This window comes from Microbacterium sp. K27, assembly GCF_004794435.1.
GTDB classification, from domain to species: domain Bacteria; phylum Actinomycetota; class Actinomycetes; order Actinomycetales; family Microbacteriaceae; genus Microbacterium; species Microbacterium maritypicum_A.
This window is the reverse complement of the sequence record NZ_SSDK01000036.1, coordinates 1-53,899: the sequence shown is the minus strand read 5'-3', so window position 1 is coordinate 53,899 and position 53,899 is coordinate 1. Positions and strand designations below refer to the sequence as shown.

General features: G+C 67.5%; 67 protein-coding genes. 59 read left to right on the top strand and 8 right to left on the bottom strand.

Features of this window, described 5'->3' with window-relative positions:
* The first annotated feature begins 124 nt into the window (after nt 1–124).
* The 44 genes from DW307_RS07545 to rplQ all read left to right on the top strand — a co-directional run bounded on the left by DW307_RS07545 (nt 125) and on the right by rplQ (nt 30,016).
* A complete protein-coding gene (locus tag DW307_RS07545) occupies nt 125–1,333 on the top strand; it encodes a sugar ABC transporter substrate-binding protein (protein WP_029267389.1) in 1,209 nt (402 codons plus the stop codon).
* A gap of 69 nt (nt 1,334–1,402) precedes the next feature.
* Nucleotides 1,403–3,007, top strand: a complete 1,605-nt coding sequence (locus DW307_RS07540; RefSeq protein ID WP_136024416.1) for an ABC transporter permease subunit — start codon at nt 1,403–1,405, stop codon at nt 3,005–3,007.
* A 1-nt stretch (nt 3,008) separates the two neighbouring features.
* The gene (locus tag DW307_RS07535; protein WP_029267386.1) at nt 3,009–3,947 is read left to right on the top strand and encodes a sugar ABC transporter permease; all 939 of its coding nucleotides are present in this window, start codon (nt 3,009–3,011) and stop codon (nt 3,945–3,947) included.
* A gap of 103 nt (nt 3,948–4,050) precedes the next feature.
* Nucleotides 4,051–4,383: a PadR family transcriptional regulator gene (locus DW307_RS07530; protein ID WP_168441002.1), complete on the top strand. Its 333-nt coding sequence runs from the start codon at nt 4,051–4,053 to the stop codon at nt 4,381–4,383.
* A complete protein-coding gene (locus tag DW307_RS07525; RefSeq protein ID WP_136024415.1) occupies nt 4,380–5,033 on the top strand; it encodes an HAAS signaling domain-containing protein in 654 nt (217 codons plus the stop codon). Before DW307_RS07530 ends, DW307_RS07525 begins: the two co-directional genes overlap by 4 nt.
* A 70-nt stretch (nt 5,034–5,103) precedes the next feature.
* Complete coding sequence (locus DW307_RS18070) at nt 5,104–5,256, top strand: hypothetical protein (protein WP_021201129.1); 153 nt, start codon at nt 5,104–5,106, stop codon at nt 5,254–5,256.
* Nucleotides 5,257–5,391: 135 nt separating this feature from the next.
* Nucleotides 5,392–6,423 carry an ABC transporter gene (locus DW307_RS07520; protein ID WP_136024414.1) on the top strand — a complete coding sequence of 344 codons (1,032 nt, stop codon included), beginning with the start codon at nt 5,392–5,394 and terminating at the stop codon, nt 6,421–6,423.
* Between the two features lie 68 nt (nt 6,424–6,491).
* Nucleotides 6,492–6,923 carry a hypothetical protein gene (locus DW307_RS07515; protein WP_136024413.1) on the top strand — a complete coding sequence of 144 codons (432 nt, stop codon included), beginning with the start codon at nt 6,492–6,494 and terminating at the stop codon, nt 6,921–6,923.
* An 81-nt stretch (nt 6,924–7,004) separates the two neighbouring features.
* A complete protein-coding gene (locus DW307_RS07510; protein ID WP_029258210.1) occupies nt 7,005–7,652 on the top strand; it encodes a hypothetical protein in 648 nt (215 codons plus the stop codon).
* Between the two features lie 232 nt (nt 7,653–7,884).
* Complete coding sequence (rpsL, locus tag DW307_RS07505; protein WP_017201609.1) at nt 7,885–8,253, top strand: 30S ribosomal protein S12; 369 nt, start codon at nt 7,885–7,887, stop codon at nt 8,251–8,253.
* Nucleotides 8,254–8,258: 5 nt separating this feature from the next.
* Nucleotides 8,259–8,729, top strand: coding sequence for a 30S ribosomal protein S7 (gene rpsG, locus DW307_RS07500; protein ID WP_017201608.1), 471 nt, complete (start codon nt 8,259–8,261; stop codon nt 8,727–8,729).
* Nucleotides 8,730–8,816: 87 nt separating this feature from the next.
* The gene (gene fusA / locus DW307_RS07495; protein ID WP_021201125.1) at nt 8,817–10,931 is read left to right on the top strand and encodes an elongation factor G; all 2,115 of its coding nucleotides are present in this window, start codon (nt 8,817–8,819) and stop codon (nt 10,929–10,931) included.
* A 150-nt stretch (nt 10,932–11,081) separates the two neighbouring features.
* Nucleotides 11,082–12,272, top strand: coding sequence for an elongation factor Tu (tuf, locus tag DW307_RS07490; protein ID WP_017829210.1), 1,191 nt, complete (start codon nt 11,082–11,084; stop codon nt 12,270–12,272).
* A 183-nt stretch (nt 12,273–12,455) separates the two neighbouring features.
* Nucleotides 12,456–12,668: a hypothetical protein gene (locus tag DW307_RS07485; protein WP_021201124.1), complete on the top strand. Its 213-nt coding sequence runs from the start codon at nt 12,456–12,458 to the stop codon at nt 12,666–12,668.
* A gap of 846 nt (nt 12,669–13,514) precedes the next feature.
* On the top strand, nt 13,515–13,823 hold the full coding sequence (gene rpsJ / locus DW307_RS07480) for a 30S ribosomal protein S10 (RefSeq protein WP_017201594.1): 309 nt from the start codon (nt 13,515–13,517) through the stop codon (nt 13,821–13,823).
* A gap of 8 nt (nt 13,824–13,831) precedes the next feature.
* Entirely contained in the window at nt 13,832–14,491 is a 660-nt protein-coding gene (gene rplC, locus DW307_RS07475) for a 50S ribosomal protein L3 (RefSeq protein WP_021201123.1), read from the top strand.
* 2 nt (nt 14,492–14,493) lie between these two features.
* On the top strand, nt 14,494–15,156 hold the full coding sequence (gene rplD, locus DW307_RS07470) for a 50S ribosomal protein L4 (RefSeq protein ID WP_021201122.1): 663 nt from the start codon (nt 14,494–14,496) through the stop codon (nt 15,154–15,156).
* Nucleotides 15,153–15,476: a 50S ribosomal protein L23 gene (gene rplW, locus DW307_RS07465; protein WP_017829206.1), complete on the top strand. Its 324-nt coding sequence runs from the start codon at nt 15,153–15,155 to the stop codon at nt 15,474–15,476. The genes rplD and rplW overlap by 4 nt, the downstream gene beginning before the upstream one ends.
* A 20-nt stretch (nt 15,477–15,496) precedes the next feature.
* Nucleotides 15,497–16,336, top strand: coding sequence for a 50S ribosomal protein L2 (gene rplB, locus DW307_RS07460; protein WP_017201590.1), 840 nt, complete (start codon nt 15,497–15,499; stop codon nt 16,334–16,336).
* A 12-nt stretch (nt 16,337–16,348) separates the two neighbouring features.
* The gene (gene rpsS, locus DW307_RS07455) at nt 16,349–16,630 is read left to right on the top strand and encodes a 30S ribosomal protein S19 (protein ID WP_017829205.1); all 282 of its coding nucleotides are present in this window, start codon (nt 16,349–16,351) and stop codon (nt 16,628–16,630) included.
* The gene (gene rplV / locus DW307_RS07450; protein WP_021201121.1) at nt 16,630–17,028 is read left to right on the top strand and encodes a 50S ribosomal protein L22; all 399 of its coding nucleotides are present in this window, start codon (nt 16,630–16,632) and stop codon (nt 17,026–17,028) included. The genes rpsS and rplV overlap by 1 nt, the downstream gene beginning before the upstream one ends.
* Nucleotides 17,028–17,783, top strand: coding sequence for a 30S ribosomal protein S3 (gene rpsC / locus DW307_RS07445; protein ID WP_017201587.1), 756 nt, complete (start codon nt 17,028–17,030; stop codon nt 17,781–17,783). The genes rplV and rpsC overlap by 1 nt, the downstream gene beginning before the upstream one ends.
* Nucleotides 17,783–18,202, top strand: a complete 420-nt coding sequence (gene rplP / locus DW307_RS07440) for a 50S ribosomal protein L16 (RefSeq protein ID WP_017829203.1) — start codon at nt 17,783–17,785, stop codon at nt 18,200–18,202. The genes rpsC and rplP overlap by 1 nt, the downstream gene beginning before the upstream one ends.
* Entirely contained in the window at nt 18,202–18,519 is a 318-nt protein-coding gene (gene rpmC, locus DW307_RS18340; RefSeq protein ID WP_017829202.1) for a 50S ribosomal protein L29, read from the top strand. The genes rplP and rpmC overlap by 1 nt, the downstream gene beginning before the upstream one ends.
* Nucleotides 18,519–18,851, top strand: a complete 333-nt coding sequence (gene rpsQ / locus DW307_RS18335) for a 30S ribosomal protein S17 (protein WP_021201120.1) — start codon at nt 18,519–18,521, stop codon at nt 18,849–18,851. Before rpmC ends, rpsQ begins: the two co-directional genes overlap by 1 nt.
* The gene (gene rplN, locus DW307_RS07425; protein ID WP_017201583.1) at nt 18,848–19,216 is read left to right on the top strand and encodes a 50S ribosomal protein L14; all 369 of its coding nucleotides are present in this window, start codon (nt 18,848–18,850) and stop codon (nt 19,214–19,216) included. Before rpsQ ends, rplN begins: the two co-directional genes overlap by 4 nt.
* A gap of 2 nt (nt 19,217–19,218) precedes the next feature.
* A complete protein-coding gene (gene rplX / locus DW307_RS07420) occupies nt 19,219–19,578 on the top strand; it encodes a 50S ribosomal protein L24 (protein ID WP_021201119.1) in 360 nt (119 codons plus the stop codon).
* A complete protein-coding gene (gene rplE, locus DW307_RS07415) occupies nt 19,578–20,168 on the top strand; it encodes a 50S ribosomal protein L5 (protein ID WP_021201118.1) in 591 nt (196 codons plus the stop codon). Before rplX ends, rplE begins: the two co-directional genes overlap by 1 nt.
* A 132-nt stretch (nt 20,169–20,300) precedes the next feature.
* Entirely contained in the window at nt 20,301–20,699 is a 399-nt protein-coding gene (rpsH, locus tag DW307_RS07410) for a 30S ribosomal protein S8 (RefSeq protein WP_021201117.1), read from the top strand.
* A 6-nt stretch (nt 20,700–20,705) separates the two neighbouring features.
* A complete protein-coding gene (gene rplF / locus DW307_RS07405; protein WP_017829197.1) occupies nt 20,706–21,242 on the top strand; it encodes a 50S ribosomal protein L6 in 537 nt (178 codons plus the stop codon).
* Nucleotides 21,243–21,244: 2 nt separating this feature from the next.
* A complete protein-coding gene (gene rplR, locus DW307_RS07400; RefSeq protein WP_017201578.1) occupies nt 21,245–21,604 on the top strand; it encodes a 50S ribosomal protein L18 in 360 nt (119 codons plus the stop codon).
* 20 nt (nt 21,605–21,624) lie between these two features.
* Complete coding sequence (gene rpsE / locus DW307_RS07395; RefSeq protein WP_017829196.1) at nt 21,625–22,302, top strand: 30S ribosomal protein S5; 678 nt, start codon at nt 21,625–21,627, stop codon at nt 22,300–22,302.
* Complete coding sequence (rpmD, locus tag DW307_RS07390) at nt 22,302–22,487, top strand: 50S ribosomal protein L30 (protein WP_017201575.1); 186 nt, start codon at nt 22,302–22,304, stop codon at nt 22,485–22,487. The genes rpsE and rpmD overlap by 1 nt, the downstream gene beginning before the upstream one ends.
* Entirely contained in the window at nt 22,487–23,122 is a 636-nt protein-coding gene (gene rplO / locus DW307_RS07385) for a 50S ribosomal protein L15 (protein WP_021201116.1), read from the top strand. Before rpmD ends, rplO begins: the two co-directional genes overlap by 1 nt.
* Nucleotides 23,123–23,305: 183 nt before the next feature.
* Entirely contained in the window at nt 23,306–24,628 is a 1,323-nt protein-coding gene (gene secY / locus DW307_RS07380) for a preprotein translocase subunit SecY (protein ID WP_021201115.1), read from the top strand.
* Nucleotides 24,625–25,230: an adenylate kinase gene (locus DW307_RS07375; protein ID WP_136024412.1), complete on the top strand. Its 606-nt coding sequence runs from the start codon at nt 24,625–24,627 to the stop codon at nt 25,228–25,230. The genes secY and DW307_RS07375 overlap by 4 nt, the downstream gene beginning before the upstream one ends.
* Before the next feature lies 1 nt (nt 25,231).
* Nucleotides 25,232–26,083 (top strand): type I methionyl aminopeptidase, encoded by an 852-nt coding sequence (gene map / locus DW307_RS07370; protein WP_136024411.1) that lies wholly within the window; start codon nt 25,232–25,234, stop codon nt 26,081–26,083.
* Nucleotides 26,083–26,751, top strand: a complete 669-nt coding sequence (locus DW307_RS07365; RefSeq protein ID WP_021201112.1) for a DsbA family protein — start codon at nt 26,083–26,085, stop codon at nt 26,749–26,751. The genes map and DW307_RS07365 overlap by 1 nt, the downstream gene beginning before the upstream one ends.
* A 164-nt stretch (nt 26,752–26,915) precedes the next feature.
* Nucleotides 26,916–27,137: a translation initiation factor IF-1 gene (infA, locus tag DW307_RS07360; RefSeq protein ID WP_017201569.1), complete on the top strand. Its 222-nt coding sequence runs from the start codon at nt 26,916–26,918 to the stop codon at nt 27,135–27,137.
* Nucleotides 27,138–27,201: 64 nt separating this feature from the next.
* The gene (rpmJ, locus tag DW307_RS07355) at nt 27,202–27,318 is read left to right on the top strand and encodes a 50S ribosomal protein L36 (protein ID WP_005050492.1); all 117 of its coding nucleotides are present in this window, start codon (nt 27,202–27,204) and stop codon (nt 27,316–27,318) included.
* Nucleotides 27,319–27,496: 178 nt separating this feature from the next.
* The gene (rpsM, locus tag DW307_RS07350; RefSeq protein ID WP_017201568.1) at nt 27,497–27,871 is read left to right on the top strand and encodes a 30S ribosomal protein S13; all 375 of its coding nucleotides are present in this window, start codon (nt 27,497–27,499) and stop codon (nt 27,869–27,871) included.
* 31 nt (nt 27,872–27,902) lie between these two features.
* Nucleotides 27,903–28,301: a 30S ribosomal protein S11 gene (rpsK, locus tag DW307_RS07345; RefSeq protein WP_017829189.1), complete on the top strand. Its 399-nt coding sequence runs from the start codon at nt 27,903–27,905 to the stop codon at nt 28,299–28,301.
* A gap of 134 nt (nt 28,302–28,435) precedes the next feature.
* Nucleotides 28,436–29,425 (top strand): DNA-directed RNA polymerase subunit alpha, encoded by a 990-nt coding sequence (locus DW307_RS07340; protein ID WP_021201111.1) that lies wholly within the window; start codon nt 28,436–28,438, stop codon nt 29,423–29,425.
* A gap of 33 nt (nt 29,426–29,458) precedes the next feature.
* Nucleotides 29,459–30,016, top strand: a complete 558-nt coding sequence (gene rplQ, locus DW307_RS07335) for a 50S ribosomal protein L17 (RefSeq protein WP_029258206.1) — start codon at nt 29,459–29,461, stop codon at nt 30,014–30,016.
* Nucleotides 30,017–30,087: 71 nt separating this feature from the next.
* On the opposite strand, the gene DW307_RS07330 is transcribed toward rplQ, so the two are convergent.
* Nucleotides 30,088–31,662, bottom strand: coding sequence for an AMP-binding protein (locus DW307_RS07330; RefSeq protein ID WP_136024410.1), 1,575 nt, complete (start codon nt 31,660–31,662; stop codon nt 30,088–30,090).
* 91 nt (nt 31,663–31,753) lie between these two features.
* Nucleotides 31,754–32,974 (bottom strand): PAS domain-containing protein, encoded by a 1,221-nt coding sequence (locus tag DW307_RS07325; RefSeq protein WP_036271429.1) that lies wholly within the window; start codon nt 32,972–32,974, stop codon nt 31,754–31,756.
* Nucleotides 32,975–33,137: 163 nt separating this feature from the next.
* Here DW307_RS07325 and DW307_RS07320 point away from each other — a divergent pair, with 163 nt between their 5' ends.
* The 13 genes from DW307_RS07320 (at nt 33,138) to DW307_RS07260 (ending at nt 45,162) form a co-directional block, all read left to right on the top strand.
* Entirely contained in the window at nt 33,138–34,157 is a 1,020-nt protein-coding gene (locus DW307_RS07320) for a Bug family tripartite tricarboxylate transporter substrate binding protein (protein WP_136024409.1), read from the top strand.
* A gap of 1 nt (nt 34,158) precedes the next feature.
* The gene (locus DW307_RS07315; protein WP_021201106.1) at nt 34,159–34,728 is read left to right on the top strand and encodes a tripartite tricarboxylate transporter TctB family protein; all 570 of its coding nucleotides are present in this window, start codon (nt 34,159–34,161) and stop codon (nt 34,726–34,728) included.
* A complete protein-coding gene (locus tag DW307_RS07310; protein ID WP_136024408.1) occupies nt 34,728–36,275 on the top strand; it encodes a tripartite tricarboxylate transporter permease in 1,548 nt (515 codons plus the stop codon). The genes DW307_RS07315 and DW307_RS07310 overlap by 1 nt, the downstream gene beginning before the upstream one ends.
* Nucleotides 36,276–36,324: 49 nt before the next feature.
* Nucleotides 36,325–37,122: a sulfite exporter TauE/SafE family protein gene (locus DW307_RS07305; RefSeq protein ID WP_017829181.1), complete on the top strand. Its 798-nt coding sequence runs from the start codon at nt 36,325–36,327 to the stop codon at nt 37,120–37,122.
* 10 nt (nt 37,123–37,132) lie between these two features.
* Nucleotides 37,133–37,471, top strand: coding sequence for a hypothetical protein (locus tag DW307_RS07300; protein ID WP_205810430.1), 339 nt, complete (start codon nt 37,133–37,135; stop codon nt 37,469–37,471).
* Nucleotides 37,464–39,023 carry a sensor histidine kinase gene (locus tag DW307_RS07295; RefSeq protein ID WP_136024407.1) on the top strand — a complete coding sequence of 520 codons (1,560 nt, stop codon included), beginning with the start codon at nt 37,464–37,466 and terminating at the stop codon, nt 39,021–39,023. Before DW307_RS07300 ends, DW307_RS07295 begins: the two co-directional genes overlap by 8 nt.
* A gap of 1 nt (nt 39,024) precedes the next feature.
* A complete protein-coding gene (locus DW307_RS07290) occupies nt 39,025–39,684 on the top strand; it encodes a response regulator transcription factor (RefSeq protein WP_029258937.1) in 660 nt (219 codons plus the stop codon).
* Nucleotides 39,681–41,288 carry an SLC13 family permease gene (locus tag DW307_RS07285; RefSeq protein WP_205810428.1) on the top strand — a complete coding sequence of 536 codons (1,608 nt, stop codon included), beginning with the start codon at nt 39,681–39,683 and terminating at the stop codon, nt 41,286–41,288. The genes DW307_RS07290 and DW307_RS07285 overlap by 4 nt, the downstream gene beginning before the upstream one ends.
* Before the next feature lie 119 nt (nt 41,289–41,407).
* Nucleotides 41,408–42,610: a glycerate kinase family protein gene (locus tag DW307_RS07280; protein WP_136024406.1), complete on the top strand. Its 1,203-nt coding sequence runs from the start codon at nt 41,408–41,410 to the stop codon at nt 42,608–42,610.
* A gap of 57 nt (nt 42,611–42,667) precedes the next feature.
* Nucleotides 42,668–43,138 carry an FAS1-like dehydratase domain-containing protein gene (locus DW307_RS07275; protein WP_017829180.1) on the top strand — a complete coding sequence of 157 codons (471 nt, stop codon included), beginning with the start codon at nt 42,668–42,670 and terminating at the stop codon, nt 43,136–43,138.
* Complete coding sequence (locus tag DW307_RS07270; RefSeq protein ID WP_136024405.1) at nt 43,138–43,539, top strand: MaoC/PaaZ C-terminal domain-containing protein; 402 nt, start codon at nt 43,138–43,140, stop codon at nt 43,537–43,539. Before DW307_RS07275 ends, DW307_RS07270 begins: the two co-directional genes overlap by 1 nt.
* Before the next feature lie 10 nt (nt 43,540–43,549).
* Nucleotides 43,550–44,683, top strand: coding sequence for a UDP-N-acetylmuramate dehydrogenase (locus tag DW307_RS07265; RefSeq protein WP_136024404.1), 1,134 nt, complete (start codon nt 43,550–43,552; stop codon nt 44,681–44,683).
* Nucleotides 44,684–44,760: 77 nt separating this feature from the next.
* Complete coding sequence (locus tag DW307_RS07260) at nt 44,761–45,162, top strand: VOC family protein (RefSeq protein ID WP_029267361.1); 402 nt, start codon at nt 44,761–44,763, stop codon at nt 45,160–45,162.
* Here DW307_RS07260 and DW307_RS07255 read toward each other — a convergent pair.
* The 3 genes from DW307_RS07255 to ald form a co-directional block, all read right to left on the bottom strand.
* The gene (locus tag DW307_RS07255) at nt 45,120–45,557 is read right to left on the bottom strand and encodes a hypothetical protein (RefSeq protein WP_029258932.1); all 438 of its coding nucleotides are present in this window, start codon (nt 45,555–45,557) and stop codon (nt 45,120–45,122) included. The genes DW307_RS07260 and DW307_RS07255 overlap by 43 nt on opposite strands.
* 98 nt (nt 45,558–45,655) lie before the next feature.
* On the bottom strand, nt 45,656–46,855 hold the full coding sequence (locus tag DW307_RS07250) for a pyridoxal phosphate-dependent aminotransferase (RefSeq protein WP_136024403.1): 1,200 nt from the start codon (nt 46,853–46,855) through the stop codon (nt 45,656–45,658).
* Nucleotides 46,856–46,936: 81 nt separating this feature from the next.
* A complete protein-coding gene (gene ald, locus DW307_RS07245) occupies nt 46,937–48,031 on the bottom strand; it encodes an alanine dehydrogenase (protein ID WP_029267355.1) in 1,095 nt (364 codons plus the stop codon).
* A gap of 103 nt (nt 48,032–48,134) precedes the next feature.
* On the opposite strand from ald, the gene DW307_RS07240 reads away from it, so the two are divergent.
* Nucleotides 48,135–48,653 carry an Lrp/AsnC family transcriptional regulator gene (locus DW307_RS07240; RefSeq protein WP_136024402.1) on the top strand — a complete coding sequence of 173 codons (519 nt, stop codon included), beginning with the start codon at nt 48,135–48,137 and terminating at the stop codon, nt 48,651–48,653.
* A 13-nt stretch (nt 48,654–48,666) separates the two neighbouring features.
* Here the strand turns inward: DW307_RS07240 and DW307_RS07235 are convergent, their stop codons facing one another.
* From DW307_RS07235 to aceA, 3 genes are all read right to left on the bottom strand, one after another.
* Entirely contained in the window at nt 48,667–49,098 is a 432-nt protein-coding gene (locus DW307_RS07235; RefSeq protein ID WP_029258928.1) for a hypothetical protein, read from the bottom strand.
* A 98-nt stretch (nt 49,099–49,196) separates the two neighbouring features.
* Complete coding sequence (gene aceB / locus DW307_RS07230) at nt 49,197–50,867, bottom strand: malate synthase A (RefSeq protein ID WP_029258927.1); 1,671 nt, start codon at nt 50,865–50,867, stop codon at nt 49,197–49,199.
* 93 nt (nt 50,868–50,960) lie between these two features.
* Nucleotides 50,961–52,286 (bottom strand): isocitrate lyase, encoded by a 1,326-nt coding sequence (aceA, locus tag DW307_RS07225; RefSeq protein WP_029258926.1) that lies wholly within the window; start codon nt 52,284–52,286, stop codon nt 50,961–50,963.
* 133 nt (nt 52,287–52,419) lie between these two features.
* On the opposite strand from aceA, the gene DW307_RS07220 reads away from it, so the two are divergent.
* Nucleotides 52,420–53,871, top strand: coding sequence for a helix-turn-helix domain-containing protein (locus DW307_RS07220; RefSeq protein ID WP_021201088.1), 1,452 nt, complete (start codon nt 52,420–52,422; stop codon nt 53,869–53,871).
* Nucleotides 53,872–53,899 lie beyond the last annotated feature (28 nt).

Sequence of the window (53,899 nt, the reverse complement as noted above, 5' to 3'; positions counted from 1 at the left end):
ACCCTTCTCTCGGTCACGGGTTGATATCGACGCCCACTCTCATTGCAAACAGCGTCGATTTCGATGCATACTGTAAGCGCTTGCAGTCCTTGCAGGTGATCAGCACTGAGAGAGGCACACACCAATGAAGGTGAACAAGAGGGGCATCGTCGCCGCGGGCGCGATCGCCATCGTTTCGACTCTGACGCTTGCCGGCTGCTCCACGGGGACCAGCAGCGACGACACCTCGGGCTCCGACGACAGCGGGAAGCTGGTCGTCTGGGTCGATGCCGAGCGCGTCGATGCACTGCAGGGCGCGGCAGACGCCTACCAGGAGAAGACCGGCGTCAAGGTCGAGCTCACGGGCAAGTCGGTCGACGACATGAAGGACGACTTCATCCAGCAGGTCCCGACCGGCAAGGGCCCCGACATCGTCATGGGCGCGCACGACTGGCTGGGCGAGCTCTCCACGAACGGAGTGGTCGCGCCGATCGAGCTGGGTGACAGCTCCGAGGACTACCTCCCCGTCGCCCTGCAGGCCGCCACCTACGATGGCACCGTCTACATGCTTCCGTACGCCGTCGAGAACATCGCGGTGCTCCGCAACGCCGATCTCGTCCCCGCCGCGGCGACCAGCTTCGACGACATGGTCTCGAAGGGCACGTTCGTCGTGGAGCAGGGGACCGAGGGCAACCCGTACCACCTGTATCCGTTCCAGACCGCTTTCGGGGCCCCGGTGTTCGGCACCGATGACACCGGCAGCTACGACTCCACCGACCTCCAGCTGGGCAGTGCGGGCGGCTTCGCCTTCGCCGACTGGCTGGGCGCACAGGGCGCAGCGGGCGTGCTGAACACCGACGTCGACGGCGAGATCGCCAAGCAGCAGTTCCTCGACGGCACCGCGGCCTTCTGGCTGACCGGTCCGTGGAACGTGGGCGCGGCCACCGACGCGGGCATCAACGTCGCGATCGACCCGATCCCGAGCCCGACCGGTGAGACCGCCTCGCCGTTCGCCGGCGTCAAGGGCTTCTTCGTGAGCTCCGAGTCGAAGAACAAGGTCGCGGCCAACGACTTCCTCGTCAACTACATCGGCACCGAAGACGTGCAGCTCGAGCTGTTCAAGGCCGGCAACATCCTGCCCGCCCTGACCGCTGCCGCCGACACCGCGGCTGCCGATCCGATCATCGCCGGCTTCCAGGCCGTCGGCGCCGACGCCGTCCCGATGCCCGCCATCCCGGCCATGGGTGCGGTCTGGCAGTACTGGGGCGTGGCCGAGGCCGCGATCATCAACGGCGAGGACCCGACGACGACGTGGCAGAAGCTCGTCGACGACGTGACCGCCGCGATCAAGTAACAGCCAGAACACTGACTCTGCCGGGGTGGGCGTCTTCGTCCGCCCCGGCAGGATCATGACGAGGACGACATGACAGACACCGACGAGCGCACAGCTCCTCCGACCAGACGCCAGCGCCAGGCCGCGAAGATCGCGGAGGCCGCATCCGGACCCATCGGCTGGATGCTGCTGAAGATCCTCCTGCTGGCGGTGGTCGACGCGATCGCGCTGTATGCGGCCTTCGTGCTCTTCGCCCACCAGGAGTGGTTGATCCTCGGCATTGTCGTCGTGGTCGCCGTCCTCGTCAACTACATCTACTTCTCCCGCAAGCGCATCGCGGCGAAGTACCTCACGCCGGGCATCATCTTCCTGGTCGTGTTCCAGGTCTTCACCCTGCTCTACACCGGTTACATCGGGTTCACGAACTACGGCACGGGTCACAACGGGACCAAGGACCAGGCGATCTCCTCGCTCCTCGCATCGGCCCAGGAGCGGGTCGAGGATTCGCCGACCTACCCCGTCACGGTGGTCGAGCAGTTCGGCACCTACGGGCTGCTCGCGACCGATCCGGAGTCCGGCGACGCGCTGCTCGGCACCGCGGAGCAGCCCCTGGAAGAGGTCGACGCCCGGTTCGAGGGCGGGAAGGCCGTCGCGGTCGACGGCTGGACCACGCTCCCGCTCGCGACCGTCTTCACCCTCTCCGAAGAGCTGGAGAAGCTCTCGGTCCCCTTCAGTGATGATCCGAACGACGGCAGCCTGCGGGCTCCCGACGGGCAGAAGGGCTATCTGTACGTCTCGACGCTCGAATACGACGAGGCCGCGGACACCATCACCGACACCACCACCGGCACCGTGTACGCGGACACCGGTGACGGAGCCTTCACGGCCGAAGGCGGAGAGCAGCTCCTCCCCGGATGGCAGACGACGGTCGGGTTCGACAACTTCGTTCGCGCGGTGACCGACTCGTCGATCCGCGGCCCGCTCATCTCGGTCACGCTGTGGACCTTCGCGTTCGCGCTGATCTCTGTCGCGACGACGTTCTTCCTCGGACTCCTGCTCGCGCTCGTCTTCAACAACACCCGCATGCGATTCCGCAACGGATACCGGATCATCCTCATCCTCCCGTACGCGTTCCCCGCGTTCCTCTCCGCGCTGGTCTGGGCCGGGATGATGAACGAGAGCTTCGGCTTCATCAACCAGGTGATCTTCGGCGGGGCCGCGATCCCGTGGCTCACCGACCCGGTGCTCGCGAAGGTGTCTGTGCTGCTGGTGAACCTGTGGCTCGGCTTCCCGTACATGTTCCTCGTCTGCATGGGCGCCCTGCAGGGCATCCCCGAGGATGTGAACGAAGCCGCGGTGATGGACGGCGCGAACCCGTGGCAGGTCTTCCGGCGGATCAAGCTGCCGCTGCTGCTGGTCACCGTCGCGCCGCTGCTGATCTCGTCGTTCGCGTTCAACTTCAACAACTTCAACCTGATCTACATGCTCACCAATGGCGGTCCGCGCTTCAGCGACGTGTCGATCCCCGTCGGGCACACCGACATCCTGATCTCGATGGTCTACAAGGTCGCCTTCACGGGGCAGACGCGCGACTACGGTCTGGCGTCGGCCTTCACGATCCTGATCTTCATCGTGGTGGCCACGATCTCGATCATCAGCTTCCGCAAGACCAAGGCCCTCGAGGAGCTGAACTGACATGAGCACCCACAGCCCCACCGCCGGGCGGTCCGCCGCCACTCGCTCCACCGACGACCTGCAGAGCCTCGCTCCGCGGCGCCGCAGCTTCGGCGCGTGGTTCGCCGACACCGGATGGCGACACCTCGTCGCGATCGTCGTGAGCGCCTTCGCGCTGTTCCCGCTGCTCTACGTCGTCTCCGCTTCGCTGAACCCGAAGGGGACGCTGACGGGCTCGAACCAGCTCTTCTCCGCGATCGGTATCGACAGCTACGTGCGCATCCTGAGCGACCCGCAGAACCCGTACGGCACCTGGTTCCTCAACACGCTGCTGATCGCCGTCGTCACCGGCGCGGTCACCGTCTTCATCGGCGCCTGCGCCGCATATGCCTTCTCGCGCATGCGGTTCGCCGGGCGACGGGTCGGTCTCGTCACGATCGTCGTCGTGCAGATGTTCCCGCAGCTGCTCGCCGTGGTCGCGATCTTCCTGCTCATGTCGACGCTGGGGGACTGGTTCCCCGCCATCGGACTCAACACGCACACCGGGCTGATCCTGGTGTACCTCGGTGGAGCGCTCGGCGTGAACACCTACCTGATGTACGGCTTCTTCAACACCATTCCGAAGGAGATCGACGAGGCGGCCCGGATCGACGGCGCCGGTCATGCGCGCATCTTCTTCACGATCATCCTGCGTCTGGTCGCCCCCATCCTCGCAGTGGTCGGCCTGCTGTCGTTCATCGGCACCGTGAACGAGTACGTGATCGCGAGTGTCATGCTCGTCGACGTGGATCAGCAGACGCTGGTCGTCGGACTCACCAAGCTCGTCGCCAACCCGCGGTATGCAGACTGGTCCGCGTTCTCGGCCGGCGCCGTGATGGCCGCGATCCCGGTGATGATCCTGTTCCTCTTCCTGCAGAAGTACATCGTGGGCGGGCTGACGGCAGGCGCGACGAAGGGCTGACGGCACGGGCGGTCGTCCCTTCGGTGGCGACCGCCGTCCCTCCCCGGGTCCTCCTCTCCCCGGCGCTTCCCGCTCACTTGTCTCGCATGCTACCTTGTCATGCATGACAGCGGACGTCGGCGCCCAGATGCGCAAGGGCGTGGTCGAGTACTGCGTGCTCGGTCTGCTCGCGCGTGAGCCGATGTACGGCTGGCAGCTGGCCGACGCACTCACCGGCGCGGGATTGATCGCCAGTATCGGGACGCTGTACCCGCTGCTCGGGCGGCTGAAGGACAACGGCTGGGTCACCACCTTCGACCAGCCCTCCGGCAGTGGTCCGGTGCGCAAGTACTACCAGCTCACCGCCAGCGGGACCGATCAGCTCGAGCGGTTCCGTGCGCAGTGGACACCATTCGCCCGTGTCGTCACGGGCATCGTCGGAGAGGGACGACCATGACAGAGCTCACCGCAGACGACCTCCGTGCGGATTACCTCGCGCGGCTCGACGAGGCCATGCGCAACCTGCCGCACGGTGTCGCGAGCGACATCCGTGCCGGCATCCTCGAAGAGCTGCAGGGACTCGACGCCGAAGCGACGGCGGCGCGCATCGCGCATCTCGGCGATCCGGTCGTGATCGCGGATGAAGCCCAGGCGGAGGTGCCCTCGGCGACGATCGTCGGTGCTCCCACGATCGCCGCAGCGCCCACACCCCGTCCGCCCGCGACATCGACGAGAGGGTTCGCGATCGCTGCGGCGCTCACGTTGAGCTTCGGAGGGATCGTGGTGCCCGTGGTCGGCTGGTTCGTCGGCGCCGCGCTCGTGAGCGCGAGTGCACTCTGGAGGGCCTGGGAGAAGGCGATCGCTATCGTCGTGCCGTTCGTCGTCACCGGCATCTCGTTCCTCACGGTCTCGACGCTGACGGCCCTCGCCTCGTCGGAGACGGGAAGCAGCTCTTCGGGGACCGGGACGCCCCCGGAGGTTCCCGCCGTCAACCCCCTCGTCCCCGGCGTGGGGGAGTGGCACGTCCTCATCCTCCTCGGGTTCCTCCTCGTCCCCCTCTCGGGGCTGTGGCTGCTGTGGCGACTTCGCGGGCGCACCGCAGGATGACAGACGCTGCCGTTGCCGGATATCGGCGTTGCTCCGCAGCCCGTCGGGGCTTCGGCCGTAGCGTGGAGCCATGGCACGGGTGGGGGGACGCAACCTCGGGATGAGCTGGTTCGCCGGGATCGTGTGCGTCGGCATCATCGGGGCTCTCGTGTGGCTGTCCCTGCCGATGGTCCCCGTGCTCGCGCAGTTCGCGGGCGATGCGCTGCGCAGCGCGCTCCCCTGAACCCGCGTCGCGACGACCGGTCCTCGCGGATGACGACGCGTCTCCGCGTATGACGACACGTCGGCACGCCTCCGCAAGCGGTCGTTCGCGCGGAGGTACCCTCGCAGTGCACGTATCCGATGAGAGGCGCACCCCATGAGTGACCCCAACGTTCCCCAGCCCGAGAAGCCGGCTGACGTTGACGACGTCGTCGGCAGTGCGAACGAAGGCCTGGACGCCGCTGCGGCTGCGGGTGCTGACGTTCCCGGCAACAACGACGGCGTGAACGACGGCATCGATCAGAAGCCCGTCGCAACCTCGGTCGACCCCGACCTCGCCGCTTTCGAAGAGGCCGAGCGTGATCACCCCGGTACGTTCGCCTCTCCGCCGCCGGCCGTGACGCCTGCTCCGGTCGCTCCGTCGCGCGACTACGCCGACGAGGTCAGGGCTCAGGCTGACGCCGAGACCACCTCGTTCTACCCCGAGCCCGTCGTGGGCGAGCCCGTCCCGTTCGGCCACGAGCAGTCGGGGATGGCCGGTGCGGCGTACGCCCAGTACGGCGATGAGGTCGAGACGCGCGTCGTCCCGTCGGAGCCGCTCGTCGCCGCTGCCGCCGCACAGCCGCAGCCCATCTTCGTCCAGGCGCCCGAACCGCCCCGTGACCGCGGCAACCGCGGCACCGCGGGAGCCATCGGACTCCTGGCCACACTCGTCTTCGCGGTGCTCTACCTGGGGGCTGCGCTCGGACTCGGTGCCATCGCCGGAGATGTGACCGGCGAGAACATCGGCCAGACCGCGATCGCACCCCTGATGACATGGGGGTTCTGGACGCCCGTCGTCGTGTTCTTCCTCGGATTCTGGCTGCTGGGTGCGGTCATCAACCGTGGACGCTGGGGCCTCTGGGTCGTCTTCGGCCTCATCGTCGGCGTCATCGCGTATGGGGGCCACATCCTCGGGCAGCTCTTCGAAGCTCCGTTCTGGAAGCTCAGCGCCAGCCAGGGACTCGACCTCGTCGGGGAGCAGATGCTCGCCCCGCTCGCGATCGCGGCCTTCGTGTTCGCCCGCGAGCTGACCATCTGGTTCGGTGCCTGGGTCGCCCGAAGCGGTGCTCGCAAGACCGAGCTGAATGCCGAGGCGCAGCGCGAGTACGAGCGCACGCTCGAGGCCGGCCCGACGCTGTCGAGGTAATCACGAACTCCACCACGCCGAACCCCCGGGGACCCGAGTCCGCGGGGGTTTCGGCCATCCTGGCGGTGGTGCTCGCCACCATCAGCTTCTTCGCGCTCGCGGTGTTCGGGCTCGGCGCCGTGAGCATCGCCACCGACACGGACATCATCGCGGTCCCCGATCTCGGCCAGACCCCTGGCGTGGTCGGCATGATCGCGGCTGTCGTCTCGTTCGCGCTCATGCTGTGGTCCACTCTGCGTCGACCGCATCCGTCGTATGTCGCCACGATCGCGATCGCGCTGGTCGCCGGCCTCGTCCATCTGATCGCGGTATGGGTCGCCGTCCTCGTCGGCGCCGGGAGCATCGTGCTCGCGACAGCGGTCGCCGGCGGTCTCGTGCGAGGCGGCGCGAGCGCCGTCCTCGTGCTGGCGGGCCTGATCGCCGGATGGGGTGGGATCGCGCTGCGTCGCACGCGCGCCGAGCATCCGCGTTGGCCGTGGGAGCGCGACGAAGAGGAATGACGTCCGAGCGATCCTCCCTCCGCGCCCCGCCGGGACCGGGAAATCGCGACGGTGACGGGCGACGCGCCGTACTCTGGTGGGGTGGAGCGCTCGTTGGAGACGCAGGTGGACCAGGCCGTGGAGGCATGGTTGCGCTGGGTGCCGCGCTGGGAGCCGGCAACCCATCGTGGTCGCGTCGCGCCATGCCGCCGGTGCCTCGGATCGCCGATCCTCTCCGCAGCCGGTATCGGTGCCAACGTGCCGCACGGCGTGCAGCACGGCCTCTCGACGCGTATCAAGACCATCGTCGATCACGCTGTCGCGGAGTACACGGCGCGGAATCTGCCGATGCTGCAGCGCGAGCTGGATCAGCAGGCCGCGCGGAACCGCGCCCGCAGCTACCGCCCGGCCGAGGACCTCGATCCCGAGTTCGACGGGCTGCCCCTCGATCCGGATCCGGTGCCCGGAGCACCGTTCCTGTTCACGATCGCGGGGCTCGCAGACGAATCCGCCGCCGCGCTGCCCGCACTGCCCCCGCTCACGGAGGAGGCGAAGATCGCCCTCCGCCAGGAGGTCGCCCTCGCCGACGAGTACGCCAACATGGTCGGCCGCGAGATCTGCGGGATCCTGTTGCGTCATCGCATACACATCCAGGCCGCGATCTCTCAGCACGTCGAACCGCAGATCGAGGCACTGCTGGCTGAGCTGACCGAATCGCTGGACTCGCCGTTCGATCCCGATCTGCCCTGATCCTGCACTCGGGCCGCGCGGCCGGAGTTGCGCTCATTTGACCGCTACGTTACGCGGCATTACACTTGATCAGGTGTGTGCACGCCTCCGCGTGTGCGCTGGGCGCCGGCACCATGCCGGTCCGCCCCCACGGCATACCCATCACACCAAAAGCTCGTCGGTTCCGGCGTGCCGGTGGGTCATGATGTGAAACCCATCACGCTGTCACCGTGCAGCACTATGAGGAGAGAACGTGCCAACCATTCAGCAGTTGGTTCGCAAGGGTCGCTCGCCCAAGGTCACCAAGACCAAGGCGCCGGCGCTCAAGTCGAACCCGCAGCAGGCCGGGGTCTGCACCCGCGTCTACACCACCACCCCGAAGAAGCCGAACTCGGCGATGCGCAAGGTCGCTCGTGTGAAGCTCCGCAACGGCACCGAGGTCACCGCGTACATCCCCGGTGAGGGTCACAACCTGCAGGAGCACTCGCTCGTGCTCGTGCGTGGCGGTCGTGTCAAGGACCTCCCCGGTGTGCGTTACAAGATCGTCCGTGGCGCCCTGGACACCCAGGCAGTCAAGAACCGTAAGCAGGCTCGTTCCCGCTACGGCGCGAAGAAGGGTTGAGTTAGATGCCTCGTAAGGGACCCGCCCCGAAGCGCCCCGTCGTCAACGACCCGGTATACGGCGCACCCATCGTCACCTCGCTGGTGAACAAGATCCTCGTCGACGGCAAGAAGTCGCTGGCCGAGTCGATCGTCTACGGCGCCCTCCGCGGCGTCGAGGCGAAGAACGGTCAGGACGCCGTCGCCACGCTGAAGAAGGCGCTCGACAACGTGCGCCCGACCCTCGAGGTCCGCAGCCGCCGCGTCGGTGGCTCGACCTACCAGGTGCCGGTCGAGGTCAAGCCTCACCGCGCCAACACGCTCGCTCTGCGCTGGCTCGTGAGCTACGCGAAGGGCCGTCGTGAGAAGACGATGACCGAGCGTCTGCAGAACGAGATCCTCGACGCATCCAACGGCCTGGGTGCCGCGGTCAAGCGCCGCGAGGACACGCACAAGATGGCCGAGTCGAACCGCGCGTTCGCTCACTACCGCTGGTAAACAGCTTCGCCCGCCCCTCGGCCACTCGCCGCGGGGCGGGCACCCCCTCTTCGCAGTACGACTGCTCGAAAAGATAAGGACACTCCTGTGGCACAAGACGTGCTCACGGACCTGAGCAAGGTCCGCAACATCGGCATCATGGCGCACATCGATGCCGGCAAGACCACGACGACCGAGCGCATCCTGTTCTACACGGGCGTCAACCACAAGCTCGGTGAGACGCACGATGGCGCTTCGACCACCGACTGGATGGAGCAGGAGAAGGAGCGCGGCATCACGATCACGTCTGCCGCCGTGACCTGCTACTGGAACAAGAACCAGATCAACATCATCGACACCCCCGGCCACGTGGACTTCACGGTCGAGGTGGAGCGCTCGCTCCGCGTGCTCGACGGTGCGGTCGCCGTGTTCGACGGCAAGGAGGGCGTCGAGCCCCAGTCCGAGACCGTCTGGCGTCAGGCCGACAAGTACAACGTCCCGCGCATCTGCTTCGTCAACAAGATGGACAAGCTCGGCGCCGACTTCTACTTCACTGTCGACACCATCATCAACCGCCTCGGTGCCAAGCCGCTCGTGATCCAGCTGCCCATCGGCGCGGAGAGCGACTTCATCGGCGTCGTCGACCTGATCGAGATGCGTGCACTGGTCTGGGCCGGAGACGCCAAGGGTGATGTCACCATGGGCGCCTCCTACGAGATCCAGGAGATCCCGGAGGACCTCAAGGAGAAGGCAGCGGAGTACCGCCAGCAGCTCCTCGAGACCGTCGCCGAGACCGACGACGCGCTGCTCGAGAAGTTCTTCGGTGGCGAGGAGCTCACGGTCGCCGAGATCAAGGGCGCGATCCGCAAGCTGACCGTCGCCAGCGAGATCTACCCGGTGCTCTGCGGTTCCGCGTTCAAGAACCGTGGCGTCCAGCCGATGCTCGATGCGGTCGTCGACTACCTCCCGAACCCGCTCGACGTGGGCTCGATCGAGGCGCACGACCCGAAGGACTACGACACGATCATCGAGCGTCACCCCGACGCCAATGACCCGTTCGCCGCCCTCGCGTTCAAGGTCGCCGTGCACCCGTTCTTCGGTCGCCTCACCTACGTGCGCGTCTACTCGGGTCACCTGGACTCCGGTTCTGCGGTCGTCAACTCGACCAAGAACAAGAAGGAGCGCATCGGGAAGATCTTCCAGATGCACGCCAACAAGGAGATCCCGGTTCCCTCGGTCACCGCCGGAAACATCTACGCGGTCATCGGCCTCAAGGACACCACCACGGGTGACACCCTCACCGACCCGACGGCTCCGGTCGTCCTCGAGTCGATGACGTTCCCCGAGCCCGTCATCGAGGTCGCGATCGAGCCGAAGACCAAGGCCGACCAGGAGAAGCTGGGTGTCGCCATCCAGAAGCTCGCTGAAGAGGACCCGACCTTCCGCACCGAGCTCAACCCCGAGACCGGTCAGACGACCATCAAGGGCATGGGCGAGCTGCACCTCGACATCCTCGTGGACCGCATGAAGCGCGAGTTCAACGTCGAGGCCAACGTCGGCAAGCCGCAGGTGGCGTACCGCGAGACGATCCGCAAGACCGTCGAGAAGCACGACTACACGCACAAGAAGCAGACCGGTGGTTCTGGACAGTTCGCAAAGATCCAGTTCACCATCGAGCCGCTCGACCTCGACTCCGAGAAGACCTACGAGTTCGTGAACGCCGTCACCGGTGGTCGCATCCCTCGTGAGTACATCGGCTCGATCGACGCCGGTTTCCAGGACGCGATGAACGTCGGCGTGCTCGCGGGCTACCCGATGGTCGGCGTCAAGGCGACCATCGTCGATGGTGCAGCGCACGACGTCGACTCTTCGGAGATGGCGTTCAAGATCGCGGGCTCCATGGGCTTCAAGGAGGCCGCTCGTCGTGCCAACCCCGTGCTGCTCGAGCCGCTGATGGCCGTCGAGGTCCGTACTCCCGAGGAGTACATGGGCGACGTCATCGGCGACCTGAACTCGCGTCGTGGCCAGATCCAGTCGATGGAAGACGCCGCAGGCGTCAAGGTCGTCCGCGCTCAGGTCCCGCTGTCCGAGATGTTCGGCTACATCGGCGACCTGCGCTCGAAGACCTCGGGCCGCGCCGTCTACTCGATGGAGTTCCACAGCTACGCTGAGGTTCCCCGCGCAGTGGCCGACGAGATCGTCCAGAAGACCAAGGGCGAGTAATCGTCCTTCTGGGAGCCGGGCCCCGGTCCGGCTCCCAGGACACCTACAACTTCACATTCCCTCTCTACTAAACTGAGAACCTAACCCGTAGAGAACCGGTCGCAAACCAGTGCCCGGTCACCTCTACAACGACGTCCTGAGGAGGACCCAGTGGCTAAGGCCAAGTTCGAGCGGACCAAGCCGCACGTCAACATCGGAACGATCGGTCACGTCGACCACGGCAAGACCACGCTCTCCGCAGCGATCTCGAAGGTGCTTGCTGACAAGTACCCGTCCGACACCAACGTGCAGCGTGACTTCGCTTCCATCGACTCGGCGCCGGAAGAGCGCCAGCGTGGTATCACCATCAACATCTCGCACATCGAGTACGAGACCCCGAAGCGCCACTACGCGCACGTTGACGCTCCCGGCCACGCCGACTACGTCAAGAACATGATCACCGGTGCGGCTCAGATGGACGGCGCGATCCTCGTGGTCGCCGCCACCGACGGCCCCATGGCTCAGACGCGTGAGCACGTGCTGCTCGCCAAGCAGGTCGGCGTTCCGTACCTGCTGGTCGCGCTGAACAAGTCCGACATGGTCGACGACGAGGAGATCCTGGAGCTCGTCGAGCTCGAGGTCCGCGAGCTGCTCGCCGGCCAGGGCTTCGACGAGGACGCTCCTGTCGTCCGCGTCTCCGCTCTCAAGGCCCTCGAGGGCGACGAGAAGTGGACCCAGGCGATCCTGGACCTGATGCAGGCTGTCGACGACAGCGTTCCGGACCCGGAGCGTGACCGTGACAAGCCGTTCCTGATGCCCGTCGAGGACGTCTTCACGATCACCGGTCGTGGAACCGTCGTCACGGGTCGCGCCGAGCGTGGCACGCTGGCCATCAACTCCGAGGTCGAGATCGTCGGACTCCGTCCGACCGTCAAGACCACGGTCACGGGTATCGAGATGTTCCACAAGCAGCTCGACGAGGCCTGGGCCGGCGAGAACTGTGGTCTGCTGCTCCGCGGCACCAAGCGTGAGGACGTCGAGCGCGGTCAGGTCATCGTCAAGCCGGGTTCGGTCACGCCGCACACCGACTTCGAGGGCACCGCGTACATCCTGTCCAAGGACGAGGGCGGCCGTCACAACCCGTTCTACACGAACTACCGCCCGCAGTTCTACTTCCGCACCACCGACGTCACCGGCGTCATCTCGCTGCCCGAGGGCACCGAGATGGTCATGCCCGGCGACACCACCGACATGACGGTCGAGCTGATCCAGCCGATCGCCATGGAGGAGGGCCTCGGCTTCGCCATCCGTGAGGGTGGACGCACCGTCGGCGCCGGTACGGTCACGAAGATCATCAAGTAAGCATCTGCTTCCTCGCAAAGGGGTCGGACCTTCGGGTCCGGCCCCTTTGTCGTCGATGCCGCCCTGTGGGGCGCGGTGCTGTCGTCGACCCGGGACGCGAGGGTTCCGTTTGCCGGGGTGGACATGCACAATGAGTGTGGTCGGCTCGATCGGTCGGCGGCACACCTTCAGAAGGGGAATCACATGGGCATCGAAGACGCCGTGAACAAGGGCAAGGATCTGTACGAGCAGAACAAGGACAAGATCGCCGAGGCCGTCAAGAGCGAGCAGGCCGAGGACATCAGCGACAAGGTGCTCGACGGCGTCGCGGACTTCGCCAAGAAGATCGCCCCCGGTGCCGCGGACAAGATCGATGAGATCCGCGACGGCGCTGACAAGGCCGTCGGCAACGAGTAAGAAAGACCGCAAGCCCTGAGCGGCGATCCACCACCTGTGGGTCGCCGCTCGTGCGTGCTGGAGGGGCAGCGTCCGTGCCGGAATGTCGTCGGATGTGGCGCATTCACGGTTGTATCCAGTAGGATCGTCTCGACCGCCTGGGGATCTTGCGGTCGGGGGAGCCGAAGGGGTTCGGTTTCCCGAAGCACGCGGAGTTCCGCGTACAAACTGGGGATATGCGATCTTGGGGATCATCGTGCGACGCGCGCACTCATTGCGCCTGAGCGTCACCCCGCCTGCGCGGCGGGTCTTCCGCCGCGCCCTCGGTCGAGGAGTTCGGCGTCCCTTCACGCCGGGCTACTCGCGTTCGGTGTGCCCCCTCGCACTGAACGCCCTCCCCAAGCGGGGCGAGGCATGGGGATGCCTCGCCCCGCTATCTCCCGCACTCTGACCTGTTCACGCACCGTCTGGAGTCGCGTTCGACAGACCGCGACACGCCCGGGTTTGCACAAGTGAAATCAGCCGTGGCAGAATAGACAGGTTCGATATTCCGTCGCCGCTGTGCGTGCGTCGGATCACTGCCAGGGCAGTGCATAGACGGCGCCTCCTCCGGGACGGTGCAGGGTTCTAGGCCGCGGGTAGCAGAACACACCCCGACACCCTTCTTCACGAAGGCTTCCGCCGTGCGCGGCGGAAGGTCGGCATCCGGTCGCCTCACGGCTTCCGGCTGACAGAAGAACAGTGGTGCAGCAGATCGACTCGAGAGGGTCGTTCTCGTGCCGAGGCGCGAACAGCGCCGACGTGCGTCCAATGCCCCAGGGCCACCCGGTCCCGGTCGGTAAGACGCTTAAAGAGAGAGAGCAGACAATGGCGGGACAGAAGATCCGCATTCGCCTGAAGTCGTATGACCACGAGGTCATCGACACGTCCGCACGCAAGATCGTCGACACCGTGACCCGTGCGGGCGCAACCGTCGTCGGCCCCGTGCCCCTTCCGACCGAGAAGAACGTCGTGTGCGTCATCCGGTCGCCGCACAAGTACAAGGACAGCCGCGAGCACTTCGAGATGCGCACCCACAAGCGTCTGATCGACATCGTCGACCCGACGCCCAAGGCCGTCGACTCGCTGATGCGTCTCGACCTGCCGGCCGATGTCAACATCGAGATCAAGCTCTGAGGTTCGACATGGCTGACATCAACTCCAAGGTTTCCAAGGGCATGCTGGGCACGAAGCTCGGCATGACCCAGGTGTGGAACGAGAGCGGCAAGCTCGTTCCCGTCACCGTCATCGAGCTGGCACCCAACGTGGTCACCCAGGTCCGCACGCCCGAGAAGGACGGCTACAACGCCGTGCAGATCGCGTACGGCCAGATCGACCCCCGCAAGGTCAACAAGCCGCTCTCCGCTCACTTCGAGGCAGCCGGCGTCACGCCGCGTCGTCACGTCACCGAGATCCGCACCGCGGACGCCGGCGACTACAACCTGGGCCAGGAGCTCACGGTCGACGGCACCTTCGAAGCGGGCCAGCTCGTCGACGTCGTCGGCACGAGCAAGGGCAAGGGCTTCGCCGGTGTCATGAAGCGTCACAACTTCAAGGGCGTCTCGGCTTCGCACGGTTCGCACCGCAACCACCGCAAGCCCGGCTCGATCGGCGCATCGTCGACCCCGAGCCGCGTCTTCAAGGGCATGCGCATGGCCGGCCGTATGGGTGGCGAGCGCGTGACCGTCCTCAACCTCACGGTGCACTCCATCGACATCGAGAAGGGACTCATGCTCGTCAAGGGCGCAGTCCCCGGTGCTCGTGGCCGCATCGTCTATGTCCGCAACGCAGTGAAGGGTGCCTGATCATGGCTGACTCCACTCTCGCGCTCGACGTCCTCAAGGCAGACGGCAAGAAGGCAGGCTCGATCGAGCTTCCCGCCGCGCTGTTCGACGCCAAGACGAACATCCCGCTCATCCACCAGGTCGTCGTCGCGCAGCTCGCGGCGGCTCGCCAGGGCACGCACTCGACCAAGCGTCGTGGCGAGGTCTCGGGTGCCGGTCGCAAGCCCTTCAAGCAGAAGGGCACGGGTAACGCCCGTCAGGGTTCCATCCGCGCGCCGCACATGACCGGTGGTGGCATCGTGCACGGCCCCAAGCCGCGCGACTACTCGCAGCGCACCCCCAAGAAGATGATCGCCGCCGCCCTGCTGGGCGCGCTCAGCGACCGCTTCCGCGGTGACCGCATCCACGCCATCGAGTCCTTCGGGATCGACGGAACGCCTTCGACCAAGACCGCGGTGAACTTCCTCACCAACGTCGTCTCGTCGAAGAACGTGCTCGTCGTGATCGAGCGCAACGACGACGTGACGCTGAAGAGCATCCGCAACCTGTCGAACCTGCACGTGCTGACGTTCGACCAGCTCAACGCATACGACGTGCTCGTCTCCGACGACATCGTCTTCACCCAGGCCGCGCTCGAGGGCTTCATCGCCTCCAAGTCCGGCGCCAACCAGGAGGTCTCCGCATGAGCGAGCAGGCATCTGTTCTCCAGACGGCCCTGAACAAGGACCCGCGCGACATCATCCTGAAGCCGGTCGTGTCCGAGAAGAGCTACGGTCTCATCGATGAAGGCAAGTACACCTTCCTCGTCGACCCGCGCGCTTCGAAGACCGAGATCAAGCTCGCCATCGAGAAGATCTTCGGCGTCAAGGTCGCAGGGGTCAACACCCTCAACCGCGTCGGCAAGGCACGCCGCACCCGCTTCGGCACCGGCAAGCGCAAGGACACCAAGCGCGCCATCGTCACCCTGAAGTCGGGCACCATCGACATCTTCACGGCAATCGGCTGATCCGGGGGATAAGGACAATAATGGCTATTCGCAAGTACAAGCCCACGACCCCGGGCCGTCGCGGCTCGTCGGTGGCTGACTTCGCCGAGATCACTCGATCGACGCCGGAGAAGTCGCTGCTGCGCCCGCTCTCGAAGACCGGTGGTCGCAACAACCAGGGCCGCATCACGACCCGTCACATCGGTGGTGGCCACAAGCGCCAGTACCGTGTCATCGACTTCCGTCGTAACGACAAGGACGGCGTCAACGCCAAGGTCGCTCACATCGAGTACGACCCCAACCGCACCGCGCGCATCGCGCTGCTGCACTACTTCGACGGTGAGAAGCGCTACATCCTCGCTCCGGCGAAGCTGAAGCAGGGCGACATCGTCGAGTCGGGTGCCGGGGCTGACATCAAGCCCGGCAACAACCTCCCGCTGAAGAACATCCCCACGGGTACCGTCATCCACGCGATCGAGCTCCGCCCCGGCGGCGGCGCGAAGATGGCACGTTCGGCCGGTGCATCCGTCCGTCTCGTCGCCAAGGACGGCCCCTACGCCCAGCTGCGTCTGCCCTCGGGCGAGATCCGCAACGTCGATGCGCGCTGCCGCGCGACCATCGGCGAGGTCGGCAACGCCGAGCAGTCGAACATCAACTGGGGTAAGGCCGGCCGCATGCGCTGGAAGGGCGTCCGCCCGACCGTGCGTGGTGTCGCGATGAACCCGGTCGACCACCCGCACGGTGGTGGTGAGGGTAAGACCTCCGGTGGTCGTCACCCCGTCTCCCCGTGGGGCCAGGCTGAGGGTCGTACCCGTCACGCCAACAAGGAAAGCGACAAGTACATCGTGCGTCGTCGTAACGCCGGCAAGAAGCGTAAGTAGGAGTAAGAGAAGATGCCTCGCAGTCTTAAGAAGGGCCCCTTCGTCGACGATCACCTGCTTCGCAAGGTGGTCGTGCAGAACGAAGCCGGCACCAAGAACGTCATCAAGACCTGGTCCCGTAGGTCCATGATCATCCCGGCCATGCTGGGTCACACGATCGCGGTCCACGACGGACGCAAGCACATCCCTGTGTTCGTGTCCGAGACCATGGTCGGTCACAAGTTGGGCGAGTTCGCGCCCACCCGCACCTTCCGCGGCCACGAGAAGGACGACAAGAAGGGGCGGCGCCGCTAATGGTCGAATCGATCGCACGCGTGCGACACATCCGCGTGACCCCTCAGAAGGCTCGTCGTGTCGTCGCGCTCATCAAGGGCAAGCAGGCACAGGAAGCTCTCGCGATCCTCAAGTTCGCACAGCAGAGCGCCAGCGAACCGATCTACAAGCTTGTCGCGTCGGCCATGGCCAACGCGCAGGTGAAGGCGGATCGCGACGGCGAGTTCCTCGACGAGCAGGACCTGTACGTGGCCAACGCGTACGTCGACGAGGGCACCACGCTCAAGCGTTTCCAGCCCCGTGCTCAGGGTCGCGCTTTCCAGATCAAGAAGCGCACGAGCCACATCACGGTCGTGCTCTCGACGCCTGAGGCAGCTCCGGCCGCCACGGGCGACAGCAACAAGAAGGCGAGCAAGTAATGGGACAGAAGGTAAACCCGTACGGCTTCCGTCTCGGCATCACGACGGACCACGTCTCGCGTTGGTTCTCTGACTCGACGAAGCCGGGTCAGCGCTACGCCGACTACGTCGCCGAAGACATCAAGATCCGTAACCTGCTCAAGACGCAGCTCGACCGCGCCGGTGTCTCGAACATCGAGATCGAGCGCACCCGTGACCGCGTCCGCGTCGACATCCACACCGCCCGTCCGGGCATCGTGATCGGTCGTCGTGGGGCCGAGGCCGAGCGCATTCGCGGCGACCTCGAGAAGCTCTCGGGCAAGCAGATCCAGCTGAACATCCTCGAGGTCAAGAACCCCGAGGCCGACGCTCAGCTGGTCGCACAGGGCATCGCCGAGCAGCTCTCTGCTCGTGTGGCGTTCCGTCGTGCGATGCGCAAGGGTCTGCAGGGCGCGCAGCGCGCCGGCGCCAAGGGCATCCGCATCCAGGTCTCCGGCCGCCTCGGCGGCGCCGAGATGAGCCGTTCGGAGTTCTACCGCGAGGGTCGTGTGCCGCTGCACACGCTGCGCGCGAACATCGACTACGGCTTCTACGAGGCGAAGACCACCTTCGGCCGCATCGGCGTGAAGGTCTGGATCTACAAGGGCGACCTGACCGCGAAGGAGCTCGCTCGCGAGCAGGCCAACGCACCCAAGGCTCGTCGTGACGACCGTGGTGGCGACCGCCGCCGTGCCCCGCGCAACGAGGCACCTGTCGCAGAAGGAGCGTCGGCATAATGCTCATCCCCCGTAAGGTCAAGTTCCGCAAGCAGCACCACCCGGGTCGCTCGGGTCAGGCCACCGGCGGCACGAAGGTCTCCTTCGGCGAGTACGGTATCCAGGCCCTCACGCCCGCTTACGTGACGAACCGTCAGATCGAGTCCGCTCGTATCGCGATGACCCGTCACATCAAGCGTGGTGGAAAGGTGTGGATCAACATCTACCCCGACCGTCCGCTCACGAAGAAGCCTGCCGAAACCCGCATGGGTTCCGGTAAGGGTTCCCCCGAGTGGTGGGTCGCCAACGTCAAGCCGGGCCGTGTCCTCTTCGAGGTCGCGGGTGTCGACGAGGAGCTCGCACGCGAAGCTCTGACCCGTGCAATTCACAAGCTGCCGCTCAAGGCACGCATCATCAAGCGCGAGGAGGGCGACGCGTAATGGCGATCGGCACCAAGGAGCTCGCCCCGGCAGAGCTCGACACATTCGAAGACCAGCGCCTCGTCGAGGAGCTGCGCAAGGCCAAGGAGGAGCTGTTCAACCTCCGTTTCCAGTCGGCCACCGGCCAGCTGGAGAGCCACGGCCGCATCCGCGCCGTCAAGCGCGACATCGCGCGCCTCTACACCGTGATCCGCGAACGCGAGCTGGGCATCCGTGCGACGCCTGCTCCGGTCGAGGCTCCGGCCAAGAAGGCGACCAAGTCGAAGGCGAAGAAGGCGGACTCCGCCGACGACGCCGTGAAGGAAGAGGCTGAGTGATGGCCACCAAGAAGGAAGCGACTGTGGAGACGCAGGCCGCAGGACACGAGTCGTCCGAGCACGACGTCCGCGACTCCGCTGCCCGCGGTTACCGCAAGGCACGTCGCGGCTACGTCGTCAGCGACAAGATGGACAAGACCATCGTGGTCGAGGTCGAGGACCGCGTGAAGCACCCGCTTTACGGCAAGGTCATCCGCCGCACCTCGAAGGTCAAGGCGCACGATGAGGCGAACTCCGCCGGCATCGGCGACCTGGTCCTGATCAACGAGACCCGCCCGCTGAGCGCCACGAAGCGCTGGCGCCTGGTGGAGATTCTGGAGAAGGCCAAGTGATCCAGCAGGAATCCAGACTCAAGGTCGCCGACAACACCGGCGCCAAGGAGCTGCTCACCATCCGCGTTCTCGGTGGCTCGAAGCGCCGTTACGCGGGACTCGGCGACACCATCGTCGCGACCGTCAAGGACGCGATCCCCGGTGGCAACGTCAAGAAGGGCGATGTCGTCAAGGCGGTCATCGTCCGCACCAAGAAGGAGGTCCGTCGTCCGGACGGCTCCTACATCAAGTTCGACGAGAACGCCGCAGTGATCCTGAAGAACGACGGGGAGCCCCGCGGCACCCGTATCTTCGGGCCGGTCGGTCGTGAGCTTCGCGACAAGAAGTTCATGAAGATCGTCTCGCTGGCGCCGGAGGTCATCTAATCATGGCGAAGATCAAGAAGGGTGACCTGGTTCAGGTCATCACCGGTGCCACGCAGGAGCGTGGCGGCGACCGCGGCAAGCAGGGCAAGGTCCTCGACGTCCTTTCCGACAAGAACCGCGTCATCGTCGAAGGCGTGAACTACGTCACCAAGCACACCCGCGTCGGCCAGACGCAGCGTGGCACCAAGACCGGAGGCATCGAGACCGTCGAAGCCTCCATCCACATCTCGAACGTCGCACTCGTCGACCCTTCGACCAAGAAGCCGACCAAGGTCGGCCACCGGGTCGAGGAGCAGACCAAGGACGGCGTCAAGCGCACCGTCCGCGTGCGCTACGCGAAGAAGAGCGGTAAGGACCTCTGATGAGCACCGACACTGCCGCGCCGGCTGGCAAGATCCAGCCGCGCCTGAAGCAGAAGTACAACACCGAGATCAAGAAGGCGATGCAGGACGAGTTCGGTTACGCGAACGTCATGCAGATCCCCGGACTGGTCAAGGTCGTCGTGAACACCGGTGTCGGCGAGGCAGCTCGCGACAGCAAGGTGATCGATGGCGCGGTCGACGATCTCACCAAGATCACCGGCCAGAAGCCGATCGTCACGAAGGCTCGCAAGTCCATCGCGCAGTTCAAGCTGCGCGAGGGTCAGGCCATCGGCGCGCACGTCACCCTCCGTGGTGACCGCGCGTGGGAGTTCGTGGATCGCCTCGTCTCGCTCGCACTGCCCCGTATCCGCGACTTCCGCGGTCTCTCGGGCAAGCAGTTCGACGGCAACGGCAACTACACCTTCGGTCTCCAGGAGCAGAGCGTGTTCCACGAGATCGATCAGGACAAGATCGACCGGGTTCGCGGTTTCGACATCACCGTCGTCACCACCGCGAAGACGGATGAAGAGGGCCGGGCACTGCTCCGTCACCTCGGATTCCCTTTCCGCTCGGAAGACGCACAGGCGTAACACCCTCGACGGGCTCAGTGGTCTCGTGTCACTGAGCCCGTCGATGTGCACGTACAATTGAAAATTGCGTGTCATCGCAGGCCGTCTGTCGTGTAACGGCAGCCGGAACCTCATGAACAAAGGAAATCAACAATGACAATGACAGACCCGGTCGCAGATCTGCTGACCCGTCTGCGCAACGCGAACTCGGCGCACCACGATTCCGTGACCCTGCCGTCGAGCAAGCTCAAGACGCACATCGCTCAGATCCTCCAGCAGGAGGGCTACATCGCCGGCTGGGAGACCTCTGACGCCCGCGTCGGACAGAACCTCACGCTGACGCTGAAGTACGGTCCCAACCGTGAGCGCTCCATCGCTGGCATCAAGCGCGTCTCGAAGCCCGGTCTCCGCGTCTACGCGAAGTCGACCGAGCTTCCCACGGTCCTCGGCGGCCTTGGCGTGGCGATCCTGTCCACCTCCTCCGGTCTTCTCACCGACCGTCAGGCAGAGCAGAAGGGCGTGGGCGGAGAAGTTCTCGCCTACGTGTGGTAATTCGAAATGTCGCGTATTGGACGACTTCCCATCGACGTTCCCGCGGGCGTGACCGTTTCGGTCGACGGCCGCGAGGTCGCGGTGAAGGGCCCCAAGGGTGAACTCACCCTCACGGTGGCCAGCCCCATCGAGGTCGCGGTCGAGGAGAACCAGGTTCTGGTCTCCCGTCCCGACGACGAGCGCGAGTCGCGGTCGCTTCACGGCCTGACCCGCACGCTCATCAACAACAACATCATCGGCGTGACCCAGGGCTACACCAAGGGTCTCGAGGTCGTCGGCACCGGTTACCGCGTGCAGCAGAAGGGCAGCTCGGTCGAGTTCGCCCTCGGCTTCTCGCACCCGGTCCTGATCGACCCGCCCGCCGGCATCACGCTCACGGTCGAGGGCACCACCAAGCTCACCGTCAGCGGGATCGACAAGCAGGCTGTCGGCGAGGCAGCTGCCAACATCCGCAAGATCCGCAAGCCCGAGCCGTACAAGGGCAAGGGTGTGCGCTACGCCGGCGAGAACGTGCGTCGCAAGGCCGGAAAGAGTGGTAAGTAACCATGGCTCTCAAGTCAAAGTCTGACGCCCGCGCGCGTCGTCACGCCCGCCTTCGCAAGAAGGTCGTCGGCACCGAGGCGCGTCCGCGTCTCGTCGTCAACCGCTCGGCCCGCCACGTCTTCGTGCAGCTGGTCGACGACAGCAAGGGTCACACCGTGGCGTCGGCTTCGACGCTCGAGACCGACCTGCGCTCGCTCGAGGGTGACAAGACCGCCAAGGCCCGCAAGGTCGGCGAGCTCCTCGCCGAGCGTGCGAAGGCTGCCGGCGTTTCCGAGGCAGTGTTCGACCGTGGCGGCAACCGCTACGCCGGTCGTGTCGCCGCCATCGCCGACGGCGCCCGCGAGGGGGGTCTGGCACTGTGAGTGACAACAAGGAGAACGAAGTGACCGAAGCGGCTGCTGCCACTTCCGAGACGGCTGCCGGCACCACGCAGGCTGAGCCGGCTCGCGATTCGCGTGATGGCCGCCGCGGCGGTCGTGACCGCAACCAGGGTGGCGGCCGTGACCGCAACTCTCGTGACCGTGGCGACAACCAGTTCCTGGAGCGCGTCGTCACCATCAACCGCGTCTCGAAGGTCGTGAAGGGTGGTCGTCGCTTCAGCTTCACCGCCCTCGTGGTCGTCGGTGACGGCAACGGTCTGGTCGGCGTCGGCTACGGCAAGGCCCGCGAGGTCCCTCTGGCGATCTCGAAGGGTGTCGAAGAGGCCAAGCGCAACTTCTTCCGCGTTCCGCGCGTCGGCAGCACCATCCCGCACCCCGTGCAGGGTGAGGCGGCCGCTGGTGTGGTCCTGCTCCGTCCGGCCGCTGCCGGTACCGGTGTCATCGCCGGTGGTCCGGTCCGCGCCGTGCTCGAGTGCGCCGGTATCCACGACGTGCTGTCGAAGTCGCTCGGCTCGTCGAACACGATCAACATCGTGCACGCGACGGTCACCGCCCTGAAGCAGCTCGAGGAGCCTCGTGCGGTCGCCGCGCGTCGTGGCCTCGAGTTCGACCAGGTCGCCCCTGCGCGCCTCGTGCGCGCCGAGGCCGAGGCCATCGCCGCACAGAAGGTAGGTGCCTGATGGCCGCGCGACTGAAGGTCACGCAGATCAAGTCCAAGGTGAGCGAGAAGCAGAACCAGCGTGACACGCTGCGCAGCCTCGGTCTGAAGCGGATCGGTGACACCACCGTCCGCCCCGACGACGCGCAGACGCGCGGTTACGTCAAGACCGTCGCCCACCTCGTCAAGGTTGAGGAGATCGACTAATGGCTGAGAAGAACGAGGCCGTCGAGGCTGAGAAGGCCACGAAGAAGGCTGCAGCTCCCAAGGCTGCCGCCGAGAAGAAGCCGGCCGCGAAGAAGGCTCCGGCCAAGACCGCTGCCGCTGACGCCAAGGCTGAGGGCGCTGCCAAGAAGCCGGCCGCCAAGAAGGCTGCGCCGAAGAAGGATGCTCCGGCGTCCCGCCCCGGCGTGCTGAAGGTGCACCACCTGCGTCCCGTCCCCGGATCCAACACCGCCAAGACTCGCGTCGGCCGTGGTGAGGGCTCCAAGGGTAAGACCGCTGGTCGTGGAACCAAGGGCACCAAGGCGCGCAACACCGTTCGCGTCGGCTTCGAGGGTGGGCAGATGCCGCTGCACATGCGCACCCCGAAGCTGCGCGGGTTCAAGAACCCGTTCCGCGTGGAGTACCAGGTCGTGAACCTGGAGAAGCTCGCGGAGCTGTACCCGAAGGGTGGCGATGTCACCATCGGCGACCTGGTCGCCAAGGGTGCCGTTCGCAAGAACGAGAAGGTCAAGGTTCTCGGAAACGGCGACATCGCCGTGAAGCTCACCGTTTCGGTCGACAAGGTCTCGGGTTCTGCCGAGCAGAAGATCGTCGCGGCTGGCGGATCCGTCAAGTAACCGCTTAGCAAGAGGGGTCGGAGATTCTCCGGCCCCTCTTGTGGTTTCACACTCCGAGACCTCGCTCTGGGGCCGCATCCGGCGGGCCTGGTATCGGTGGCGAATTCCGGGAAGCCCGGTTTGCGTTACCCTGGTCTTTCAGCCGTCCTTCGGGAATCGGCAACCTTTTCAGGAGGAACGTCCTTGTTTAGCGCCATCGCGCGGATCTTCCGCACCCCCGACCTGCGTCGGAAGATCGGTTTCACACTCGCCATCGTTGCGATCTACCGGCTCGGCTCCAACGTCCCGGCGCCGTTCGTGAACTTCCCGAACGTCGAAGAGTGTCTTGCCGCCAACGCGGGCACCGATGGGCTGCTCGGACTGGTCAACCTCTTCTCCGGCGGCGCGCTGCTGCAGCTGTCGATCTTCGCGCTCGGCGTCATGCCGTACATCACCGCGACGATCATCACGCAGCTCCTGCGCGTGGTCATCCCGCACTTCGAGGCGCTCCACAAGGAAGGACAGGCCGGCCAGGCCCGTCTGACCCAGTACACGCGTTACCTCACGATCGCCCTCGCGTTGCTCCAGTCGACGACTCTCGTCACGGTGGCCCGCAGCGGCCAGCTCTTCGGCACGACCGATCTCGCGGCCTGCCAGCAGCTGCTGACGAACGACGTGTGGTGGGCGCAGTTGCTCATCATCATGGCGATGACGGCCGGTACCGGCCTGATCATGTGGTTCGCCGAGCTCGTCACCGAGCGCGGCATCGGCAACGGCATGTCGCTGCTCATCTTCACCTCGATCGCCGCCACGTTCCCCGGTGCCATGAGCCTCATCTGGCAGACCAAGGGCTTCGAGGTCTTCCTGCTGGTGCTGCTGGTCGGAATCATCGTGATGGGGCTCGTCGTGTTCGTCGAGCAATCCCAGCGACGCATCCCGGTGCAGTACGCCAAGCGCATGGTGGGTCGACGCACCTACGGCGGCACGAACACCTACATCCCGATCAAGGTGAACATGGCGGGTGTGATCCCCGTGATCTTCGCCTCGTCGCTGCTGTACATCCCGGCACTCATCGCGCAGTTCAACACCCCGCAGGACGGATCGACTCCGGCCGCCTGGGTGACCTGGATCACGACGAACTTCACGTCGGGCAACAGCCCGGTGTACATGGCCGCGTACTTCCTGCTGATCATCGGGTTCACGTACTTCTACGTGGCGATCACGTTCAACCCGGTCGAGGTCGCGGACAACATGAAGAAGTACGGCGGTTTCATCCCCGGCATCCGCGCGGGCCGCCCGACGGCCGAGTACCTCGACTACGTGCTCACCCGCATCACGCTCCCCGGCTCCCTGTACCTCGGTCTGATCGCGCTCATCCCGCTCATCGCTCTGGCCACCGTCGGCGCCAACCAGAACTTCCCGTTCGGCGGCGCCTCGATCCTCATCATCGTCGGTGTGGGTCTCGAGACGGTCAAGCAGATCGACGCGCAGCTGCAGCAGCGACACTATGAAGGGCTCCTCCGATGACAGCATCCGCACGTCTTCTCATCGTCGGCCCGCAGGGCTCCGGCAAGGGCACGCAGGGCGTGCGCATCGCCGAGTCCTACGGCATCCCGGTCGTCTCGACCGGCGACATCTTCCGGGCGAACATCAAGGAGGGGACGCCCCTCGGGCAGCAGGTCACGGCGATCCTCGACAAGGGCGACCTCGTTCCGGACGAGCTGACGAGCGAGATCGTGCGCGACCGCCTGTCACAGGACGATGCCGCTCACGGCTTCCTGCTCGACGGCTACCCGCGCAACACCGCGCAGGTCGCCCACCTCGAGTCGTTCCTCGCCGAACGGGGACAGGCGCTCGACGCCGTCATCCTCCTCGACGTGCCGCGCGAGGAGAGTCTGGAGCGTCTGACACTCCGTGCGACCGAGCAGGGGCGCTCCGACGACACCCCGGACGCCATCGGCCACCGCCTCGACATCTACGAGCGCGAGACCGCTCCGATCCTCGAGGTCTACGGGGCCAAGGGCATCGTCGACCGTATCGACGGCGTCGGCTCCCTCGACGAGATCACCGAGCGTATCGCCGAGGCCCTGGCCGCGCGCGGTCTGCGTCTCGCGGCCTCCGCCTCCTGAGATGTTCCGCCGGTCGATCTACAAGACCCCGGCTCAGCTGCGGGCGATGGTGGAGCCCGGGCTGATCACGGCAGCGGCACTGGACGCCGTCCGCCCCCTGATCAAGGCCGGCGTCACCACCCTCGAACTCGACACCGTGGCGAACCGCACGATCCTCGCCCGCGGCGCCGAGTCGAATTTCCAGCTGGTGCGCGGCTACCACCACACGACCTGCATCTCGGTGAACGAGCAGGTCGTCCACGGGATCCCGGGGGAGCGGGTGCTCCAGCCGGGTGACATCGTGTCGGTCGACTGCGGTGCGCAGTTCCAGGGGTGGAACGGCGACAGCGCGATCACGGTCGTCGTGCCCGACCCGGAGCACCCGGAGCTCGTCGCCCAGCGCGAAGAGCTCTCCCGCGTGACCGAGGGGTCGATGTGGGCGGGAATCGCCGCCATGGCGTCCGTGTCGTCGATCGACGAGATCGGTGCGGCCATCCAGGACTACATCGAGGCGCAGGGACCGTCCGCCGTTACCGGTGAGCCCTACGGCATCCTGCGCGAGTACGTCGGACACGGCATCGGTCGCAAGATGCACGAAGCCCCCAGCGTCTTCAACTACCGCACACCCGACCGCGGTGAAGACGTGAAGCCCGGCCTCGTGCTCGCGATCGAGCCGATGGTCACCGCCGGCGGGGAGGCGACCTTCGTCGAGGAGGACGACTGGACCGTCACCACGGTGGACGGTACGGACGGCTCCCATTGGGAACATAGCGTCGCCCTGCATGATGGGGGTATCTGGGTGCTGACTGCGCCCGATGGTGGAAGAGCCGGACTCGCCCCGTTCGGGGTCGAGCCTCGAGAGATCGGAAAGTAATGGCAGCGGCGAAGAGCAACACCAACTGGTTCGCGATCGGCGTCTCCATCGCCGTGGTCGTGGTGCTGGTGGCGATCGGTGGACTCGTGGTGTTCCTCAACAACCAGGCGACCTCGCCCGGCGCGGCGCCGAAGGCCAACGACACCTTCAACTCCGAGACCGGTGCGGTCTCGTTCGGCGACGGTGAAGACACCATCGCGGTGTTCGTCGACTTCCAGTGCCCGGTCTGCAAGACCTTCGAGGACCAGTTCGGTGCTCAGCTCGAAGCCGCGGCTGCCGACGGCCGCATCACGCTCGAGTACCACCCGATCGCGATCCTCGACCGCTTCTCGCAGGGCACCGAGTACTCCTCACGGTCGGCAGGTGCCGCGTTCTGCGTCGCCGAGTCGAACCCTGACCTGTACCTCGACTTCGCCAAGACGCTCTTCGAGAACCAGCCCGAGGAGAACTCGACCGGTCTGACGAACGACCAGCTGGCCGGCTTCGCGACACAGGTCGGTGCGGATGACGCGGTCTCGTGCATCACCGACGAGACGTACCGCAAGTTCGGTGCGGCGCAGGCGAAGTCCCACGAGATCGCCGGCACGCCGACGGTGGACATCAACGGCACGCGCCTCAACCTGCAGGACCAGGCCGACCTGAAGAAGTTCACCGACCTGATCAGCTGAACCGGCGGCTTCCCGGCCCTGGCCGTCAAGTTGCCGGATGGCTCCGGAGCGTCTAACATAGATCTTTGGTGCTTTGTGCCTTGATTCGGCGTGTCCGGCGGTGCAGCACCACAAACCAATCACCCACCGCAGATCGACCGATCTGCAGAAGCGTCAGCGAGGCTATGGCTAAGAAAGACGGTGTCATCGAGATCGAGGGCGTGATCTCCGAGGCTCTGCCCAACGCGATGTTCCGCGTTGAGCTCAGCAACGGACACAAGGTCCTTGCAACGATCTCCGGCAAGATGCGGCAGAACTACATCCGTATCATCCCCGAGGACCGTGTGGTCGTGGAGCTCAGCCCCTACGACCTGACCCGCGGCCGTATCGTCTACCGCTACCGCTGATCGGTCGAGAAGTAACGGCCTGCCCCTGCCCGGGGCGGTACGAAGACAGCGAACAGGAAACATCATGAAGGTCAACCCCAGCGTCAAGCCCATCTGCGATCACTGCAAGGTGATCCGCCGTCACGGCCGCGTCATGGTGATCTGCAAGAGCAACCCGCGTCACAAGCAGCGCCAGGGCTGAGTCCCTGGCGGGCCCGCCGGTCTGATCGACGGGCCCGCGCTGCGCGGCATCGCTCACGCACATCTCACAACTGAAAACACAACGGCAGGATCAGAACTCGCGGAAGCGGGGGACACCTCGGGGCGGAGGCCCGGGCACCGATCCTGTTCCACACCTCCACAACACCCAGGAGAACCGCATGGCACGTCTTGCCGGCGTTGACATCCCGCGCGACAAGCGCGTGGTGATCGCCCTTACCTACATCTACGGCGTCGGCCGTACCCGCTCGGTCGAGATCCTCAAGGCGACGGACATCGACGAGAGCATCCGCGTGAAGGACCTCAGCGACGACCAGCTGATCGCCCTCCGCGACCACATCGAAGGCAACTACAAGGTGGAGGGTGACCTGCGCCGCGAGGTTGCAGCAGACATCCGCCGCAAGGTCGAGATCGGCTCCTACGAGGGCATCCGCCACCGTCGTGGTCTCCCGGTCCGTGGTCAGCGCACCAAGACCAACGCCCGTACCCGCAAGGGCCCGAAGCGCACCGTCGCAGGCAAGAAGAAGGCCCGCTAAGCGCGGCCCCAGGGACTAGGAGAACACTTTCATGGCTGCACCCAAGGCCGCCGCGCGCAAGCCGCGCCGCAAGGAAAAGAAGAACATCGCGCTGGGCCAGGCCCACATCAAGTCGACGTTCAACAACACGATCGTCTCGATCACCGACCCGTCCGGCGCCGTCATCGCCTGGGCATCGTCGGGTGGCGTGGGCTTCAAGGGCTCCCGCAAGTCGACCCCGTACGCCGCAGGCATGGCCGCCGAGTCGGCTGCCCGCCAGGCTGCGGAGCACGGCGTCAAGAAGGTCGACGTCCTCGTGAAGGGTCCGGGCTCCGGCCGCGAGACCGCGATCCGCTCGCTGCAGGCCGCCGGCCTCGAGGTGGGTTCGATCCAGGACGTCACCCCGCAGGCGCACAACGGCTGCCGTCCGCCGAAGCGTCGCCGCGTCTGATTCGCGTGTCGAGCCGCTCGGTCCCTTCGTGGTCTGAGCGGCTCGACGCCCGCGTGCGGGCATCGACTTCCACAACTCAAAACCTCACCCCACCACATGTCATATAGCGGGCATGTGATCGAAAGGAACACAGAGTGCTTATTGCACAGCGTCCCACACTGACCGAGGAAAAGATCGTCGAGAACCGTAGCCGGTTCATCATCGAGCCTCTGGAGCCCGGCTTCGGTTACACGATCGGCAACGCGCTGCGTCGCAGCCTGCTGTCGTCGATCCCCGGTGCTGCTGTCACCAGCGTTCGCATCGACGGCGTGCTGCACGAGTTCAGCACCATCCCCGGCGTGAAGGAGGATGTCACCGAGATCATCCTCAACATCAAGCAGCTCGTCGTCTCGTCGGAGCGCGATGAGCCCATCACCGCGTACCTGCGCAAGACCGGTGCGGGCGAAGTCACCGCCGCTGACATCTCGGCTCCGGCCGGTGTCGAGGTGCAGAACCCCGAGCTCGTCATCGCGACGCTGAACGACACCGCGAAGTTCGAGCTCGAGCTCACCATCGAGCGTGGCCGTGGCTACGTCTCGGCGACGCAGAACCGCAACGAGTACGCCGAGGCCGGTCAGATCCCGATCGACTCGATCTACTCGCCGGTCCTCAAGGTCAGCTACCGCGTCGACGCGACCCGTGCCGGGGAGCGCACCGACTTCGACAAGCTCGTCCTCGACGTCGAGACCAAGTCGGCCATCAGCCCCCGCGACGCCGTCGCTTCGGCTGCGAAGACGCTCACCGAGCTGTTCGGTCTCGCCCGCGAGCTGAACGTCGAGGCCGAGGGCATCGAGATCGGCCCGGCGCCGGTGGAGGCAGTGAACTCCAGCGAGCTGTCGATGCCGATCGAGGACCTCGACCTGTCGGTCCGCTCGTACAACTGCCTGAAGCGTGAGGGCATCAACACCGTTTCCGAGCTCGTCGCCCTGTCGGAGACGCAGCTCATGAACATCCGCAATTTCGGCCAGAAGTCGGTCGACGAGGTGCGCGACAAGCTCATCTCGCTCGGTCTGTCGCTCAAGGATTCGGTGCCCGGTTTCGACGGCGCCCACTTCTACGGCGGCAGCGAAGACGAGTCCTTCTGATACCCGACCTTTCTGACCAGGAGTTAGACGATTATGCCCAAGCCCACTAAGGGTCCCCGCCTCGGAGGCGGCCCCGCACACGAGCGCCTGATGCTTGCCAACCTCGCGGCGGCGCTCTACACCCACAAGTCGATCAAGACGACCGAGACCAAGGCCAAGCGCCTTCGTCCGCTCGCCGAGCGTCTGATCACCTTCGCCAAGCGTGGCGACCTGCACGCGCGTCGTCGCGTGCTGTCGGTCATCGGTGACAAGGAAGTCGTGCACGTCCTGTTCTCCGAGATCGCGCCGCTCGTCGCTGACCGTGAGGGCGGCTACACCCGCATCACGAAGGTCGGCAACCGCAAGGGCGACAACGCGCCGATGGCCGTGATCGAGCTCGTCCTCGAGCCCGTCACCCCGAAGGCGAAGTCGACCAAGAAGGCTGCTGCTCCGAAGGCCGAGAAGGCCGAGAAGCCGGCTGAGGTCGTCGAGGAGGCTCCCGCTGAGGAGGCTCCCGCCGACGAGACCGTCGAGTCCGGCGCCGAGTCGCAGGCCGAGGGCGAAGCAGCCGAGGCTGCCGCCGAGGACGCTGTCGAGAAGAAGTCCGAGTAAGTACTTCGCTCACGAAGAAGCCCGCCACCCCGAAAGGGATGGCGGGCTTCTTCGTGTACCCGGTGACGTCGTCAGCGGGTACGCAGATCCTTGCGCAGGATCTTCCCCGAGCTCGACTTGGGGATCACATCGATGAACTCCACCTGGCGTACCTTCTCGTGCGGCGCGACATGCGAGGCGACGTGGGCCATGACCGCCTCGGCATCGAGTTCGGCTTCCGGCTGGCGTACGACGAAGGCCTTGGGCACCTCCTGGCCGTCCTCATCGAGTGCGCCGATCACGGCGGCATCCGCGATGGAGGGATGCTCGAGCAGCACGGCTTCCAGCACGGCCGGAGCCACCTGGTAGCCCTTGTACTTGATGAGTTCCTTGAGCCGGTCGACGATACGGTAGATGCCCTCATCGGTGACGGTGGCGACATCACCGGTGTGCAGCCAGCCGTCGGCATCGAGCATCTCTGCCGTGGCGTCCGGGCGGTTGAGGTAGCCGACCATGACCTGCGGTCCCCGCACCCACAGTTCGCCGGGCTCGCTCGCGCCCTCTGCCGGCACTGTGACGTCTTCGCCCGAATCGGGATCGACGAGCCGTGCTTCGGTGTTCGGCACGAGGGGCCCGATGGTCGAGCGGTCGATGTCGGTGCGTGCCTCGGAGATGAGGTTGACCGCGGGGCTGGTCTCGGTCATGCCGTACCCCTGGGTCACGATGCACCCCAAGCGGTTGGCCACCGCCGAGGCCAGGGCGCCGTCGAGAGGAGCGGCGCCGGAGAAGATCACCTTCACGGCGGAGAGGTCGTACTGGTCGACGATCGGATGCTTCGCGAGCGCGACCGCGATCGGGGGAGCGACGAACACCCAGGTGGTGCGGTGCTCGGCGATGATGCGCAGGAACTCGGGGAGGTCGAACTTCGGCATCGTGACGAGCCCGGCCCGTTGACGCAACGCGAAGTTCAGCAGTACCGTCATGCCGTAGATGTGGAAGAAGGGCAGGACGGCGAGCACCCGGTCACTGGCATCGACGCCGAGGACCGGACGGCACTGCGACACGTTGGCCACCAGGTTGCGGTGCGTGAGCATGACACCCTTCGGGCGGCCGGTCGTTCCCGAGGAGTAGGGGAGGACGGCGAGATGGGTCGCCGGGTCGAATGTCACGTCCGGCGCGGGGTGCCCTTCGCCGAGGAGCGCGGGGAGGGACGGGTGGCCCTCGGCGCCGTCGAGAACGATCACGTGGTCGGCGTCGAACCCGAGCTTGTCCGCGGCGGCCTGTGCGCCGGGAAGCAGAGGGGAGACCGTCACGAGCCAGGTCGCTCCGGCGTCGGTGAGCTGGTTCGCGATCTCGTCGGCGGTGTAGAGGGAGTTGATGGTGGTGGCCGTCGCCCCCGCGCGGAGGATGCCGTGGAAAACGGTGGCGAAGGCCGGGATGTTCGGACAGAGGACGCCGACAGTGGTGCCCACCCCGACTCCGCGTGCCGCGAGGGCGCCGGCGAAAAGGTCGATCTGTCCGACGAGCTGCCGGTAGGTGGTGGTCGCCCCGCTCATCCCGTCGACGAGGGCGATGGTGTCGAGTTCGGCTTCGGAGAGATCGCCGAACAGGAACTCGTGGATGGAGACCTCGGGGATCTCCACATCGGGATAGGTACTGCGAACCATGAGATCTCCTTCGATCCGGGCAGGCTGACGACGACGTCGAATGCGATCCAGTGTCGCACACAATGGCACTGCGTCCCAGGGGTGACGGGCCTCAGACGGCGTCGTTCGACCGGTAGCGGGTACTCGGGCGGCCCTTGGTCGAGTAGTCGAGTGTGCGGGTCGCTCGGCCGGAGCCGGCGAGATGCTCGAGGTAGCGGCGGGCGCTGACGCGGGAGATCTCGAGGTCGTCGCCGATCTCGGTCGCCGAAGCGTCGGGGCGCGCAGCGAGAGCTGCGCAGACACGATCGAGCGTCTCGGCGCTCAGTCCCTTGGGGAGCCCGAGTCGCTGTCGGAACGCGATGATCGCATCCGCGGCCTCGACCCGTCGCACCACGTCATGCAACTCGGTGTGATCGCGCAACAGCAGCGTCGCTCCGATGCCTTCGCCGTCTGCCTCGCTTCCGGTGCTGCGGGCGACGAGCACGTGCGCCCCGACGATCACCGGCCGGCCGGCGGACTCGCCCTGCCGGAGCACCGTGGCGAGCTCTGTGCCCAGGACCTCGGCGGCGGGTTCGCCGTCGAGATCGGCGGCATCCCTGTCGAGGAATCGGGCGGCGGCGTCGTTGACGAGCGTGATCCGCCCGGTGCCGTCGACCGTGATGACCCCTTCGCTCAGACCGTGCAGCGTGGTCTCCTGGTTCTTCACGAGAGCGGCGATCTGGTGGGGTTCGAGACGGTAGATGCGCCGCCGGATGATGGAGGTCACCCACGCCGAGCCGAACACCCCGAGAACAGCAGCCGCCAGCATCGCCGAGATCAGCCAGACGAGATTGGCCGAGAACTCCTCGTTCAGCTCCGACTCGAGAATTCCGACGGATGCGGTGCCGATCACGTCTCCCTCATCGTCACGGATGGGCACCTTGACCCGCCACGACGTGCCGAGCGTGCCGGTCTGCGTGCCGACGTAGATCTCGCCGGCGAGAGGGATCGACGGGTCGGTGGAGACCTTCTCGCCGATGCGCTCCGGATTCGGGTGCGAGTAGCGGATGCCGTCTTCGTTGGCGACGACGACGTAGGCGAGATCGGAGGCCTCGCGGATGACCTCGGCGATCGGCTGGATGGCTGCGGAGGGCTCGGCATCGTCGAACGCCGCGTGCACCGTCGGGAGCGCGGCGATCGACTGGGCCACGGCCTGCATCCGGTCCTTGTACGCCTCGCGGAGAGCCTGCTCCTGGAACGCGCCGGCCACGATGCCGGTCGCCAGGGTCACCAGGAACACGATCAGCGCCTGCAGCACGAGCAACTGCACGCGGAGCGTCATCTTCGAGGCCACCTGCTCATTCTGGCCCTTCGGCGAGTGCGGTGCGAGCGGGCGGGAGAGCCGCTCGTGACCAATAGTTCCGAAACTCCGACCAATGGTTTCCGAAGCTGGAGCAGGCGCCGCTCCCGCTCCAGGGTGGAGCCACAGCACCACGAACGCTCAAGGAGGAGCGCACATGAAGAACGCACGCATCGCAACCCTGGCCGGGCTGGCCGCGGTCGCAGCCCTCACCCTCACCTCGTGCGCGGGAGGCAGCGCAGCGACCGACGACGGTGGAGGGGAAGCAGAGACCGCCACCGTCACCGACGTCTCGATCGTGGTCCCGGCGGATCCCGGTGGGGGATGGGATCAGACGGGCCGGGCGCTGTCGCAGGTGCTCACGCAGGACGACCTCGTGGCCTCCGCCCCGGTGACCAACGTGGGCGGTGCCGGTGGCACGGTCGGCCTCGCCCAGCTCGCCAACGAGAAGGACCCGAACACGCTGATGGTGATGGGCCTGGTCATGGTCGGAGCGGTCGAGACCAACGCCTCGGCCGTGCGGATCGAGGACACCACACCGATCGCCCGACTCACCGACGAACCACTCGTCGTGGTGGTGCCGGCCGACTCGAAGTACGACACGCTCGAAGACCTCGTCGACGACGTCGTCGACAACGGCCAGGCGGTCACGATCACCGGCGGCTCGGCGGGCGGCGCCGACCACATCCTCGCCGGTCTCATGCTCGAGGAAGCAGGACTCGACGGGGCCGAGATCGCCGAGAAGCTGAACTACACGCCGAACTCCGGTGGCGGCGAGGCCGTTCCGCTGCTGATCGGCGGCAAGGTCGCCGCGGGCATCTCGGGCGTCGGCGAGTTCGCGCAGCACATCGAGAGCGGCGCGCTCAAGGCTCTGGCTGTCTCGAGCGAGGAGCCGGTGTCGCAGCTCCCGGATGTCCCGACCATCACCGAGGAGGGGTACGACGTGGTCCTGACCAACTGGCGCGGCGTGATCGCCCCCGGTGGCATCTCCGACGGCGAGAAGGACCAGCTGGTGCGCGTGATCACCGAGCTGCACGAATCCGAGGCGTGGACGGAGCAGCTGGAGACCAAGGGGTGGACCGACGCGTTCCTGGTCGGCGCGGAGTTCGATGACTTCCTCACCGGGAACATCGAAGAGGTCACGGCGACGCTGAAGAACATCGGTCTGGTGCAGTGACATGACGGTCCCCGCCTCATCGGGGACCGAGGAGCAGGGGGTGCGGGTCGACCACGATGGTCGACCCGCACGCCGCTCTCCCTCCGTCCCCCTCGGCGAGCTCGTGTTCGCCGGAATCATGGTCGCGCTCGGCGTATTCGCCGTCGTCGGCATCTTCCTGATCCACGTCCCCGTCGGGATGAAGGCCGGTCCGACGGTCTTCCCGATCTTCGTCTCGGTCATCCTGCTCGCCTCGGCCGTCGCCGTTCTCATCGGCGTGCTGCGCGGGGAGCGCGGCGGTGCGGAGGAGGCGGAGGACATCGATGAGAGCCTGCCGACCGACTGGGTCACCCTCGCCAAGCTGGCCGGTCTCGTCGTCGCGCACCTGCTCCTGATCGAGCCGCTGGGGTGGGCGCCGGCGGCCGCTCTGCTGTTCGGCGGGGTCGCGTGGTCGCTCGCCGCCAAGCGGTGGTGGATGGCGTTCCTGATCGGCATCGTGGTCGCGCTCGTGATCCAGGTCGTCTTCGGCGGTCTGCTCGGCCTGTCGCTGCCCTGGGGCCCTGCTCTCGGCTGGCTCGGAAGGATGTTCTGATGGACAGTTGGACCCTGCTCCTGGAGGGCTTCGCGACCGCGCTGCAGCCGCAGTACCTCGCCTTCGCCTTCCTCGGCGTCTTCGTCGGCACCGCGGTCGGGGTGCTCCCGGGCATCGGCCCCGCGATGACGGTGGCGCTGCTGCTTCCCCTCACCTACACGCTCGACCCCGCAGCGGCGTTGATCACGTTCGCGGGCATCTACTACGGCGGCATGTACGGCGGCTCGACGACGAGCATCCTCCTGAACACACCGGGGGAGTCGGCCTCGATAGTCACGGCGATCGAGGGCAACAAGATGGCCAGGATGGGGCGGGGCGCTGCCGCGCTCGCCACCGCCGCCATCGGGTCCTTCATCGCCGGCACCCTGGCGACGCTGGGCCTCACGCTGCTCGCACCGCTGCTCGCGCAGTTCGCCGTGAACCTCGGGCCCGCCGACTACGTGGCCCTCATCGTCATCGCGTTCATCACGGTCGGCGCGCTGATCGGCAGCTCGATCTCGCGCGGCATGCTCTCGCTCGGCGTCGGCCTGTTCCTCGGGCTGGTCGGCACCGATTGGCTCTCCGGCCAGCAGCGCTACACGCTGGGGCTCCCGGCGCTGTCCGACGGCGTCGACATCGTGCTGGTCGCCGTCGGCCTGTTCGCGGTCGGGGAGACGTTCTACATCGCCGCCCGGTTGCGGCACGTCGGGGTCGACGTGATCCCCGTGACCCGCGGGTGGCGCTCGTGGATGACGAGGTCCGACTGGCGGAGGTCCTGGAAGCCGTGGCTGCGCGGCACGGCGATCGGCTTCCCGATCGGCACGATCCCCGCCGGCGGCGCCGACGTCGCCACGTTCCTGTCGTATGCGACCGAGCGCAAGCTGTCGAAGCACCGCGACGAGTTCGGACGCGGTGCGATCGAGGGCGTCGCCGGTCCGGAGTCGGCGAACAACGCCGCGGCCGCCGGAGTGCTGGTGCCCCTGCTCACGCTGGGCCTGCCGACGACGGCGACTGCGGCGATCATCCTCACGGCGTTCCAGTCGTACGGCATCCAACCGGGACCGCTGCTGTTCGAGAGCCAGTCGAACCTGGTGTGGGCGCTCATCGCGAGCCTCTACATCGGCAACGTGATCCTGATCGTGCTCAACCTGCCGCTCGTGGGCATGTGGGTGAAGCTGCTGCAGATCCCGCGGCCGTATCTGTACGCGGGCATCCTCCTGTTCGCGGTGTTCGGGGCATACGCACTGCACAGTTCGCCGTCGGACATCGTGATCCTGCTGATCGTCGGCATCCTCGGCTACTTCATGCGCAGGTACGGCTATCCGGTCGCGCCGCTCGTGGTCGGCATGATCCTGGGGCCGATGGCCGAGGAGCAGCTGCGCAAGGCGCTGCAGCTGAGCCAGGGGGATCTGAGCACGCTCGTCATGCAGCCGTTCGCGGCGATCGCCTACGGGGTGCTCGCCCTGCTGATCGTCGGCGGACTCTGGTTGCGGCGTCGCCAGCGCCGGTACGAGCAGGCGCTGACCGCGTCGATCGCGGTGCCGATCAAGGCGGACTCCGAGGTCTGATCCGCGACGCGGGTTCGAGAGGGGAGGAGGCCGCGAGTAGGCTGATCCGGTGAGTGACGTACAGGCCCCCGCACGAGGGCCTCGCGCCTACGCGGCGTTCATCGGCATCGGCCTTCTCGCCGGCCTCCTCTCCGGACTCTTCGGCGTGGGCGGTGGCACGGTCATCGTTCCGCTTCTCGTGCTCCTGCTGCACTTCGATCAGCGCCTCGCGGCAGGGACATCCCTCGCGGCGATCGTGCCGACGGCGAGCGTCGGCGTCATCTCCTACGCCACGACCGGGTCTGTCGCCTGGATCCCCGCGATCATCCTCGCCGCCGGCGCCGTGGTGGGTGCGCAGATCGGCACACGGCTGCTGCCGCGCATCTCGCAGACCGCCCTGCGCTGGGGTTTCGTCGGCTTCCTGCTGGTCGTGATCGTCAGCCTCTTCCTGGTCATCCCCTCGCGCGATGCCGCGTTCGAACTGTCCTGGCTGACAGGTATCGCCCTCGTCGGCGTGGGCATCGGCACCGGCATCCTCGCCGGGCTCATCGGCGTCGGCGGCGGCGTGATCGTCGTGCCCGTGCTGATGCTGGCGTTCGGCACCAGCGACCTGGTCGCCAAGGGCACGTCGCTGCTCATGATGATCCCGACGGCGATCTCGGGCACCGTGGGAAACCTCCGCAACCGCAACGTCGATCTGCTCGCCGCGCTGCTCATCGGCGTCTCCGCCTGCACGACGACGGCGCTCGGGGCATGGTTGGCGACGATCGTCGATCCGACTCTCGGCAACATGCTGTTCGCGGCATATCTGGTCGTGATCGCGGTGCAGATGGCGATCAAGGCGGTCAGAGGGCGCAAGCGGGCCTGAGCGTGTCCGGATGAAGGGATCTTCATCCACGGCTCATCTGCCCATCATGATCGACGGGCATCATGGGGTCATGCCCACTCCACGACGCCTTCTCGTCACCGGCGCCCTGATCGCGATCCCGGTCGCCTTCGCGGTCGGAAGCGTCGTGCTGGCGCAGATGCCGCCCTCGCCGCGGATCCCTACCGAACCCGTGTCGGTGCAGCTCGCGCCGCCGGTGCCGAGCGAGGCGCCTGCGCCCGTGCCTGCGCCGGCACCTGCGCCGGCCCCTGCCCCGGCACCGGTACCTGCGCCTGCGCCCGCCCCACCCGCTGGCGACGACGACGATGACGGTGGCGGCGATGATGACTGACGCCCCTACCCTGCCCCTGGATCTCGACGAGAGCGCCACGCCGCACGCGCCGACGCGTGCGGCGGCGCAGGGCCTCGCGGCCACCGGTGCGCCGCTGCGCACCTTGCGCCGCCGCACTCTGCCCGCCCGCTGGCGTATCACGCTGTGGATCATCCTCAGCACCGCCATCACGCTCCTCGCCGTCGGCATGGTCGGCCGCAGCATCTTCCTCGCCGGTGTGGAGCAGTCGGCCAACGCCGAGATCGAGCAGGAGGCCTCTGAGTTCTCCCGATTCGCGGAGGATGCCGCGGCCAGTGGTCACACCACGGCCGAGGAGCTGGTCAGCGAGTACGTCGCCCGCCAGTCCGTGCACGAGAACGAGGTCGTGATCGCCACCGTCGAGGGGGCGGTGATCGCGGTCGCGAACGGCCGCGTGCAAGCGACGGATGCCTCCGCGCTCGCTGCAGTGCCGGGCGGCGAGGCGCTCGCGAACCGACTGCTCGATGAGACGTCGGCGTCCGGCGCGATGGATGCGCCCGACGTGGGCCCCCTGCGCTGGGGTCGGTTGGAGTTCACCACCGGTGATCGCGGTGGCGCGGTGCTGATCGTGCAGTACACGCAGGAGGCGCGCTCGCAGGTCGACGCGGGATTCGCCACGATCGCGTGGGTGGCGCTGATCGGGATCCTGCTCAGCTCCGGCGTCGCCTGGCTCGTCGCCGGGCAGATCCTGGCTCCCGTGCGAGAGGTGTACCGGGTCGCCCGCGACATCGGAGAGCACGACCTCTCGGCGCGCGTGCCGGTCGAGGGCACCGACGACATCGCGGCGGTGGCCACGACCTTCAACCAGATGCTCGACCGCCTCGAGGCCGTGCACGCGACGCAGCAGCGCTTCGTCGACGATGCGGGGCACGAGCTGCGCACGCCGATCACCATCGTCCGCGGTCAGTTGGAACTGCTGAGCGAAGACCCGGAGGAGCGTGCGGCGACCCTGCGTCTCGTCAGCGACGAGCTCGACCGCATGAGCCGCATCGTCACCGACCTGCTCGTGCTCGCGAGGGCCGAGCAGCCCGACTTCGTGCGGGTCGCGAACTGCGACACCGCCGCCCTCACCCTCGACATCGAGGCCAAGGCGCAGAACCTCGGAGATCGTCGCTGGCAGCTCATGGAGGTGGCCGAGGGGACGGCGGCGCTCGATCCCCAGCGGGTGACCCAGGCCGTGCTGCAGCTCGCGGCGAACGCGGTGCAGGTGACCGAGACAGGTGACCGCATCCTCATCGGTTCGCGCTTCGACGGCGAGGGGAGCGAGCGGCGGCTGCGGCTGTGGGTGCGCGACTCCGGTCCCGGGGTCGCCGTGGCCGACGCCGAGCGCATCTTCGAGCGCTTCGCCCGCGGCGACAGCTCCGGTGCGCGACGAGGGTCGGGGCTCGGGCTCGCGATCGTGCGGGCGATCACCGATGGACACGGCGGTTCAGCCTGGGTCGACAGTGTGTTCGGAGAAGGTGCCACGTTCGGCATCGACCTTCCGGCACCCACCACCACGCGGTTCGACACCGCGGCAGAGAGGAGCGAGTGAGATGCGCAGCATCCTCATCGCGGAAGACGACCCGCACATCACCTCGTTCGTCCGCCGGGGCCTGCGCGCGGCCGGCTACGAGACCGCCGAGGCGGCCGACGGCCACACCGCGCTGCTGATGGCACGCAGCGGCATGTTCGATCTGGTGCTGCTCGACATCGGGCTCGGCGGCATGGACGGTTTCGACGTGCTCGCCAACCTGCGCGGCGAGGGCGTCGCGACACCGGTCATCATCCTCACCGCCCGTGACTCGGTCATCGACACGGTGCGGGGCTTGGAGAGCGGGGCGAACGACTACGTCACCAAGCCGTTCCAGTTCGCCGAGCTCATCGCCAGGGTGCGGCTGCGGATCGGCGACGGCGAGGGACGCGCGGCCGGCCCCGTGCTCACCCACGGCGATGTGCGGGTGGATGTGCGCGCCCGCACGGTCACGGTCGACGGCGACATGCGCGAGCTCACCTCGCGGGAGTTCGCCCTGCTCGAGGTGTTCCTGCAGAACGCCGGCCAGGTGCTGTCGCGCGACCAGCTGATCGGGCACGTGTGGGGGATGGACTTCGATCCGGCCTCCAACGTGGTCGACGTGTACGTGCGGGCGCTGCGCGGCAAGATCGGTGTCGATCGCATCGAGACGGTGCGCGGGGCGGGATACCGATTCCGATGAGTGATCCCACCCATACCCCGACCGAGAACGCGCGCCGGGTGGCCGAGCCGTCGGCGGTCGAGCGCACGCGATTCTCGACGATGCCGCCGCAGCGCCCGACTCCGTTCCCCGGTCGCAACTCGGCCGGAGGTGGCTTCGCGGTGCGCCGGCTCGGGCGTGGGCGCATCCTCAGCCTCCTCGCCCTCGGACTCGTGCTGATCGCGGGGCTCGCCATGGCGCTGTCGTCGCTGTCTCACGGTGCCGGCCCCAGCCGGGTGACCATGCCGATCGCCGTGACCCTCACCGTGTTCCTGCTCGCGGTGTGGGCGTGGACATCCACCGGCCTCGATGACACGCTCGTCGCCTTCCTCGCCGCGATCGCCCTGATCGTCACCGGCGTGCTGCCGGCGAGCGACTTCTTCGCCTCCCTCGGCGACGAGACGATCTGGCTGCTCATAGGCGCGTTCGTGATCGCCTCCGCAGTGTCGTCCTCCGGCCTCGCTCTGCGCGGTGCCTCGCATCTGCTGCGGTTCGCACGCGGGCCGCGGAGCCTGTTCCATCTGACGACCGTCGCCCTCACGCTCACCGCCTTCGCCGTGCCCGCCACCTCCGGGCGCGCCGCGCTCGCCGTCCCCGTGCACACGGCGGTCGCGGCCGCGCTTCCCGGACGCGAGCGGGTGATCCGCGCCCTCGCCCTGCTGATGCCGACCGTGGTCCTGCTCTCGGCCGTCGGCTCGCTGCTCGGCGCGGGGGCGCACATCGTGACGGATCAGCTGCTGCGGGCCGCGGGCGAGCAGGGCTTCACGTTCCTGAGCTGGCTCTGGCTCGGGCTGCCCCTCGCCGTGGTCTCGTCGCACCTGGCCTGCGAGCTCATCCTCTGGCGCTTCACCCGCCGCGACGACCGCAGCACGCCGCTGCGGATGAGCGCGACGGATATCGGCCGCTCCGCATCGACCGCCGTGACCGGGCCGCTCAGCACCATGGAGCGACGCGCTGGCGTGCTGCTGGGCGGTGTGATCCTCCTCTGGGCCACGGAACCGCTGCACCATCTGTCGCCGGCACTGGTCGCCCTCATCGGAGCCGTCGCCGCCGTGACGCCCGGGATCGGCTGCCTGACCTTCCCCGCTGCGATCAAGCGCGTGCCGTGGTCGCTGCTGCTGTTCCTCGCCGCGACTCTCGCGCTGGCATCCGCGCTCACCAGCACGGGCGCCGCCGCCTGGTTGAGTTCGTCGGCGCTCGCCCCGCTCCGGGGGCTCGGCGCCGCGGGGGCCGTCGCGTTCGTGCTCGTGGTCATCGCGATCTCGATCGCCGCGCACCTGCTGATCCCGTCGCGGTCGGCCCGCTCCGCCGCGATCGTCCCGGTCGTGATCGCGCTCGCTCCCGCACTCGGCGTCTCCCCGATGGCGGCGGCGTTCGCCTCGACCGCCGCGGCCGGGTTCTGCCACACGCTCCCCAGTTCGGCGAAGCCGGTCGCCATGTTCGCCGACCCCGACATCGTGAGCGGGGGCTTCACCCCGCTGGACCTGCGTCGGCTCTCGGTGCTGCTGGCACCGGCGATGTTCGTGCTCGTGGCCGTCTTCGCCCTGTGGGTGTGGCCTCTGATGGGGCTGCCGCTGCTGCTCTGATCCGCGGCCCCGGCCCATCCCACACCCGCTTCACTCCGCGTGCGCCGCCGGTGCACCGGTGCTCGTCGTGCCCGCACACCGGGCGCTCGTCGCCCGTCTCGGGCGCAGAAGGAGGAATCATGTCGATCCACACCCCGCAGCGCATCCTGGTCGCACCCAGTGGCTTCAAGGAGAGCCTGAGCGCCGAGGCCGTGGCCCAGGCCATCGCCGCCGGCGTTCGTCGGGTCATCCCCGGCGTGCAGGTGGACGAGTACCCGGTGCCGGACGGAGGAGAGGGCACGGCCGCCGCGCTCGCCGCGGCGACCGGAGGAGAGCTCATCCCGGCACGGGTGACGGGCCCCGTCGGCGAACCGGTGGACGCGCACTGGGCGCGGCTCGGTGGGCACGCCATCGGGACCGCCGTGGTCGAGATGGCGTCGGCGGCGGGTCTGCGGCTCGTGCCGCGCGATCGCCGGGACCCGGGGGAGACGACGACGCGCGGCGTGGGCGAGCTGATCGCCTCTGCACTGGACGCCGGTGCGGAGCGGATCGTGGTCGGCTGCGGCGACTCCGGCACGAGCGACGGCGGTGCCGGGGCGCTCGAAGCGCTCGGCGTGCGCATCCTCGACCGAGACGGTGTGCCGATCACCGCGGGCGGGCGGCATCTCCGCGATGCGGTGCGCCTCGATCTCGCGGGTCTTCATCCCCGCATCGGCGAGGTCGAGATCGTGCTCGCCTGCAACATCCACAACGTCCTGTGCGGACCGCGCGGCGTGGCCAGGGTGTTCGGTCCGCAGAAGGGAGCGACGTCCGAGCAGGTCGAGGAGCTCGCGGACGCCCTCGACGTCTGGGCCGGTCTGCTCGAGGAGCAGAGTCCGTTCGGAGCGGCGATGGATGTGCGCACCGGCGGCGGCACCGGCGCCTCTGGCGGGCTCGGAGCGGGTCTCGCCGCCGTGCTCGGTGCGCGTCTCGCCCCGCGTTTCGAGGTGCTCCTCGACAGCGGGCTGCTGCCCGAGCCCCTCGATGAGCTGATGGCGGTGGCCGATCTCGTCATCACCGCCGAAGGGGCGATCGACTTCCAGACGCCTCGGGGCAAGGTGCCGGCCGAGATCGCGATGCGCGCCAGAGTCGCCGGCGTGCCGGTGCTCGGCATCGCCGGATCGCTGGGTGTCGGCGCGCCGACCGTGCATGACATCGGCATCGACGCGATCGCCTCGATCATCACCGTGCCGATGCCCCTCGAACAGGCGGTGGAACACGGCGAGGCACTGCTGCGCGACGCCGCGGAGCGCAGCATGAGGATGGTGCTGCTCGGATCGGCGATGTCCGCACGTGCGGCCTGAACTCCCGGGAGCCGACCCGCGGCCTGGTTCGCCGCCACCCCTCGGTAGGATCGAGGGGTGGCAGTGAACCAAGATCTGGTCGGCCGGGAGTTCCCGCCGACGGCCCCGTACCTCGTCGGCCGCGAGAAGGTGCGCGAGTTCGCTCGTGCCGTCTTCGCCGACGCCCCGCAGCACACCGACCTGAAGGCGGCCCGCGCGGCGGGCTTCTCCGACGTCGTGGCGCCGCCGACCTTCGCGATGGTCATCCAGGACCTCACGCTCCAGCAGCTCCTGGGGCAGGAGGATTCCGGCATCGTGCTCGCGCGCACCATCCACGCCGAGCAGCGCTTCACCTACACGCGCCCCATCGTCGCGGGCGACGAGCTCACCGCGCAGCTGCGCGTCACCGGCATCCGGATGATGGGCGGCAACGCGATGATCACCAGCGAGGCCGAGATCACCGACCCCGCGGGTGCTCACGTCGTCACCGCCACCAGCGTGCTGCTGGTCGGTGCCGAGCCGAGCGCGGATGAAGGAGAGGCCGCCTGATGGGCTACACCGTCGGAGACGTGCTCGCCGAGCGCACCGTGCACCTCACCCGCGAATCGCTGGTGCGTTACGCGGGAGCGTCCGGTGACTTCAACCCGATCCACTACCGCGATGATGTCGCCGCGTCCGTCGGGCTTCCCGGCGTGCTCGCGCACGGCATGCTCACGATGGGCATCGCCTCGTCGGTGGTCGTCGCGGCGCTCGACCCGGCCACCCGCATCCTCGACTACGGCGTGCGCTTCACCAAGCCGGTCGTGGTCGACCCCGACGAGGGCGCTGACGTCACCGTCGTCGCCACCGTGGGTGCCGTCGACGACGAGGCCGCGCGCATCGACCTCAAGGTCACGTTCGGCGAGACCACCGTGCTCGTCAAGGCGCAGCTGCGCATCGCTGTCCGATGAGGGCGAGCTGATGCGGGAGATCGAGCCGGTCCGTCTGGCGGAGCTGACCACGCTGCGCACAGGAGCAGCACCGGAGCGGATGTTCGAGGCGACGACGACGGCGGGTCTCGTCGATGCTCTGCGTGAGACGTGGGCGCGCGGCGACGAGTGGTTCATCCTCGGCGGCGGCTCCAACCTCTTCGTGGGCGACGAGCCGTTCGAAGGCACGGTCATCCGCGTGCGCACCGAGGGCATCGACGAGCTGCCGTCCCCGCACGCCGGCCGCATCCGTCTGCGCGCGCAGGCCGGCCACGGGTGGGACGACCTCGTCGCGTATGCCGTCGCCCACGGGTATGCGGGCCTCGAGGCCATGAGCGGGATCCCCGGCACGGTCGGCGCCGCCCCCGTGCAGAACATCGGGGCGTACGGGCAGGAGATCCAGGAGACGCTGGTCGAGGTCGAGCTGATCGACGAGTCGACCGGCGAGATCTCGACGGTTCCCGCTGCCGAGCTCGGGCTGGGTTTCCGCACCTCGGTGCTCAAGCATCACCATGGCAGTGTGCCGCTGCGCCGTGCCGTGATCCTCTCCGTGACCGTCGACCTGCTGATCGCGGGCGAGCGTGTGGTGCGCGGTGAGCAGCTGCGTCGGGCACTGGGTCTGACCGATGAGACACCGGTTCCGCTCGGCTGGGTGCGCGAGCGCATTCTCTCGACTCGCGCGTCGAAGGGCATGCTGCTCGACGCGGATGACCCCGACACCCACGGCGTCGGCTCCTTCTTCCAGAACGCGATCGTGACGGCGGCGGTCGCCGGCTCGTTGCCCCCGGAGTGCCCGCGCTGGCCGGTCGCCCCCGATCTGGACGCCGTGACCGTGATCCCGTTGGCGTCTTATGACGGACAGGTGCCGCTGTCGAAGCCCGCGGCGGTCTCCGACGTGAAGGTGAGCGCGGCCTGGCTCATCGAGCAGGCGGGCATCCGCAAGGGGTTCAAGCTTCCGCGCTCCCGCGCATCCGTGTCGACGAAGCATGCGCTCGCGCTGACCAACCGCGGTGGCGCGACCGCGGGCGAGGTCGCCGAGCTCGCCCGGTTCATCCAGAGCAGGGTGCACGCCGAGTTCGGTCTCGTGCTGCAGCCGGAGCCGGTTCTCGTCGGCGTCGAGCTTTAAGGGGTCGAACTCCAAGGCGTCGAACTCCAAGGCGTCGAACCGCAGGACACGTCGGCTGTCGCGGCTACACTCGCGGCATGAGCGGATTGATCCCGTACCTGCTGTTCCCCGGCAACGCCGCGGAGGCGCTGCGTCATTATCGATCGGTGTTCGGCGGTGAGCTCCAGCTGCTCGACTACGCCACCGCAGGGAGGCACGACGGCCCCGGCGATGCGATCGCGCACGGGCAGCTGAGCGGACTGGTCGAGATCGCCGGAGCGGATGCCGGAGCCGATGACGATGCCGTGCAGATGGGCGGCATGTTCCTCTCGTTGCTCGGCACGGCCGACGCCCTCACTCTGACCGGCTGGTACGACGAGCTCGCCGCCGGCGGCCGCGTGATCGACGCACTGCAGAAGCGACCCTGGGGTGACTTCGACGGCACGCTCGTCGACCGTTACGGCGTGCGCTGGCTGATCGGCTTCCGTCCCGAGGACTGAGGTGTCCCGCTGCCGAAGTAGGAACGAGACGACGGCAGGAGGATCAACACGACCGCCGCCGTGGTGACGGCGAGGGCCGCGATGGCGACCCAGAACTCCCAGATCGGGGCTGCTACCGCCGGAACATAGAGCGCGAGCGGGAGCGGGAACAGCAGGGTCGCGTATCGGGCCCACGACTTTCGTCTGATCACGAGCACCGTGATGGTCGCGTAGACGACCACCGGTACGAAGGCGAGCGCACTGAGCCACTGACGCGACTCTCCTCCCCAGTACCAGAGGAAGGGAGCGACCGCGAGGGAGAGGAAGAAGACCAGCACGGTCACCGTGATCAGGATGGGGAATGCCACCCGCAGAGTCACCGGCATCCGCTCATACTCCTGCTCGCCGTTCGTCATGCCTCCAGTATCGCTGACCCTCGCCTGAGGGCAGGAGACGTCGTGACGAAGGCCCCTCCCATCTGCAGACGGGAGGGGCCTTCGTCGGGTTCCGCGGGTCAGGTGAACAGACGCTGCAGGCGCTGCACGCCCTCGAGCAGCTGCTCGTCGCCCAGTGCGTATGACATGCGGATGTAGCCGGAGGGACCGAAGGCCTCGCCGGGGACGACTGCGACCTCGGCCTGGTCGAGGATGAGATCGGCGAGTTCGAGCGAGGTGGTCGGGGTCACGCCGCCCCAGGTGCGGCCCAGCAGGCCCTGCACGTCGGGGTACACGTAGAACGCGCCCAGCGGGTTCGGTACGACGAGGCCGTCGATCTTCGACAGCTCCGAGACGATCAGCTGGCGGCGACGGTCGAAGGCCTGGCGCATCTGCTCGGCCTCGTCCTGCGGGCCGGTGAGCGCGGCGATCGCGGCCTTCTGGGCGACGTTGTTCACGTTGCTGGTGAGGTGCGACTGCAGGTTGCCGGCGATCTTGATGGCATCGGCCGGCCCGACCATCCAGCCCACGCGCCAGCCGGTCATGGCGTAGGTCTTCGCGACGCCGTTGACGAGGATCGTCTGGCTGGCGACCTCGGGCACGGCGTCGACGATCGAGGTGGCCTTGACACCCTCGTAGGTGAGGTTCTGGTAGATCTCGTCGCTGATGATCCAGATGCCGTGCTCGAGCGCCCACTCGCCGATGGCCTTGGTCTCCTCGGCGGTGTAGACGGAGCCGGTGGGGTTCGACGGGGAGACGAACACGAGGGCGGTGGTGCGGGCGGTGCGTGCGGCTTCGAGCTGCGCGACCGTGACCTTGTACTCCTGGTCGGCCCCGGCGAAGACCTCGACGGGGGTGCCGTCGGCGAGGCGGATGGCCTCGGGGTACGTGGTCCAGTACGGGGCGGGCAGCAGCACCTCGTCGCCGGGGTTCACCACGGCCTGGAAGGCCTGGTAGACCGACTGCTTGCCGCCGTTGGTGACGATGACCTGGCTCGGAGACACCTCGAGTCCGGAGTCGCGGAGGGTCTTCGCCGCGATCGCCTCGCGCAGCGCCGGGAGGCCGGGAGCGGGCGTGTACCGGTAGCTCGCCGGGTCGGCCAGAGCCTCGGCCGCCGCATCCACGATGAACTGCGGCGTCGCGAAGTCGGGCTCGCCGGCAGCGTACGAGATGACGTCCTTGCCTTCGGCCTTGAGGGCCTTGGCCTTGGCATCGACCTTGAGGGTCGCGGACTCGGCGATGGCGGACAGCTTGCGGGAGAGGGGAGCGCGTTCGGTCACGATTACGAGCGTACTCGGGTCGGTGCGGCGGATGAGGTGTGGGATGCCGCCAAGATCCGGAGTTCTTTCGGGTTCGGAAGGTCAGTCGGTCGTGAGTCCGTGCGCCTGTGCGACGGCCGGAAGCGTGATGCGTCCGCCCTGCACGTTGAGACCCGCGGCCAGCGCGGCGTCGTCGGCCGCCGCCCGCTCCCAGCCCTTGCCGGCGATCGCCGAGACATAGGGGAGGGTCGCGTTCGTCAGTGCACGGGTCGCGGTCTCGGGAACCGCGCCCGGCATGTTCGCCACGCAGTAGTAGATCGAGTCGTGCACCGCGAATGTGGGATCGTCGTGGGTGGTCGGGCGCGAGCCCTCGAAGCATCCGCCCTGGTCGATCGCGATGTCGACGAGCACGGACCCCGGCTTCATCGCGGCGACCATGTCGTCGGTCACGAGCTTGGGGGCCGCGGCACCGGGGATGAGCACGGATCCGATCACGAGGTCGGCGGTCTTGAGCTCTTCGGCGATGTCGTAGCGGCTTGACGCACGGGTCTCGAGGGCGCCGCCGTAGCGGTGCTCGAGCTCGCGCAGACGCGGTAGGGAGACGTCGATCACGGTGACCTTCGAGCCGAGTCCGAGGGCGTTCGCCGCGGCGTGTTCTCCAGCGACGCCGCCGCCGATCACGACGGTCTTGGCGCGCGGCGTGCCGGCGATGCCGCCGAGCAGCATTCCACGTCCGCCCTGGGAACGCAGCAGCGAGTACGAGCCCATGGTGACCGAGAGGCGTCCGGCGATCTCGCTCATCGGCACGAGCAGCGGCAGGCTGCGGTCGGGCAGCTGCACGGTCTCGTACGCGACGGCGGTGGTCCCCGCCTCGACGAGGGCGGTAGTCAGTGCGCGGTCGGCAGCGAGATGCAGGTAGGTGAAAAGGGTGAGGTCGTCGCGCAGGAAGCCGTACTCCTGGGCGATCGGCTCCTTGACCTTGATGACCATATCGGCCTCGCCCCACGCGTCGGCGGCGGTGGCGACGATCTCGGCGCCGGCGGCCCGGTAGTCGTCGTCGGTGATGCGCGAGCCGAGCCCGGCCCCGGACTGCACGAGCACCCGGTGGCCCTCGTGCACCAGACGGTCGGCGCCGGCGGGAGTGAGGGAGACGCGGTTCTCGTTGTTCTTGACCTCGGTGGGGACGCCGATCTTCATTGATCCTCCAGGTTCGATGCGGTGCGGCACCCAGGATCGCAGAAACATCGACAGAACAACAGAATCGGTGAAGATGATTCGTGTGATGGGGAAATCCTGAATAATGCTTCGTATGGAGACCACCTCAGATGCCCCGGAGCCGAACACCGTTCGGGCCCCCGCCCTGGATGCGATCGACGCCAGGATCGTGCAGCTGCTCACGGCCGACGGGCGCATGACGAATGCCGAGCTCGCCGGGCGTCTGGGTGTCGCGCCCTCGACGGCGCACACCCGGCTGCGGGCGCTCGTGGATCGTGGCGTGATCACGGGCTTCCACGCGAGCGTGGACGAGCGGGCGCTCGGCGCGGGCCTGCAGGCGATCATCGGCGTCACGCTGCGTCCGAGCGGACGCCGGGAGAGCATCGTGGAGTTCGCGGACCGCGTGCGCGTGCTGCCGCCGGTGATCCAGCTCTTCTTCCTCGGTGGCGACGACGACTTCCTGCTGCACATCGCGGTCGCCGACTCGTCCGAGATGCGCGAGTTCGTGCTCGAGCATCTCTCGGCGCAGAGCAGCGTCGCCTCCACACGCACGAGCATCGTGTTCGACTACCACCGCAACTCGGTGGCCGCTTCCTTCCGCTGACGGCTGCCGCGGGTCAGGCGCCGTAGGACGCGGGCAGTGCGCAGTAGTCGGCGAACCGCCGCGTCGGGTGCGCGGGGTCGGTCACGTCGACGATCGCACCCGCGACCGTGTGCGGTGGCTCGTCGCCGGCCAGCTGCCACACCGCGTAGTTCCACATGCCCCTGGTGCGCTCGCCGAGCAGAGCCGCCGGTCCGGAGACGAGCAGGATGTCGCCGCTCTTCGGGCCTTCGCGGAACGCGGTGACCACGGAGCGGAGCTCGGCCTCGGCACCGTCCGGTGAGTGGTCGCGGATGACCGGCTGCCCTGACGCCGTCAGCGCGGCCGCGAGGTCGTCTGCCGCCTGTCGCGAGCGCCCGGCATCCGCCCCGGCCACCGCGAGCAGTCGTCGGCCGCGCGGGTAGAAGTGCAGGAACTCGGAGGCGATGTCCGCCCAGACGTCGGTCATGCCTCCAGGCTACGCCCGGGGAGGGGTATGGGAGCGGGAGCAGAGGGAGCCCCCGGGACCACGGCGGATGCCGCAGTCCCGGGGGCTCCCTCCTGTGCTCAGTCCTCGTCGATCAGGAACCGGCTGTAGGCGCCCAGTGTGAGGAAGGTGGGGAACTCCTCCTGGAGGGCGACCTCGCGGAAGATCTCCGCCGCGTCGTCGTACCGGTCGCCGTGGCTGCGCGTCGCCTGCGCGAGCACCTGGGCGATCAGACCCTCGATGTACTCCGCCGTGATCGGGGTGCCGTCCTGAGTGGTGCGGTCCTGGTGGATCCACTGCCACACCTGCGAGCGGCTGATCTCGGCCGTCGCGGCATCCTCCATCAGGTTGTCGATCGCCACGGCCCCGAGTCCGCGCAGCCAGGCCTCGAGGTAACGGATGGCGACCGACACGTTGTCGCGCACGCCCTGTGCTGTGATGGGCCGGCCGATGTGCAGGTCGAGCAGGTCGCGGGCCTCGACGTGCACGTCGTCACGCTGGCGGTCGACCTGGTTGGGGCGGTCGCCCAGCACGGCATCGAACTCCGCCTGCGCCGTGGGGATCAGGTCGGGGTGCGCCACCCAGGTGCCGTCGAAGCCGTCGCCGGCCTCGCGCTTCTTGTCGGCGGTGACCTTCTCGATCGCGCGTGCCGTCACCTCGGGGTCGCGGCGGTTGGGGATGAACGCGCTCATGCCGCCGATCGCGAAGGCGCCCCGCTTGTGGCAGGTCTGCACGAGCAGATCGGTGTACGCCCGCATGAACGGCACCGTCATCGTGACCTCGCTGCGATCGGGGAGCACGAAGCGCGCCCCGCGGCCGCGGTAGTTCTTGATGATCGAGAAGATGTAGTCCCAGCGGCCGGCGTTCAGGCCCGCGCAGTGGTCGCGCAGCTCGTAGAGGATCTCGTCCATCTCGAACGCCGCCGGCAGGGTCTCGATCAGCACGGTCGCGCGGATCGTGCCGTGCGGGATGCCGATGTACTCCTCGCTGAACGAGAAGACGTCGTCCCACAGCTTCGCCTCCTCGCTGGACTCCAGCTTGGCGATGTAGAAGTACGGTCCGCGACCGCCGTCGATCAGCGCCTGCGCGTTGTGCAGGAAGTAGAGGCCGAAGTCGACCAGGGAGCCGGATGCCGAGGTGCGACGACCGGCGCGGTCGATGAAGGCGATGTGCTTCTCGGGCAGGTGCCACCCGCGAGGGCGCATCACGATCGTCGGCGTGCGCTCCGCCGTGACGCGGTACTCCTTGCCGGGGCCGGATTCAGAGGCAGGCGATGTGAACGACAGCTCGCCGCGGATGGCGTCACGGAGCGACAGCTGCCCCTCGATGACGTTCTTCCAGGTCGGGCTCGTGGCATCCTCCTGGTCGGCGAGCCACACCCGCGCGCCGGAGTTCAGCGCGTTGATCGTCATCTTCGGGTCGGTCGGTCCGGTGATCTCGACGCGGCGATCCTCGAGACCGGGCCCGGCACCGGCGACCCGCCAGTCGCGATCCTCACGGATGTGGGCGGTGTCGTCGCGGAACTTCGGGTCGTGACCGTTGCCGATCTCGAAGCGACGGCGCATGCGGTCGGCGAGGCGGTCGTGGCGACGGGAGGCGAAGCGGTGGTGCAGCTCGGTGAGGAAGGCGACCGCTTCGGGGGTCAGGATCTCCGCGTAGCGGTCGCGGAGGGGGCCGGTGACCTTGATCGCGGGACCCTGCTGGGTCGTCTGGATCGGAGCCGTGGTCGGGGGAGCGGTGGGAGTGGTCATGATCGTGGGTCCTTTGAGTCGTGTCGAGTACTGCGACGAATGCGTCGAGCACCGCGACGAAGAGGGGCCACGCGCCCGGAGGGGGCGTGGGGATCAGTGGAACTGCGCGGCTTCGGTGGAGCCGGCGAGGGCGAGTGTCGCGCTGTCGGGGTTGAGCGCGGTGGAGATGACGTCGAAGTAGCCGGTGCCCGCCTCGCGCTGGTGCTTGGTGGCGGTGTAGCCGTCTGCTTCTGCGGCGAACTCGGCTTCCTGCAGCTCGACGTACGCGCTCATGGCGCGATCGGCGTAGCCGCGGGCGAGGTCGAACATCGAGTAGTTCAGGGCGTGGAAGCCGGCCAGCGTGATGAACTGGAACTTGTAGCCCAGGTCTGCCAGCTCCTGCTGGAACGTCGCGATCTCGGCGTCCGACAGGTGCTTCTTCCAGTTGAAGCTCGGCGAGCAGTTGTACGCCAGGAGCTTGCCGGGGAACTGCTCGTGGATCGCTGCGGCGAACGAGCGGGCGAGCTCGATGTCGGGCTCTCCCGTCTCGACCCACAGCAGGTCGGCATAAGGGGCGAAGGCGAGGCCGCGGCTGATGACCGACTCCAGTCCGGGCCGGATCCGGTAGAACCCCTCGGTGGTGCGCTCGCCGGTGGTGAACTGCTGGTCCCGCTCGTCGACGTCGCTGGTGAGCAGGTCGGCGGCGAGGGCATCGGTGCGGGCGATGATGACGGTTGGCACTCCGGCGACGTCGGCCGCGAGGCGGGCCGCGTTCAGGGTGCGGATGTGCTGCTGGGTGGGCACGAGCACCTTGCCGCCGAGGTGACCGCACTTCTTCTCGCTGGCCAGCTGGTCCTCCCAGTGGATACCGGCGGCACCGGACTGAATGAGCGACTGCGCCAGCTCGTAGGCGTTCAGGGGCCCTCCGAAGCCCGCCTCGGCGTCGGCGACGATCGGCGCGAGCCAGTCCTGCGTGGTCTCGCCCTCAGCGTGCTCGAGTTGGTCCTGGCGGATGAGCGCGTTGTTGATGCGGCGCACGACCGCCGGCACCGAGTTCGCGGGATACAGCGACTGGTCGGGGTAGGTCTGGCCGGCGAGGTTGCCGTCGGCGGCGACCTGCCATCCGGAGAGATAGATGGCCTTGAGTCCCGCCCGCACCTGCTGCACGGCCTGGCCGCCGGTGTAGGCGCCGAGCGCACGGACGTAGTCCTCGGTGTGCAGGAGGTTCCACAGATTGTCGGCACCGCGATGGGCGAGCGTGGCCTCTTCGCGGACCGAACCGCGGATGCGGATGACGTCTTCGGCCGAGTAGGTGCGCTCGACGCCGTCCCAGCGGGGGTCGGTGTCCCAGATCTCCTGGAGCTCGGCGGCCGTCTGAACCTGGTCGCCGGCTCGCAGACCGGCGGGGCGGGGCGTCGGGGTGTGGGCGGTGTTCGTCATGGTGTCTCCTCGGTGGATCCGGCGGCTGTGCCGGTGTGGCGTGGTTCCACTGTGCGTGAAGTTCGGAGGGCTGATCGACCGAATGTGAGGAGAAGATCGATGGAAATTCTGTTTCTGTGACAGAATCGGCCGCATGAGCACCATCGACGCTGCAGAAGAGGCCGACGCTCTCACGATCGGCCGCCGCATCCGCCAGCTCCGCACGGCGAAGGGCATGACCCTCGACGACCTCGCCTCTGCCGTCGATCGAGCGCCGAGCCAGATGTCGATGATCGAGACCGGAAAGCGCGAACCCAAGCTCACGCAGCTGCAGGCGATCGCCCGGGCGCTCGGGGTCACGATCGATGCGCTGCTGGAGGGCGAGCCGCTCGACGAGCGCAGTGCGGTCGAGATCGCGCTGGAGCGGGCGATGAAGGGGCAGACGTTCCAGGCGCTGGGCATCGAGCCTTTCCGCATCGCGAAGAGCCTGCCGACCGACGCTCTGAAAGCACTGCTCGCCCTGCACGGCGAGATCGACCGGCTCAAGGATGAGCGGGCCGCGACACCGGAGGAGGCCCGGCGGGCGAACGTCGAGTTGCGGCACCTGATGCGTCGGCAGGACAACCACTTCGCCGACCTCGAGGCGAAGGCCGCCGAGATCCTCTCCGCGGTCGGTCATCCGGGTGGTCCGCTGACCCAGCGCACGGCGTCCGAGATCGCGGCCTACCTGGGCTTCACCCTGCACTACGCGCCCGACCTGCCGCAGACCACCCGGAGCGTCGCCGACCTCGCGAACGGCCGGCTCTACCTGTCGAGCAGCGTGCCCGCGAAGGGCGATGCCCGCACCGCGGTGCTGCAGGCGCTGTCGAGCCGTATCCTCGGGCACTCCGAGCCGCGCAGTTACGCCGAGTTCCTGCGTCAGCGCGTGGAGACGAACTACCTCACCGGTGCGCTCCTCATCCCCGAGGCGCATGTGGTCCCGGCGCTGAAGGATGCCAAGCAGCGTCGGGCGATCTCGATCGAAGACCTGCGCGACGCCTACTCGGTGTCGTACGAGACGGCCGCGCATCGGTTCACGAACCTCGCGACCCGGCACCTCGACATCCCGGTGCACTTCCTCAAGGTGCATGAGTCGGGCACGATCACCAAGGCGTACGAGAACGACGACGTGAACTTCCCCACCGACCGTCTCGGGGCCATCGAGGGGCAGATGTGCTGCCGCCGGTGGACCTCGCGTGTGGTGTTCGACGAGGACGACCGCTTCAACCCGTATTACCAGTACACCGACACCGGGAACGGCACCTACTGGTGCACCGCCCGGGTGGAGTCGTCGAGCGAGGGGCTGCACTCCGTCAGCGTGGGCGTGCGCTTCGACGACACGAAGTGGTTCGTGGGGCGCGACACCTCGCATCGGGGCGTCTCGAAGCACTCGGTCGAGGTGTGCTGCCGCCGGGCGCCGGCCGACCTGGAGGACCGCTGGCGAGACAACTCCTGGCCGAACGTGAAGACCCCGCGCACGCTGCTGGCGACCCTTCCTACCGGGGCCTTCCCCGGCGTCGACACGACCGACGTGTACGAGTTCCTGGAGGCGCACGCCCCCCGCTGACCCCGCCCCGCCCGTCCCCGCCCCGCCC

Bases quoted from the DNA above. Each gene is read 5' to 3' on its own strand.
- DW307_RS07545 (WP_029267389.1), top strand. From the start codon at position 125: ATGAAGGTGAACAAGAGGGGCATCGTCGCCGCGGGCGCGATCGCCATC.
- DW307_RS07540 (WP_136024416.1), top strand. From the start codon at position 1,403: ATGACAGACACCGACGAGCGCACAGCTCCTCCGACCAGACGCCAGCGC.
- DW307_RS07535 (WP_029267386.1), top strand. From the start codon at position 3,009: ATGAGCACCCACAGCCCCACCGCCGGGCGGTCCGCCGCCACTCGCTCC.
- DW307_RS07530 (WP_168441002.1), top strand. From the start codon at position 4,051: ATGACAGCGGACGTCGGCGCCCAGATGCGCAAGGGCGTGGTCGAGTAC.
- DW307_RS07525 (WP_136024415.1), top strand. From the start codon at position 4,380: ATGACAGAGCTCACCGCAGACGACCTCCGTGCGGATTACCTCGCGCGG.
- DW307_RS18070 (WP_021201129.1), top strand. From the start codon at position 5,104: ATGGCACGGGTGGGGGGACGCAACCTCGGGATGAGCTGGTTCGCCGGG.
- DW307_RS07520 (WP_136024414.1), top strand. From the start codon at position 5,392: ATGAGTGACCCCAACGTTCCCCAGCCCGAGAAGCCGGCTGACGTTGAC.
- rpsG (WP_017201608.1), top strand. From the start codon at position 8,259: ATGCCTCGTAAGGGACCCGCCCCGAAGCGCCCCGTCGTCAACGACCCG.
- DW307_RS07485 (WP_021201124.1), top strand. From the start codon at position 12,456: ATGGGCATCGAAGACGCCGTGAACAAGGGCAAGGATCTGTACGAGCAG.
- rpsJ (WP_017201594.1), top strand. From the start codon at position 13,515: ATGGCGGGACAGAAGATCCGCATTCGCCTGAAGTCGTATGACCACGAG.
- rplC (WP_021201123.1), top strand. From the start codon at position 13,832: ATGGCTGACATCAACTCCAAGGTTTCCAAGGGCATGCTGGGCACGAAG.
- rplD (WP_021201122.1), top strand. From the start codon at position 14,494: ATGGCTGACTCCACTCTCGCGCTCGACGTCCTCAAGGCAGACGGCAAG.
- rplW (WP_017829206.1), top strand. From the start codon at position 15,153: ATGAGCGAGCAGGCATCTGTTCTCCAGACGGCCCTGAACAAGGACCCG.
- rplB (WP_017201590.1), top strand. From the start codon at position 15,497: ATGGCTATTCGCAAGTACAAGCCCACGACCCCGGGCCGTCGCGGCTCG.
- rpsS (WP_017829205.1), top strand. From the start codon at position 16,349: ATGCCTCGCAGTCTTAAGAAGGGCCCCTTCGTCGACGATCACCTGCTT.
- rplV (WP_021201121.1), top strand. From the start codon at position 16,630: ATGGTCGAATCGATCGCACGCGTGCGACACATCCGCGTGACCCCTCAG.
- rpsC (WP_017201587.1), top strand. From the start codon at position 17,028: ATGGGACAGAAGGTAAACCCGTACGGCTTCCGTCTCGGCATCACGACG.
- rplP (WP_017829203.1), top strand. From the start codon at position 17,783: ATGCTCATCCCCCGTAAGGTCAAGTTCCGCAAGCAGCACCACCCGGGT.
- rpmC (WP_017829202.1), top strand. From the start codon at position 18,202: ATGGCGATCGGCACCAAGGAGCTCGCCCCGGCAGAGCTCGACACATTC.
- rpsQ (WP_021201120.1), top strand. From the start codon at position 18,519: ATGGCCACCAAGAAGGAAGCGACTGTGGAGACGCAGGCCGCAGGACAC.
- rplX (WP_021201119.1), top strand. From the start codon at position 19,219: ATGGCGAAGATCAAGAAGGGTGACCTGGTTCAGGTCATCACCGGTGCC.
- rplE (WP_021201118.1), top strand. From the start codon at position 19,578: ATGAGCACCGACACTGCCGCGCCGGCTGGCAAGATCCAGCCGCGCCTG.
- rpsH (WP_021201117.1), top strand. From the start codon at position 20,301: ATGACAATGACAGACCCGGTCGCAGATCTGCTGACCCGTCTGCGCAAC.
- rplF (WP_017829197.1), top strand. From the start codon at position 20,706: ATGTCGCGTATTGGACGACTTCCCATCGACGTTCCCGCGGGCGTGACC.
- rplR (WP_017201578.1), top strand. From the start codon at position 21,245: ATGGCTCTCAAGTCAAAGTCTGACGCCCGCGCGCGTCGTCACGCCCGC.
- rpmD (WP_017201575.1), top strand. From the start codon at position 22,302: ATGGCCGCGCGACTGAAGGTCACGCAGATCAAGTCCAAGGTGAGCGAG.
- rplO (WP_021201116.1), top strand. From the start codon at position 22,487: ATGGCTGAGAAGAACGAGGCCGTCGAGGCTGAGAAGGCCACGAAGAAG.
- DW307_RS07375 (WP_136024412.1), top strand. From the start codon at position 24,625: ATGACAGCATCCGCACGTCTTCTCATCGTCGGCCCGCAGGGCTCCGGC.
- map (WP_136024411.1), top strand. From the start codon at position 25,232: ATGTTCCGCCGGTCGATCTACAAGACCCCGGCTCAGCTGCGGGCGATG.
- DW307_RS07365 (WP_021201112.1), top strand. From the start codon at position 26,083: ATGGCAGCGGCGAAGAGCAACACCAACTGGTTCGCGATCGGCGTCTCC.
- infA (WP_017201569.1), top strand. From the start codon at position 26,916: ATGGCTAAGAAAGACGGTGTCATCGAGATCGAGGGCGTGATCTCCGAG.
- rpmJ (WP_005050492.1), top strand. From the start codon at position 27,202: ATGAAGGTCAACCCCAGCGTCAAGCCCATCTGCGATCACTGCAAGGTG.
- rpsM (WP_017201568.1), top strand. From the start codon at position 27,497: ATGGCACGTCTTGCCGGCGTTGACATCCCGCGCGACAAGCGCGTGGTG.
- rpsK (WP_017829189.1), top strand. From the start codon at position 27,903: ATGGCTGCACCCAAGGCCGCCGCGCGCAAGCCGCGCCGCAAGGAAAAG.
- rplQ (WP_029258206.1), top strand. From the start codon at position 29,459: ATGCCCAAGCCCACTAAGGGTCCCCGCCTCGGAGGCGGCCCCGCACAC.
- DW307_RS07330 (WP_136024410.1), bottom strand. From the start codon at position 31,662: ATGGTTCGCAGTACCTATCCCGATGTGGAGATCCCCGAGGTCTCCATC.
- DW307_RS07320 (WP_136024409.1), top strand. From the start codon at position 33,138: ATGAAGAACGCACGCATCGCAACCCTGGCCGGGCTGGCCGCGGTCGCA.
- DW307_RS07315 (WP_021201106.1), top strand. From the start codon at position 34,159: ATGACGGTCCCCGCCTCATCGGGGACCGAGGAGCAGGGGGTGCGGGTC.
- DW307_RS07310 (WP_136024408.1), top strand. From the start codon at position 34,728: ATGGACAGTTGGACCCTGCTCCTGGAGGGCTTCGCGACCGCGCTGCAG.
- DW307_RS07300 (WP_205810430.1), top strand. From the start codon at position 37,133: ATGAAGGGATCTTCATCCACGGCTCATCTGCCCATCATGATCGACGGG.
- DW307_RS07295 (WP_136024407.1), top strand. From the start codon at position 37,464: ATGACTGACGCCCCTACCCTGCCCCTGGATCTCGACGAGAGCGCCACG.
- DW307_RS07290 (WP_029258937.1), top strand. From the start codon at position 39,025: ATGCGCAGCATCCTCATCGCGGAAGACGACCCGCACATCACCTCGTTC.
- DW307_RS07285 (WP_205810428.1), top strand. From the start codon at position 39,681: ATGAGTGATCCCACCCATACCCCGACCGAGAACGCGCGCCGGGTGGCC.
- DW307_RS07280 (WP_136024406.1), top strand. From the start codon at position 41,408: ATGTCGATCCACACCCCGCAGCGCATCCTGGTCGCACCCAGTGGCTTC.
- DW307_RS07270 (WP_136024405.1), top strand. From the start codon at position 43,138: ATGGGCTACACCGTCGGAGACGTGCTCGCCGAGCGCACCGTGCACCTC.
- DW307_RS07265 (WP_136024404.1), top strand. From the start codon at position 43,550: ATGCGGGAGATCGAGCCGGTCCGTCTGGCGGAGCTGACCACGCTGCGC.
- DW307_RS07260 (WP_029267361.1), top strand. From the start codon at position 44,761: ATGAGCGGATTGATCCCGTACCTGCTGTTCCCCGGCAACGCCGCGGAG.
- DW307_RS07255 (WP_029258932.1), bottom strand. From the start codon at position 45,557: ATGACGAACGGCGAGCAGGAGTATGAGCGGATGCCGGTGACTCTGCGG.
- ald (WP_029267355.1), bottom strand. From the start codon at position 48,031: ATGAAGATCGGCGTCCCCACCGAGGTCAAGAACAACGAGAACCGCGTC.
- DW307_RS07240 (WP_136024402.1), top strand. From the start codon at position 48,135: ATGCTTCGTATGGAGACCACCTCAGATGCCCCGGAGCCGAACACCGTT.
- DW307_RS07235 (WP_029258928.1), bottom strand. From the start codon at position 49,098: ATGACCGACGTCTGGGCGGACATCGCCTCCGAGTTCCTGCACTTCTAC.
- aceB (WP_029258927.1), bottom strand. From the start codon at position 50,867: ATGACCACTCCCACCGCTCCCCCGACCACGGCTCCGATCCAGACGACC.
- aceA (WP_029258926.1), bottom strand. From the start codon at position 52,286: ATGACGAACACCGCCCACACCCCGACGCCCCGCCCCGCCGGTCTGCGA.
- DW307_RS07220 (WP_021201088.1), top strand. From the start codon at position 52,420: ATGAGCACCATCGACGCTGCAGAAGAGGCCGACGCTCTCACGATCGGC.